Here is a 55,831-nt window from a genome sequence, read left to right as displayed (position 1 = left end):
CGCACCCCGAACGACCACGGGCTGTCCGACGTCGCGGGCTGGGTGTCGTACGGCGCCTCGCCGCGCGCGAGCCTCGGCATCATCGCCGCGGCGCGGGCGCTGGCGCTCGTGCGCGGCCGCGACTACGTGCTCCCGCAGGACGTCGTCGACGTCGTGCCGGACGTGCTGCGGCACCGCCTCGTGCTGTCCTACGACGCGCTGGCCGACGGCGTCCCGGTGGACCACATCGTCACCCGCGTGCTGCAGACCGTGCCGCTGCCGCAGGTTTCGGCCCGGCCGCAGGGCGGCGCCGGCCCCGTGCCGGCGGGCGCGCCCGTCAGGTAGCGGCGTGGCTGGCACCTCCTCGGAAGAACCGGGCGGACGGCCCGGCTGGGCCCCGCCGATCCTGCGCGGCGATCGGATGGAAGCGGGACTGCGCACCCTCGAACTGGAAGTGCGCCGCCGCCTCGACGGGCTGCTCCAGGGCAACCATCTCGGGCTCGTCCCGGGGCCGGGTTCCGAGCCCGGCGAGGCGCGGCCGTACCAGCCCGGCGACGACGTGCGCCGGATGGACTGGGCGGTCACCGCGCGGACGACGACGCCGCACATCCGCGAGACGGTCGCGGACCGCGAGCTGGAGACGTGGGTCGTCGCGGACATGTCGGCGAGCCTCGACTTCGGCACCGCGCTGTGCGAGAAGCGCGATCTGGTCGTCTGCGCGACCGCCGCGGTCGCGCATCTGACCGGCGGCGGCGGAAACCGGATCGGCGCGCTCGTGTCCAACGGCGAAGGCATCACCCGGCTCCCGGCGCGCGGCGGGCTTCCGCACGCCCGCGGTCTGGTCCGGCGGCTCGCCGAGACGCCCCGCGCCGCCGAAGGCGTCCGCGGCGACCTCGCCGAGGCGCTGGAAAAGCTGCGCCGTCCGCCGCGGCGGCGCGGACTGGCGGTGGTGATCTCCGACTTCCTCGGCCCGATGGACTGGGAGCGCCCGTTGCGCGCGCTCGGCGGAAGGCACGAGCTGATCGCGATCGAGATCGTCGACCCGCGCGACGTGGACCTGCCGGACGTCGGCACCGTCGTGCTGGCCGACCCGGAGACCGGACGGCAGCGCGAGGTGCACGCTTCAGCGTTGCTGCGCAAGGAGTTCGGCGCGGCGGCGAACGCGCACCGGCAGGCGGTCGCGGCCGGTCTGCGCCGGGCCGGGGCCGCGCATCTGGTGCTGCGCACCGATTCCGACTGGATCGCGGACATGGTGCGGTTCGTGGTCGCCCGCAAGCGCCGCTGGTCGGGAGGCGTCGCATGACCACGATGCACGCGGCAACCGGTAAGGAGGCGACGGCATGAGCCTCGCCGGATTCAGTTCGCCGTGGTGGTTCCTGCTGCTGATCGCGGTCGCCGCGGTGGCGGCCGCGTACGTGCTGTCGCAGCGGCAGCGGCGCCGCCGGGTGATGCGGTTCGCGAATCTGGAGCTGCTGGAGAAGGTCGCGCCCAAGGCGCAGGGCTGGATCCGGCACGTGCCCGCGGTGCTGATCGTGCTGTCGCTGCTGTTCCTGACGGTCTCGCTGGCCGGTCCGACGGCGGAGCAGAAGGTGCCGCGCAACCGGGCGACGGTCATGCTGGTGATCGACGTGTCGCTGTCGATGGAAGCCACCGACGTCGCCCCGACGCGGCTGAAGGCGGCCCAGGACGCGGCGAAGCAGTTCGCGCAGAACATGACCCCGGGCGTCAACCTGGGCCTGATCTCGTTCGCCGGAACCGCGACCGTGCTGGTCAACCCGACCACGGACCGGGCAGGCGTGACGAAGGCGATCGACAACCTGAAGCTCGCCCAGTCCACCGCCACCGGCGAGGGCATCTACGCGGCGATGCAGTCGATCCAGAGCTTCTCCGCGGTGGTCGGCGGCGCGGACGGTCCGCCGCCCGCACGAATCGTCCTGATGAGCGACGGCAAGCAGACGGTGCCGGAAGACCTGTACGCCCCGCGCGGCGCGTACACCGCGGCGCAGGCGGCGAAGCAGGCGCAGATGCCGATCTCGTCGATCTCGTTCGGCACCGAGCACGGGTCGGTCGACATCGAGGGCAAGCAGCAGGACGTCCGCGTGGACGACGAATCCCTGCGCGAGATCGCCCGGCTGTCCGGGGGAGAGTTCTACAAGGCGGCGAGCGCGGACGAGCTGAAACGCGTCTACGCCGACCTGGGCGAGCAGATCGGGTACGAGCTGAAGAACGCGGACGCGAGCAAGCCGTGGGTGGTGCTGGGGACGATCATCCTCATGGCCGGGGCGGCGACCGCGCTGGTGTTCGGCCAGAGACTGCCTTGACGCCGGTCGCTTCCGGCGGGGAGCGGTCCGGGCCGGAAGCGACACGCGGATCCACACCATGCCGCCGCCGCGCGGTTCCTGGCGTGAGCCGTCTTCACGGCGTGGCGAAACCGTTCTGCCGCCAGCCTTCGTACACCGCGATCGCCGTCGTGTTCGCCAGGTTCAGCGACCGGTTGTTGGGCAGCATCGGCAACCGCAGCCGCTCGGTGACCTCCGGAGCGCGCTGAACCTCGTCCGGCAGCCCGGCGGACTCCGGCCCGAACATCAGCACATCCCCTGGCGCGTAAGAAACCTCCGTGTAGAGCCGGGTCGCCCCGGCGCTGAACGCATACACCTTCGCGGGCAGCAACGCCTTCCACGCCGCGGCCAGATCGGCGTGCACGTGGACCCGCGCGAGGTCGTGGTAATCGAGCCCGGCACGGCGGAGCTGCTTGTCCTCCAAGGTGAACCCCAGCGGTTCGACCAGGCGCAGCTCGCATCCGGTGTTCGCGGCCAGCCGGATCGCGTTGCCGGTGTTGGGCGGGATTTCGGGGCAGTAGAACAAGACTCGGAACACGGGAAGCCTCACGCCGCCTCGGGTAGATACTTCGCGTAAGCCGCGCGCACTTCCGGCGGCGGTTCCGCTTTGCGGTAGTTCTCGGTGTCGACGAACACGTACCGCAGCCGGAGCTCGGTGGTCACGGTGTCGCCGCGGCGGATGTCCAGCTCGAACCGCATCGACGTGGTGCCCAGGTGCACCAGATAGACCGATACCACGAGCTCGTCGTCGAAACGGCACGGCGCGAAATACCGCAGATTCGACTCGGCGACCACCAGGTCGACGCCGGTGGCGAGCAGCGCGTCGTGCGAACCGAAGAGGGTTCTTTCCACCTCGAACGCCGCCATGTCCGCGTAGGCAAGGTAATGCGCGTTGAAGACGATCCCCTGAGCGTCGCATTCGTGGTAGCGCACGCGCAGGGGCATTTCAACGAGAGGGCGGCGTTCGGTCACCCGACCAATCTAGCGATCAGCCGTGCAGGGCGCGGTAGGTGTCGGCCGCCCCCCGATGCAGCGGCACCGGTTGCGTGCCGATCAGCGTCCGCACGTCCAGGAACTGCGTCCCGACCGCCTGTGCGGGCACGAGCTCGGCAGCCCGCCCCGCGAGCACCCGAACCACCGCCGCCGCCACGTCGAACGGCAGCTTGGGCGAGCAGACCAGCAGATTCGCCACCCCGATCGTGCCCAGCGCGCCGACCCCGCGGTAAGCCCCGGCGGGCACCTGCACCTGTTCGTACAGCGGACCGTACGCCTTGCGCAGCTGGGGGAGCACCGACGTCAGCGGGATGAGCGAGAGCGGCGTCGTGCGGTTGAGGTCGGCGAGGGCGGGCGTCGGGATGCCGCCGGACCAGAGGAACGCGTCGATCCGGCGGTCGTGCAGGGCGGCGACCGCGTCGTTCAGCGGCAGATGCTGTGCTTGGACCGGGATGTTGCTCGCGGCGAAGACCCGTTCGCCCAGTTGCGCGGCGCCCGAGCGGCTCGCGCCGACCGAGATCGGGCGGCCGGCCAGCGAGCGCAGGTCGGTGAGCTGGTCCTCGGCGCGGACGACCAGCTGGAGGTAGTTCTCGTAGACGCGGCCGAGTGCTTGCAGCGGAACGGGTTTCCCGAACGGCGTGCCGCCGGTGATCGCGGATTGCGCCACGTCGGCGAGCGCCAGCCCGAAGTCGGCCGTTCCGTCCTGGACGCGTTGCACGTTCTCGACGCTCGCCTCGGTGGGCAGCGCGCTGCAGTGCAGCCGCGGTTCGGCGCGCGACAGTTCGGCGGCCAGGACCTCGGCGAAGGCCAGGTAGAAGCCGCCGGGTTCGCCGGACGCGATGGTGATCTTCCGGTCCGGGCCGCGGTAGGTGTCGTCGCAGGCGGCGAGCGTCAGGGCGAGGCCGCCGAGGAGCGCGGTTCGGCGGGTGACCTTCACGGCGTCACCGCCGCGGGCAGCGTGATCCGGACTTGCAGGCCGTGCGGTTCGACCGCGCGCAGCTCCAGAACCCCGCCCCGGGCACGGGTTTGCTCCCGCGCGATGGCGAGACCGAGGCCGGTGCCGCGAGGCGCGCCGTCGCCGCCCGCGCGCCAGAACCGTTCGGTGGCCCGGGCGAGGTCCTCCGGAGGAAGGCCCGGACCGTCGTCGGAGACGATCAGCGTGACACTGTCCGAAGTGGACTCCCAAGCGGCGGTGATGGTCGCTCCCTGACCGGCGTGGTGGACGGCGTTGTCCAGCAGGACGTCGAGAATCTGCGCCAGTTCGCTTTCCGGCGTACGCACCAGCAGCGGCTCAGTATGCACTTCGCACGGCACGAGGGTCGCGCCGGCTTCGTCGGCGGACAACCGCCATGCGTCGACCCGCTCCGCCACGACAGCGGCCAGGTCGGCGGGCTCGTCGTCGGCCCGTGCGGCCAGCCGGGTCGCGGTGCTTTCCGCGGTGGCGAGGGCGAGCAAACCGTCGAGAATCCGTTCCAGGCGTTCGACTTCCGCCACCGTTGCCTCGTAGGCCGGGCGGTTTTCGACCTCGGTGCCGAGCAGGTCGAGCCGGAGCCGGAGCGCGGCCATCGGGTTTCGCAGCTGGTGCGAGGTGTCCGCGACGAGCCGCTGCTGCTGGTTCGCCGACTCGACCACAGCGTCGGACATCCGGTTCACCGACGCCGCGAGCGACCGCAATTCGCGCGGCCCGGACCGTTCCGGCACCTGCGCCCGGCGCCCGCCCGCCACCGCCAGCACGCCGGTTTCCAGCTCCACCAGCGGTCGCACCATCCACCGCGACAGCAGGACCGCGAGCAGCACGAACAGCGCCGCGACCACCATCGCCCCGGCCGCGATCGCGCTCCACGCCGCCGCGACGTCCTGCGCCGCGGCGGTCACCGAAGCACGCAGCAGCACCACACCGGACACCCGCGTCCCGGTGCCGACCGGGCGCGCGAACAGCACAGGAGTGTCCGACCACGGCTGGATCCGTTCGACCGGCGCTTCCGGCTCGTTGCGCAGCGTCGCCTCGATGACGGTCCGGGCGTCCGGATCACTGCTGGTCAGACCGCCGGTTTCGACCAGCGGCTGCCGCTGCGCGTCGACGATCAGCACGCCTTCGCTGTATAACGACGAATACTGCCGCGCGTCGGCGTTCAACGCGGTCGCGTCGCCGGAATCGACCGCCTGTTGCGCGAGCACCACGAAGCGGTCGACGTCGCTGCTGCGCGAAATCACCAGCTGCTGGGTCCGCTGATCGGCGGTCGCGGACAGCAGCGGAACCGCGAACGCCGCCACGACGGCGAGCGCGAGCGTGACGAGGACAGCCAGCAGGCGAGTGCGCAACGATCAGCTCCGGCCGAGCCGGTAGCCGAAGCCGCGGATCGTGGTGAGCAGGCCGGGCCGGTCGAGTTTCGCGCGCAGCTGCGTCATGTGGACGTCGAGCGAGCGGGAAACGGCGAGGTACGCGTCGCCCCACACCTCGTCCATCAGCTGCTGGCGGCTCACCGCGGTGCCGGGCCGCGCGGCGAGCACCGCCAGCACCGCGAATTCTTTCGTGGTCAGCCCGATGTCGCGGCCGCCGACCACGACCCGGCGCGCGCCCAGATCGATCTCGACGTCCTCGATCTGCACCACCGGGTCCTTCGGCGCGGGGGAGGAGCTGCCCGCCCGCCGCGCCACCGCGTCCATCCTGGCCAGCAACTCCGCCATCCGCACCGGTTTCGCCAGGTAGTCGTCAGCGCCGAAGCGCAGCGCCCGGACGACCGAACGCTCGTCGTCGCGCGCGGTCAGCACGATCACCGGCACCGGAGAGACCTGACGGATCTTGCGCAGCACGTCCAGCCCGTCGAGATCCGGCAGGCCGAGGTCGAGAAGCAGCAGGTCCGCGTCCCGGTGCCGGGTGAGCGCGTCCGAGCCGCGGCCGACCGCGGTGACCGAGTGGCCGTGCGCCTGCAGCGTTTCGGCGAGTGCCCGGGCGACCCCGGTGTCGTCCTCCACGAGCAGCACGCGCACGGCCGTCCTCCCGATCAGTCCTCGCCGCGTTCGAGGGCGGACGAACGCGAAGTTTCCCGCATTGTCGCGTACACGACGAGCGACACGAGGACGCAACCCGCGACGTACCAGAAGAAGAGTGATTCGTGACCCGCCTTCTTCAGCGCCTGGGCGATCAGCTCGGCGGTCCCGCCGAAGATCGCGACGGTGAGCGCGTAGGGCAGGCCGACGCCGATCGCGCGGATCCGCGTCGGGAACAGCTCGGCCTTCACGATCGCGTTGATCGAGGTGTAGCCGGTCACGATCACCAGCGCGCCGAGCAGCAGCAGGAACGCGAGGAACGGCTGGCTGGTGCGCGCCATCAGGGTCATGATCGGCACGGTCAGCAGGGTGCCCGCGATGCCGAAGAACATCAGCAGCTTGCGCCGGCCGATCCGGTCCGAGAGCCGTCCGGCCAGCGGCTGCAGGATCGCGAAGATCAGCAGCGCGACGAACATGATCACGGTGACCGTGCGGCGCGGGATGTGCGCGGTGTTCTCCAGGAACTTCTGCGTGTAGGTGGCGTAGGTGTAGAACGCGACCGTGCCGCCGAGCGTCAGGCCGACGACGAGCAGGATCTCCCGCGGGTACTTCACGAGCTGGCGCAGCGTGCCGCGCTCGCCCTTGCCGGTTTCCGCCCCCTCGGTGGCCCGCTGGTAGCTCTCCGACTCGTCCATCGACCGCCGCAGCGCCATCACGATCACCGCCGCGAGCGCGCCGACGACGAACGCGATCCGCCAGCCCCAGTCGCCCATCTGCTTGTCGGTGAGCACGCTCTGCAGGATCAGCTGCAGCCCCAGCGCGAGCAGCTGCCCGCCGACGAGCGTCACGTACTGGAAGCTGGAGTAGAACCCGCGCTTGCCGGGCGTGGCCACCTCGGACAGGTACGTCGCCGAGGTGGAGTACTCGCCGCCGACCGAAAGCCCTTGCAGCAGCCGGGAAAACACCAGCAGGATCGGCGCCGCGATGCCGATCGTCGCGTAGCCCGGCGTCAGCGCGATGAGCAGCGAGCCGCACGCCATCATCGAAACCGAGAGCACGAGCGCGGAACGCCGTCCGTAGCGGTCGGCGAACCGGCCGAGCAGCCAGCCGCCGAGCGGCCGCATGAGGAATCCGACGGCGAACACCGCCGCGGTGTTGAGGAACTGCGCCGTGGCATCGCCGCCGGGGAAGAACGCCTTCGCGAAGTAGACGGTGAACGCCGAATAGGCGTACCAGTCGTACCACTCGACGAGGTTTCCGATCGAGCCGCGCAGCACGTTGCCGACCACGCGCCGCTCGTCCCGCGCCGAGCCGGCGTCCTGGATCCGGGTAGTCATCCTTGACCTCCTGTGTCGCGACTCACGGTGACCAACCGGGCAGTAACCATCAAGGTCGAGACGCGGTTCCTTACCGTCGCTTAGGACGGGAGTGCCGGGTGCGCCGCCGGTCAGCGCAGCCGATAGCCTCAGGCGGGCGCAACCGCGAAGACGACGAGGAGAACGCAGTGGGACGGTCGGTCTTGGTCACCGGCGGCAACCGGGGCATCGGGCTGGCGATCGCCCGCGACCTCGCGGAGCAGGGCCACCGGGTCGCGGTCACGCACCGCGGGTCCGGCGCGCCGGAGGGGCTGTTCGGCGTGCAGGCCGACGTCACCGACGCCGAGCAGGTGGACGCGGCGTTCAAGCTCGTGGAGGAGCACCAGGGGCCGGTCGAGGTCCTGGTGTCCAACGCCGGGCTCACCGACGACACCTTGCTCATGCGGATGTCGGAGGAGCAGTTCGAGCGCGTGCTGAACGCGAACCTCACCGGCGCGTTCCGCGTCGCCAAGCGGGCCTCGCGCGGCATGCTGCGCGCCCGCTGGGGCCGGTTCGTGTTCATCTCGTCCGTGGTGGGCCTTTCCGGCTCGGCCGGGCAGGCGAACTACGCGGCCTCGAAGGCGGGCCTGGTCGGCTTCGCGCGTTCGCTCGCGCGGGAGCTGGGCTCGCGCAACATCACCGCGAACGTGGTCGCGCCCGGTTTCGTGCACACCGACATGACCGACGCGCTGAGCGAGGACCGGCGCAAGGAGATCCTCGCCAACGTCCCGTCCGGCCGCTACGCCGAACCGGCCGAGATCGCCGCCGCGGTGCGGTACCTGTCCTCGGACGAGGCGGGCTACGTCAACGGCGCGGTGCTGCCCGTCGACGGCGGCCTCGGCCTCGGCCACTGACTTTTCCCGAGAAGAACACCCCACGACCTGGAGGACGTGTTGCCCGGATTGCTCGAAGGCAAGCGGCTGCTGATCACCGGCGTCATCACCGACGCCTCGCTGGCGTTCCACGCGGCCCGCATCGCCCAGCAGGAGGGCGCGAAGGTCGTGCTCACCGGCTTCGGACGGCTGTCGCTGGTGGAGCGCATCGCCAAGCGGCTGCCGGAGCCCGCCCCGGTGCTGGAACTGGACGTCACGAACCAGGAGCACCTCGACTCGCTCGCCGACCGCGTCCGCGAGCACGTCGACGGCCTCGACGGCGTGCTGCACTCGATCGGCTTCGCGCCGCAGAGCTGCCTCGGCGCGCCGTTCCTGGACGCCCCCAGCGACGACGTGAAGGTCGCGGTCGACGTCTCGGCGTTCTCGTTCAAGTCGCTCGCGGTCGCGACGCTGCCGCTGCTCGGCCGCGGCGCCTCGATCGTCGGCATGGACTTCGACGCGCGCGTCGCCTGGCCGGTCTACAACTGGATGGGCGTCGCGAAGGCCGCGCTGGAGTCGGTGAACCGCTACCTGGCCAAGGAACTCGGCCCGCAGGGCATCCGGGTCAACCTGGTCAGCGCCGGCCCGATGAAGACCATGGCCGCGAAGTCCATCCCCGGCTTCGGCGAACTCGAAGGCGGCTGGGACGGCCGCGCGCCGCTCGGCTGGGACTCCGCGGACCCGGAGCCGACCGCCAAGACGGTCTGCGTCGCGCTGTCCGACTGGATGCCCGCGACCACCGGTTCGATGATCATGGTCGACGGCGGAGTGCACGCGCTCGGGATCTGAGTTTGGTGCTGCGAATGGCCCCGCGGGAGTGTTCCTGCGGGGCCATTCGTCTTTTTCAGGCGGCCACCAGGTCCGGTGCGGTGTCGCGGTGGTGGAGGCGCAGGGCCGCGGTGAGGGCGGCTACGGCTAGTGCGCCGAGTGCGACGCTTACCCAGGCGACGCTGGAGAATCCCATTCCCGCGCTGATCGTGGTGCCGCCGAGCCAGGGGCCGACGGTGTTGCCGACGTTGAACGCGGAGGTTGTGCTTGCGCCTACGAGGGTCGAGGTGCCGCCTGCTGCGGCGTAGGCGCGGACGTTGAGTGCCGGGTTGGCGGCGAATCCGGCTGCGCCCAGGATGAGTACGGCGGTTACTGCTACCGGTGGGGTGGTGGCGAAGGCTAGTGCGACGAGGGCGGCGAGGGCGATGCCGAGGCTGCCGTAAAGGGTGGCGAACGGGTACTTGTCGGCTAGTTTGCCGCCTGCGTAAATTCCGATGACTGCGCCGCCGCCGAAGAGGGCGAGGACCACTGGGACACCTGCTTCGGGGAGTCCGGCTACGGAGACCAGCAGGGGTGCCAGGTAACTGAACGTCGCGAAGACCATTGCCTGGAGGAGGGCGATCACGCCCAGGGCTAGCCAGAGGCGGCTGCGGCGGAATACCTGTAGTTCTTCGGTGATCCTCGGTGCTTCGGTTTCCTTGGGGGTGCGGGGGACTGAGAGCAGGACGGCCAGGGCGGCGATGATGGTTAGTGCGGCTACCGCCCAGAATGCGCTGCGCCAGCCTGCGTGTTGTCCCAGCAGGGTGCCTGCGGGGACGCCTATGACGTTCGCGATTGTCAGTCCGCCGACCAGTACTGCTAGCGCTTGTCCGCGGCGGGCTTCCGGGACGAGGTTGACGGTGGTTGCGGCGGCTACTGCCCAGAAACCGGCGCAGGCTACTGCGCTGATGATTCTGGTGGCGAAGAGGAGGGGGTAGCCGTCGGCGATTGCGCCTATGACGTGTGCGGCGCTGAAGACGGCTAGGAGTCCTAGGAGGGTGGTTCGGCGGGGGAGGCGGATTGTGCCTATTGCTAGCAAGGGGGCGCCGATGACCATGCCGATGGCGAAGGCGGAGATCAGGAGGCCTGCGTCTGGGATAGTTACGTTCAGGTCGGAGGCCATTCCGGGGAGGAGGCCGGTGATCATGAACTCGGAGGTGCCCAGGGCGAAGATGCTGAGGCCGAGTACGAAGACGGCTGGGGGCACGGGTGGGCTCTCTTTCTGGAACTTTTAGTACAAAATGTTGATGTATGGGGGCCTCGTCGCCTGGCGGCGACATTGGCCCGGCTTGGTTGCGTGGGGCACCCCGAAGCTGGATTGTGCTGACGGTTCGGGGGTGCTTGTCAAGGCGGGAAAGATGCCTTGACAAGCACCCCCGAACCGCAGATGCGCTTCGTATCGGGGTGCGGGGGAGGGCTGGGTGCCTCGCTAGTTGGGTGCACCGGCTGCGGGTCGGGCTGGGTGCCTAGATAGCGGGTGCATCGGCTGCGGGGTGGTGTGGGTGTCTAGATAACGGGTGCACTGGCTGCGGGGTGGGGCTGGGTGCCTTGATGGTTGGGCTCACCGGCTGCGGGTGGGGCTGGGTGCCTCGCTCGTTGGGCGCACCGGCTGCGGGGGCGGTGTGGGTGCCTCGATTGTTGGGTATTTCGGCTGCGGTTTGGGTGGGGGGTTAGCGCCCCAATGTGGCATTGGGTGCGTCGGATGCACCCAATGTGGCGTTCGGTGCGTGGGATGCACCCAATGCCGCATTGGGGCGCGTCGCGGCGGCTGCGGGTGGGCGGCGGTGGCGGTTAGCGGGTTAGCGGCGGGTGATTGCGCTTGTCGCTAGTTCTGCTACTGAGGTCAGTGCTTCTCGTTCTGCTCCGCGGCGGGACATGGTGCGGATTCCCGAGATGGTGGCGTGGATGAAGTTGGCGATGTCGGTTGCGTCTCTGTCGCGGGTGACGCTGCCGTCTGCTTGGCCGGTGCGGGCGAAGTGGATCAGCGCGGAGAGGTGCGCTTCGGTGTCCGCGTTCACTTGTGCGGCTACCTCTGGATCGGTGGTTCCGAATTCGGAGATGGTGTTCACCATTAGGCAGCCGCGTCTGCCGTTTTCCAGTTCGTCGTCGATGGTCGAGGCGAGCAGCAGGCGGATGGCGCCTAGTCCGTCCGGGGCGTTGTCCAGCAGGGTTTCGCGGAGGCGGATGCCGCGGTGTGAGTAGTGGTCCAGCACGCGGCGGAACAGTTCGTGCTTGCTGGAGAACGTGTTGTAGATGCTGCTGCGGCCTAGTCCGGTCGCGGCGCACAGTTCCTCGGTCGAGGTCGCTTCGTATCCTCGCGCCCAGAAGGCGTTCATTGCGCCTTCGAGTGCTTCGGTTTCGTCGAACTCTCGTGGCCTCGGCATGCCGACCACGCTAACACATTTTGGATAGGCCAGTACATAACCGGGCCGCCGAGGCGTGCGGAGCGCCACAGGGGCAGGATGAGCACCGTGGGTTACGACGCGTTGCTATGGCTTTCGTTCGGGGGTCCGGAGGGGCCCGACGAGGTGATGCCGTTCCTGGAGAACGTCACCCGGGGGCGGGGCGTCCCGCGGGAGCGGCTGCTCGAGGTTGCCGAGCACTACCAGCATTTCGGCGGGGTCTCGCCGATCAACCGGTTGAACCGGGCCGCGATCGCGGCGGTCGAGAAGCAGCTCGCGGCGGAGAACATCGAGCTTCCGGTGCATTTCGGCAACCGCAACTGGGCACCGATGGTCGAGGACACCCTGGCCGGGATGAAGGACGCGGGCGTGCGCCGCGCGCTGGTGTTCCCGACGAGCGCGTACGGCGGCTACTCCGCGTGCCGCCAGTACGACGAGGACATCGAACGAGCCCGCGCCTCCGTCGGGGATGACGCGCCGGAATTGGTGAAGCTGCGCCAGTTCTTCGACCACCCGCTGTTCGTCTCCGCAGTCGCCGACGCGGTCCGCGCCGCCCACGCGAAACTCGGCGACCGCCCCGGCACCCGCACGGTTTTCACCGCCCACTCGATCCCGGAAAGCGCCGACCTTGCCTCCGGCCCGCCCTCCGAAGGCGGCCGCCGCTACTCGAGCCAGATCGCCGAAGCCGCCCGTCTCGTGGCCGCCGAAGCCGGAATCGCCGAGTACGACGTCGTCTGGCAGTCGCGCTCCGGCCCGCCGCAGATCCCGTGGCTGGAACCGGACATCGTCGACCACATCGACGCCCTGCACGCTCAAGGTGTGGAATCCGTAGTGGTCAGCCCGATCGGCTTCGTCGCGGACCACCTGGAAGTAATCTGGGACCTGGACAACGAAGCCGCCGACCGCGCCGCCGAACACGGCATGGCCTTCGCCCGCGCGGCCACTCCCGATGCCGACCCGAGGTTCGCCGAAATGGTGGTCGAGCTGGTCCGCGAACACCTCTCCGACGCCCCCGCCCGGAAGCTTTCCCCGTTCCCGGCCGCAGGCTGCACCGTCAACGGCGCTCCCTGCGCAGTCGCCTGCTGCGAACCCCCGCGCCGCCCCACCCGCTGACCGAGCGTGAGGCCCACCCTCACGGAACCAGATTCCCCCAGGGTGGCCCTCACGACCCACCGCCGGTCGTGAGGGCCACCTTCACGTACCTGGATTCCCTCAAGGACCCCTTCACGGCCCGCTCGCCCTCCCCACGCCCGCTCGGGATGCCGCCCCAATGGGGATTTTTCATCTTGTTGGTGCTGGTTAGGTGGGGTTGACGGGGCTGGTTGTGGTTGTGCTGTAACGGAGTTGCGGGGCGGGCGTGGGCCGGGCGGGAACGCGGCGGAGCCCCCGGATGTTGATCAAGTCGTGACTCGAGAAAAAACGTCCGGGGGCTCCGCTCTCACTGTCTCACAGCAGGTTCTGGCCTCGTATCGCAGCGTGTTGCCGGTGTCGCCGCCCACGATCGCGATGCTGGCCGGGTTGATCGGCCGCCGCCGCCGGGCGATCGGGTCGCGGTGGCGCAAGGCGTCCCCGGCCGAGCAGGCGGTGCTGGTGCTGGCGATGCTGCGCCACGACCAGCGGCTGCTGGACCTGTCCCGCGCCAACGCGGTGTCGGCCGCCACGCTGCGCCGCTGGCTGCTGGAGGCCATCGACCTGCTCGCGGCCCGGGCGCCGCGGCTGGGGCGGGTGCTGCGGCGGCTGGCCGCCCGCGGCGCGGCGGTGGTGCTGGCCGACGGGACCCTGATCCGCACCCGCCGCCGCACCGGCACAGACAATCGCCGCAACTACAGCGGCAAGCACAAACACCACGGCCTCAACGTCCAAGGCCTCACCGACGAACACGGACGGCTGCTGTGGGTCTCGGCCGTGCTGCCGGGCAGGACCGCCGACATCACCGCCGCCCGCCGCCACCGGCTGCGCGACCGCCTCCACGCCCACGGCCTGACCCCCGCCGCGGACAAGGGCTACCAGGGCTGGCACAAAGACGTCCGCGACACCCGCCACTGCCCGGACTGCGGCGGCCCCTGCGCGCAGATCGTGCTCACCCCGTTCAAAGCCGAAACCAACCGGCCGCTCACCGAGCCGCAGAAACAGGCCAACAGCGTGTTCAACGCGATGCGCTGCGCGGTCGAGGGCGGCTTCGCCGCCCTCAAAACCTGGCGCGTCCTCGACAAACTCCGCATCGCACCACGCCACGCCACCACCCTCGTCCGCGCCCTGCTCGTCCTCACCCAGCACGAACAAGCCGTCCGCGACACCGCCCAGCCCACCCCGGCCTGACAACTACCACACCCCGTCAACCCGCCATGAACAGCACAAACCAGGATGAAAAATCCCCAATGCGGCATTGGGTGCGTCCCACGCAACGAACGCCGCATTGGGTGCGTCCCATGCACCGAATGCCACATTGGGTGCGTCCCACGCACCCAATGCCACTTTGGGGCGCTAGCCCCCACCCCAACGAAACCGCCACCGATGCACTCAACTCGAAGTGCACCCACACCACCCCCGCACACCGATACGAAGCTCTCCTGCGGTCTGAGGGTGCTTGTCAAGGCATCTTTCCAGCCTTGACAAGCACCCTCAGACCGTCAGCACAATCAAGCTTCGGGGTGCCCGACGCAACCACCAAGCGATGTCGCCGCCAGGCGACGAGCAGTCAAACCTGCCGATCCCCCTGCTCAGCAAACACCCGCACAGCCTCATTAACGGAAGCAGTCCGCGCCCCCCGAACAGCCTCAGCCAACGGCCGCAACGCCTCAGCCCGTCGATTCACCGCCGAAGCCGACAACGCTCCACCCGGATCATCCGCCTGCGCCACCGCCAAAATCGCCGAAATCTCCTCGGCCCGCTGCAACACCCGCAACGCCCGTCCGGGCGTCCCGGCAGGCCACTCGACCTGAGGCCGAGCCCGCAAATGCGCCGACAACTCAGCCCGAACCCCAGGCCGATCGCTCGCCACATCCAACGCCTGCAACGCCCCGGCACTCGCCCGAATGGCATCCGTCAACCCATGCTCGGCATCCGGCAACGGCTGATACTCCAACGAGACCGGCGCGGGAAGCGAATACACCGTCCACCGCATCAGCCCCTCGGCGATGGGCTCCGGCACCAACCCGAACGCCAGCCCGCCGAGCACCACAGCCTCGCCGCACCGCAACGCCGCGTCAGCAAACGGCCCGCCGCCGCCAAGACCCCGCACATCCCCGGGCACCGGCAGCACCAGCTGCGCACTCACCGCCCCTTGCGCCCGTAGCGCGAGCAGCAGCTGCACGGGAGTAGCCGCCCGATGGAAAGCGAGCGGGAGATCGAACGCGTCGGCGGCAGCGGGATCGGCCGCGACCACGTCGTGGGCCTCGGCCCAGTCCTGCAAGGCGTCGAGGACGTCGTCGGACGCCGCGGCCCCGTTCAGCCACGCGGAGGACCAGACGGCGAGGGTCGCACTGGGTCGGCACACGACCGCTCATTTTACCGGTTCCTCCCGGCTCCGCCGATCCCCGCCCGGCTGGAGCCGCTCCACATCGACGGATGCCGGAACGGTCAGTAGCGTCGAAGGGGTGAACGCTGTTCCCGACGCTCTTCCCCGTACTGCCGGCGAGCTCCGCGCCGCCGGATACGCCCCGCGCCCCATCGCGCGCGAGATCCACGACAACCTGCTCGCCGCGCTGCGCGAGGGCCGCGACGCCTGGCCCGGCATCGTCGGCTTCTCCCGCACCGTGCTGCCCCAGCTCGAACGCGCCCTGCTCGCCGGCCACGACGTCGTCCTGCTCGGCGAGCGCGGCCAGGGCAAGACCCGCCTGCTGCGCACCCTGGCCGGCCTCCTCGACGAGTGGACCCCGGTCATCGAGGGCTCCGAACTGGGCGAGCACCCGCTCGACCCGATCACGCCCGCCTCGATCCGCCGCGCCGCCGAACTCGGCGACGACCTGCCGGTGGCCTGGCGGCACCGCAGCGAGCGCTACACCGAAAAGCTGGCCACGCCGGACACGAGCGTGGGCGACCTGATCGGCGACGTCGACCCCGTGAAGGTCGCCGAGGGCCGCAGCCTCGGCGACCCGGAGACCATCCACTTCGGACTCGTGCCGCGCGCGCACCGCGGCATCGTCGCGATCAACGAGCTGCCCGACCTCGCCGAGCGGATCCAGGTCGCGCTGCTGAACGTGATGGAGGAACGCGACATCCAGGTCCGCGGCTACACGCTGCGGCTGCCGCTGGACGTGCTCCTCGTCGCCACCGCCAACCCCGAGGACTACACCAACCGCGGCCGGATCATCACGCCGCTGAAGGACCGCTTCGGCGCGGAAATCCGCACGCACTACCCGCTGGACGTCGCGTCCGAGGTCGCCGTGGTGCGCCAGGAGGCGAACCTCGTCGCGGAGGTCGGCGAGCCGCTGCTGGAGGTGCTGGCCCGGTTCGTGCGCAACCTGCGCGAGTCGCCGGTGATCGACCAGCGTTCCGGCGTGTCCGCCCGGTTCGCGGTGGCGGCGGCCGAAACCGTCGCGGCGGCCGCGCTGCGCCGGGCCGCGATGACGGGGGAGGACCCGGCGGTCGCGCGGCCGGTCGACCTCGAAGCGGTGCCCGCCGTGCTGCGCGGCAAGGTCGAGTTCGAGCCCGGCGAGGAGGGCCGCGAGGTCGAGCACCTCGTGCACCTGATGCGCCGTGCGATCGCGGAAACCGCCCGCGAACGGTTCGCCGGGCTGGACCTCCGCCCGCTGTCCGACGCGGTGGCGGACGGCCACCTGGTCGCCACCGGCGAGCGCGTCCCCGGCGCGGAAGTCCTTGCCGCGCTGCCGGAACTGCCGGTGCTGCACGAGGTCGCCCAGCGCGCCGGAGTGTCCGCGGACGAACCGGCCGGCCGGATCGCGGCGGCGGTCGAACTGGCCCTGGAGTCGCTGTTCCTCGCCCGCAGGCTGGCGAAGGACTCCGACGACGGCACGACGGTGTACGGCGAATAATGCCGCTCTTACCGGAGGGATATTCCTACGGCCCGTGGCACGACGGGCCGGATCCGCTGGCCCCGCCCGCGGACCTGCGGGACGCGCTGGACGAGATCGGCCGCGAGGTCATGGGCGGCTCGTCCCCGCGTTCGGCGCTGGAGGAATTGCTGCGCCGCGGCACCGAACGCACCGCGGGCCTCGACGAGCTGACCCGGCAGCTGTGGCAGCGCCGTTCGCAGATCCAGCGGCGGCACCGGCTGGACGGCACGCTCCAGGAAGTCCAGCAGCTGCTGCAGGAAGCACTCCAAGCCGAGCGCCGGGAGTTGTTCCCGGACCCCGACGACGAGGCCCGCTTCCGCGAAGCCCAGCTGGACGCGCTGCCGCCCGGCACCGCCGCTGCCGTGCGCGAGCTGAACGAGTACGACTGGCGCTCCGACGAAGCCCGGCAGAAGTACGAGCAGATCCGCGACCTCCTCGGCCGCGAGATGCTCGACGCGCGGTTCCAGGGCATGAAGCAGGCCATGCAGAACGCCGGCCCGCAGGACGTCGAGCGGATCAACCAGATGCTCGGCGACCTCAACGCGCTGATGTCCGCGCACGCACAGGACGCGAGCGACATCGGCGAGCGCTTCGACGAGTTCATGCGGCGGCACGGCGAGTTCTTCCCGGAGAACCCGCAGAACGTCGACGAGCTGATCGACGTGCTGGCCGCCCGCTCCGCCGCCGCGCAACGCATGCTGAACTCGATGTCCGAGGAACAGCGGGCGGAACTGGCCGAGCTGGCACAGCAAGCCTTCGGCGATCCGCGGCTCGCGCAGCAACTGTCCGCTTTGGACTCCCAGTTGCGTGCGCTGCGGCCGGGGGAGGACTGGACGTCGTCCTCGCGCTTCCGCGGCCAGGACCCGCTGGGGCTCGGCGAAGGCGCGCAGGCCATGGCCGACCTGGCGGAGCTGGACGCTCTCGCCGAGCAACTGGGCCAGTCGTATCCCGGCGCGCGCCTGGAGGACATCGACCTGGAAGCGCTGGAGCGCCAACTCGGTCCGGACGCGGGCGTCGACGCGCGCCGACTGTCCGAATTGGAGCGAGAACTGCGTCAGCAGGGCCTGTTCGAGCGCGCCGCGGACGGCACCTTGCGATTGTCTCCCAAGGCATTGCGCCGATTGGGTGAGACTGCACTGTCCGATGTGGTCAATTCGCTGCGCGGCAAAACCGGGGAGCGCGAGACCGAATCCGCGGGGGCGGCAGGGGAACCGACCGGTTCGAGCCGTCCCTGGCGATTCGGTGACATGCAACCCTGGGATGTCCCGCGCACCGTGCGCAACGCGGTGCTGCGCTCCACCGCGGTCGGTGCGGGGAGTGTTCGCCTCGATGTCGAGGACGTCGAAGTCATCGAGACCGAACACCGCTCGCGAGCCGCGGTCGCGCTGCTGGTCGACACGTCGTGGTCGATGGTCCAGGAGGGCCGCTGGCTGCCGATGAAACGCACCGCGCTGGCGCTGCACCAGCTGATCAGCACGAGATTCCGCAACGACGCCCTGCAGCTGATCACCTTCGGCCGCTACGCGATGCCCGTGGAACTGCCGGAACTGGTCGGTCTGGAAGGCACCTGGGAACAAGGCACCAACGCACACCACGCGCTGCTGCTGGCCGGACGGCACCTGCGTCGGCACCCGGATGCGCAGCCGGTGGTCCTCATGGTCACCGACGGAGAACCCACCGCGCACCTGGAACCCGATGGAGAGGCGGAATTCTCCTACCCGCCCGAACCGGCGACGATCTACAAGACACTGTCCGAAGTGGACCGGATTGCCAAACTGGGCGCGTCGGTCACCGTCTTCCGGCTGGGCGACGACCCGCGCCTGGAAGCGTTCGTGGACACCATCGCCCGCCGCTCCGGCGGCCGGGTCGTGGCCCCCGACCTGGACGGCCTGGGCGCGGCGGTAGTGGGCGACTACCTCCGTACCCGTCGCCGCTGACCCGTTCCGTGAAGGTCCGTGAAGGGCTCCTTGAGGGAATCAGATTCCCTGAAGGAGTCCTTCACGGGCTTCAGCGGCGGTGCACCATGATCCGTGCGCCGTCGCCGGGTACGAGAGTGATGTGCCGGGTTTTGACCCGCTCCGGCCGGGGATTGGCCGCGCTGACCCGGTACCGCGCGAACAGCTCCCGCAGCACGATCGTCGCCTCCAGCAGCGAAAAACCGGCCCCGAGGCAGCGTCGTGCGCCGCCGCCGAAGGGGAACCAGCTGCCTGCGGGCGGGCCGCTGCCGAGGAAGCGCGTCGGGTCGAACACCTCGGGCGACGGATGGTGCGCCGCGTCCGCGTGGATCATCGAAATCGACGGCAGCACCATGTGCCCGGCCGGAACCGTGTAGGGCCCGACCTGGACGTCCTTCGTGAGCTTCCGCGAAACCTCGGAGATGATCGGCCGCAGCCGCATCGCCTCCTTCGCCACCGCTTCCAGGTACTTCTCGTCGCCCTCGCGCGCGGCGCGGGCGGTGGTCGCGGCGGTGACCGGATCCCGGGCCAGCTCGTGCAGCGCCCAGGCCAGCGCGGTCGCCGTGGTCTCGTGCCCGGCCAGCAGCAACGTGATCAGCTGGTCGCGCAACTCGAGGTCGCTGAGCTGATCCTCCCCGGGCACGGTCAGCAGCCGGGACAGCACATCGGTCCGCTCCGCCAGATCCGGTGCGGCGCGCCGCTCGGCGATCTCCGCGTACAGCAGCTCGTCGACCCGTTCCTGCCGCTCCCGGTTCCGCCGCCACGGCCCGAACTTCTGCAACGCCGGGCTGTGCCACCCGAAGAGATCCAGCGCGCTGATGTCGATGACCTGCTCCAGCGCCACGCGCAACTCCGCCAGTCGCGGTCCGTCGGTCACGCCGAAAACGACCCGCAGGATCACTTCCAGCGTCAGCGCCCGCATCCGGTCGTGCACCCGGAACGCCCGGCCCTGCGGCCACCGTTCCAGCTCCGCGACCGTCAGCTCGGTGACCATGTCCCGGTACCCGCGCATCGCCGCGCCGTTGAACGCGGGCATCAGCAGCTTCCGCGCCCTGCGGTGCTCCTCCTCGTCGGTGAGCAGCACCGAATGCCCGCCCAGCATGGGTTTGAGCACCATGTTGCCCTCGCCGGCGTGGAACGTCTCGACCGGACCGGCGAAGATCTCGCGGACCAGGTCGAGGTCGCCGACCAGCACCACCGAACGCTCCGGATACAGCTTCAGCCGCACGACGTCTCCGTAGCGCCGTCGCAGCACCGGCAGCAGGGAGTTGCGGAAAGCGCCGAAAAGGAGGGTTTGCACCGCCATCGGCAGCCGGGGACCGGGCGGGAGAGCGGAACGGGCGCGGATCGGCGTGCGCAGAGCCATGCTTCGTTCGTACTCGCGCCGGAGCGCGGTGTCCACCAGACTTGACCCTCACGCGACGTGAGGCGTGATCGTGGTTCTCGCAAGGGCCATTCGGCCGAAGAAACGACAGGGGAGAGCGATGGGCTACCGGGTGGGCGAGGCGGCCGCGCTGGCCGGCGTCACCGTGCGCACGCTGCACCATTACGACGAGATCGGGCTGCTGTCGCCGAGCGGGCGGACGACGTCCGGCTACCGGCGCTACGACGAGGCCGATCTCGACCGGCTGCAGCGGATCCTGCTCTACCGGGAGCTCGGCCTTCCCCTGGAGACGATCGCGTCCGTGCTCGCGGATCCGGGAACCGACGCCGACGCCCACCTGAAACGGCAGCGGGAGCTGCTGGTGGGGCAGGCGGACCGGATCGAGCGCATGGTCGCGGCCGTCGATCGATTGCTGGAGGCGAGAGCCATGGGCAACGCGTTGACGCCCGAGGAGAAGTTCGAAGTGTTCGGCGGGTTCCAGGTGCCGGACGGCTACTCGGAGGAGGCCGTCCGGCGCTGGGGGAGCTGTCCGGAGTGGCAGCAGTCGCAGCTGCCGGAGACCAAGGAGCAGTGGACTGAGGCGGAGCGGCAGCGGAAGGACTGGGTGAGCCGCCTGGTCGCGCTGGTCGACAAGGGCGAGCCCGCGGACAGCCCGGCGGCTGGCCAGCTTGCCGAAGAGCACCGGGCGATGCTGTCCGCGGTGATGGGGGAGTGCGGGTACGAGATGCAGCAGAAGATCGCGGACCTGTACGCGGACGAGCCCGCGCAGCTGGCCTTCCTGGTCCGGGAGGACGAGCAGCGGCCCGGCATCGGGGCGTACGTGCGCGACGCCGTCCGGGCGAACGCCGTCCGGCAGCGAGCCTGACCGTACCGGTGGGAGGGACACGCGGCTGTCCCTCCCACCGGGTGGGAAAGCGGACGGACGTCACGCTTACAGTCGGAGGCATGCAGACTTGGTCATCCGTCGCCGTGCCCCGGCTGCCCGGCACGCCCCGTCCCCTCCGGCTTCACGACACCGCGACCGGGCAGGTCCGCCCGACGGCACCCGGAGCCGCCGCCCGGATGTACGTCTGCGGCATCACTCCCTACGACGCCACCCACCTCGGCCACGCCGCCACCTACCTCGCGTTCGACCTGGTCAACCGGGTGTGGCGGGACAACGGGCACGAGGTGCACTACGTCCAGAACGTCACCGACATCGACGAGCCGCTGCTCGAGCGCGCGGAACGCGATTCGGACGACTGGATCGTGCTCGGCATGCGCGAAACGGCGCTGTTCCGCGAGGACATGGAGGCCCTGCGGGTGCTGCCGCCGCGCCAGTTCGTCGGCGCGGTCGAGGCGATCCCGGAGATCGTCGAGGTCATCGCGAAGCTGCTCGCCGACGGCAGCGCCTACCGCGCGGACGACGCCGAGTTCCCGGACGTCTACTTCGACCACAACGCGACCGGCCGGTTCGGCTACGAGTCGAACTACGACGCCGAGACCATGGCGAAGTTCTTCGCCGAGCGCGGCGGCGACCCGGACCGTCCCGGCAAGCGGCACCCGCTGGACGCGCTGCTGTGGCGCGTCGCGCGCGAGGGCGAGCCGTCGTGGGAGTCGGAGCTGGGCGCCGGACGGCCGGGCTGGCACATCGAATGCAGCGCGATCGCGGTGAACCGCCTCGGGCTCGGTTTCGACGTGCAGGGCGGCGGGTCCGACCTGATCTTCCCGCACCACGAGTACAGCGCCGCGCACGCCGAGGCCGTCGCCGCCGACCACCCGTTCGCCCGGCACTACGTGCACGCCGGGATGATCGGGCTCGACGGCGAGAAGATGTCGAAGTCCCGCGGCAACCTGGTCTTCGTGTCGCGGCTGCGCGCCGACGGCGTCGACCCGGCGGCGATCCGGTTGGCGCTGTTCGCCGGCCACTACCGCGAGGACCGGGCGTGGACCGACCAGCTGCTGGTCGACGCGCAGGAACGGCTGGCCCGCTGGCGCGAAGCCGTCGCGCTGCCGGCCGGACCGGACGCGGAGGACACCGTGGCGCGGCTGCGCGACCACCTCTCCGACGACCTGAACACGCCGAAGGCCCTCACGGCGATCGACGCGTGGGTCACGTCGGCGCTGCGCCGCGACGGCACCGACCAGGCCGCCCCGGGCCTGATCAAGGAGGCCGTGGACGCGTTGCTGGGCATCGTGCTCTGAGCTTCCCGGGACCGGGCAGTGGCCGGAACACGCTTCCGGCCACTGCCCGCTGTTCTAACTGTATAACGACCTATACATCCTGGCGTTGGCCGTCCGCCAGCGCCAGGTGGTCGCCCTCCCAGCGGCGGCGCAACCACCGATCATGCGAAGCCAGGACGACCGCACCCGGCGCGCTGTCGAGCGCTTCGGACAGCTCCTCGGCCAGGCTGAGCGACAGGTGGTTGGTCGGCTCGTCCAGCAACAGCACGTCCGGCGGCTCCGCGAGCAGCACCGCCAGCGCCAGCCGGCGCCGCTGACCCACCGAAAGCTCGCCGACCGGCCGGTCGTGTTCCCTCGGCGGCAGCAACCCGAGCGTGGACAGCGAAGGTGCCGTTTCGCCGGCCGCTGCGCGGTACACCTCCTGAGCGGTCCGCTTCGGCCGAGCGAACGTGACGTCCTGCTCCAGCAACCCCACTCGCACGCCGGGTCCGAAGTGGACAGTCCCGGCCGACGGCGTGAGCTGGCCGGCCAGCACCGACAGCAGCGTGGATTTGCCCACTCCGTTGCCGCCGGTCACGAGAAGCCGCGCGCTGCGGTCCACGTCCAGCTCGTCCAGCTCCACCCGGCCCGGAACCGCGATACCTCGCACCGACACCGCCGGCCCTTCGCCGCCGGTGTCCGCGGTGAGCGTGGCCCGGAACCGCAGCGGCGCGGGCGGTTTGCGGACCTGCTCGCGCTCCAGGGTGTCGAGCTTGAGCTGAGCATTGCGGACCCGGCGGGAAATCTGTTTCTGCACGCGACCGGTCTTGAAGTCGTAGAGCATCTTCGCGTTGTCCCGCGGCGCCCGGTTGTGCGCGACGCGGCGCGCGGTGCCGTGCACGGATTCCCGCAGCTGCTTGAGTTCCTCCTGTTCTTCGGTGAACCGCTGTTCCCAGCGGGCCCGCTCGGCCTTTTTCTGGCCGAGGTAGTCGGTGTAGCTGCCGCCGTAGCGCGTCGCGCCGCCGACGCGGCGGTCCGCCGGAACCGGGTCCAGGTCCACGATGTCCGTGCAGACCGCGTCGAGGAACACGCGGTCGTGCGAGGACAGCACGACTACGCCGGTCAGCTCCGCGAGGTGGCGCTCGAGGAATTCCATGGCGTTGTCGTCGAGGTGGTTGGTCGGTTCGTCGAGCAGCAGGATGCGCGGCCGCCGCACCAGCAGCGCGGCCAGCCCGAGCCGCGACCGCTGGCCGCCGGACAGCGTGTGCAGCCGCCGGTCGTGCCTGATGTCGCCGAGTCCGAGCCCGGCGAGGACGAGGTCCGCGCGCCGGTCCGCGTCCCACAGGTCGTGGGCCTGCGCCCATTCCAGGACGTGGCCGTACTCGCTGAGCACCTCCGGGTCGTCGGGGCGCTCGGCGAGCACCGCGGCGAGCTTGTCGAGCGTCGCCGCGGCGGTCCGGATCTCGGCGAGCGCCTCGTCGAGGACGTCGGAAACTCGTGCGGTGCCGTCGAACGGCAGCTCCTGGAAGAGGAAGCCGAGGTCGCCGTGCCGCACGACGTCGCCGCCGCGGGGGACTTCAAGTCCGGCGAGCAGCCGGAGCAAGGTTGATTTCCCGACGCCGTTTTCGCCGACGAGACCGATCCGCCTCCCGGGCGACGCGACGAGCGAAACGCCGTTGAGGACAGTGCGGGCGCCGTAGCCGAAAACGAGGTCGGAGGCGTGCAGGACAGTAGACATGAGCGATCACCGGGCCTTTGCGGTGGAAGCGAAATCCCCGACGGGCAACGCGCGGCTTCCCGGGAGCGGGGCTCGACCGGGAGCGGCCTCGATGCGGGGAGGGCTCGGCTCAGCTGTCCATGATGGGCGGGAGCTTAACGCGGGGGCGGCGGGGGAGCGCAACCGGTTTTTCGGGCGATCGGTTCTCGCTGGTCAGGATTCTCGCGGCGGCAAGGCCGGATGGCCGGTGGGGTAGATGCCGACCGCGAAGCCGTAGGTGGTGTCCCCGGACCGGGGCAGCCGGTCGAACTCTTCGACGAGCTCGGCCATCCGGTCCCAGAACTGCGAGGCCTGGTCCGGGGAGATGCGTGCCCGCCGGATGAAGCCCCACAGCTTTCCCGCCTCGAACGCCTCGGCGGATTCGCGGGCCGCCACCTCGAAGTCGTTGAAATCCCTCGCGTTCCCCATGGCCGGCCCCGGCTCGACGAAGAACATGCGCGCGGTGCGGCCGTAGAACCGTTCCTCGACGGCGCGGACCCGGCGCGTGCGAACGACCTTGAGCAGGCCGTTGACCTCGAGCACGTGCACGTGGTGCGCGACCGTGCTCTTGGGGCGGCGCACCGCCGCCGCAAGCTCGCTCACGGTCGCGGCTCGCTCGTGCAGCAACTGCAGGATCGAGGTGCGCAACGGGTGCCCGAGCGCCTTGACCTGCGCGGGTTCGGTCAACGCCAGCCGATCGGCGAGTGCGTAGTCGGGCGGGTTGTTCGCCATGGCTGAACAGACTAGCGTTGCCGAACGTTCCACATAATTGGTTCGTTCACTGAGGGGATTTCCGGCATGGCCGAAATCGTGCTGTACCACCACATCCAGGGCTTGACCGACGGCGTGCGCGGGTTCGCCGACGAACTGCGCCGGGACGGGCACACCGTCCACACTCCCGATCTGTTCGGGGGCCGGACGTTCGCCAGCATCGAAGACGGCTTCGCCTTCGCCCGGGAGACCGGCTTCGAGCAGGTGCGGGAACGCGGGATCGCCGAGGCGGAGGCGCTGGGACAGGACCTCGTGTACGCCGGGTTCTCCTTCGGCGTCACCGTCGCGCAGCGCCTCGCGCAGACCCGGCCGGGAGCGCGCGGCGCGCTGTTCTTCGACTCCTGCCTGCCGGTCAAGGAGTTCGGGACGGCGTGGCCGGAGGGGGTTCCGGTGCAGATCCACGGCAAGGAGAACGACGAGTTCTTCGAGGAGGACCTGCCGTCCGCCCGCGAGCTCGTCAGCTCCGCCGAGAACGCGGAGTTGTTCGTCTACCCCGGCGACCAGCACCTTTTCGCCGACTCCTCGCTGGCCGCCTACGACCCCGAGGCAGCCGGTCTGCTCCTGGAGCGCGTGCGCTCGTTCCTCGTCTCGCTCTAGCCGGGCGGCTTGACGCGGGGGCAGCCGCCTGCAACTCTGAAAGAATCGTTTCGAAAGAAACCCTTCAGAGTTAGGCGGGCCGATGACCGAACTGCCCCCGCGCAAGCGGATCGACGACGTCGAGCTGCTGCGGGCCCTCGCGCACCCGCTGCGGTCCGCGCTGGTGCACCACCTGATGGCGGTCGGCCCGTCGACCGCCAGCGAGTGCGCGGACGCGGTCGGCTCGACGGCGTCGAACTGCAGCTGGCATCTGCGCAAGCTGGCCGAGCACGGCCTGGTCGAGCGAGCCGAGGGCGGCGACGGGCGGGAGCGGCCGTGGCGGGCCTGCCAGGTCGGGCTGGTGCTCGGCAGCCCGGACGGCGATCCGGCGCTGGAAGCGGCGCAGCTGGCGGTCGCGGGAACTGAGCTGGCCGAGGAACAGGAGCTGACCCAGCGGTACCTCGACACGGTCGAGCGGCTTGATGAGGACTGGCGCGAGGCGGGCGGCTTCTTCTCGTACGGCCTGAAAGCGACACCCGAGGAAGTCGGCGCGCTGACGAAGGCGATCGACGACCTGGTCCGGCCGTACGTCAGCACGATCCGCGAGGACGCGCCCGCCGACGCCCGTGCGGTCTTCCTCGGGATGCGTGCCTTCCGCCGGATCGGGCACGACGGGAAACCGGCGTGAGACGGCTGCTGGCGGCACCGGGATTCGCCCGGCTCTGGGTCTCCGCGTTCTTCGGCGAGACCGCCGAGTGGATGCTGCAGGTCGCGCTGCCGGTGTACCTGTTCGTCCGCACCGGGTCCGCGGTCACGACGGCGTTGAGCATCGTGCTCGGCCTGCTGCCCGCGGTGCTGCTGAGCCCGGTCGCGGGGATCGTCGCCGACCGGTGGGACCGCCGGGTCGTGCTGGCGACGGTGTGCGTCGGGCAGGCGGTCGTGGTGCTGCCGCTGCTGGCGAGTTCCGAGCTGCCGGTCGCGGCGGTCTACGCGGTGATGGCGGCACAAGCGGGGCTGGCGTCGGTGTTCGAACCGGCGCGCAGTGCGCTGGTGCCGGAGCTGGTCGGCGTCGAGGACGTCACCCCGGCGAACGGGCTGATGAGCGTGAACGGCAGCGTCGCGCGGCTCGCGGGCGGCTGGGCCGGGGGAGCGCTGCTGGGCTGGGGCGGACTGGACCGCGTGATCATCGGCTACCTCGTCGCGCTCGCGGCCGCGGGGATGCTGCTCGCGTTCCCCTTCCGCCGGGCGGCGGTGCGCAAGACCGCGCCCGAGCAGACGGATTGGCTCGCGGGCGTCCGCGATCTGGCGGGAAAGCGGCTTCGCGCGACGAGTGTGTCGGCGCTGCTGACCTCGCTCGCGCAGGGCATGTTCCTGGTGCTGTTCGTGGTGTTCGTGCTCGACATCCTGCGCGGCAGCGAGGCCGACGCCGGGCTGTTGCGCGGCGTGCAGGCGATCGGCGGCCTGGCCGCCGGGTTCGCGGTGGCGACGCTGGCGCACCGGGTCGCGCCGGTGCTGCTGCAGGGCTGGGGGCTGGTCGCGGCGGGGCTGATGTCGGCGGCGATCTGGAATCTGCCGGGCGCGACCACGGTCCTCGGGGTGTACGTCGGGCTGTTCATGGTGGCCGGGGCCGGGCTGCTGTCGCACGTGCAGGCGGAGACCGGCCCGGATCGCGCGGGACGGGTGCTGAGCACGGTGTACGCGCTGATGGCGGCGGGCACGGCGGCCGGTTCTCTGCTGGCCGGCGCGCTCGTCGCGGTGACCGGGCCGACAGTGCTGCTGAACGTGCAGGCAGGCCTCCACGTGAGCGCCGGGCTGGTCGTTCTGGGGTGGGGGAATGGGCGGTTCCGGCGCTCCCGGGCGCGGAAAGTCGTTACGGTGGACGAGTGCCGTCTCTCTTCGCCACCAGCGACCTCCACGTGACCCACGAGGGCAACGGCCCGATCGTCGACGAGGTCGTGCCCGACGATCCCGGCGACTGGCTGCTCGTCGCCGGCGACGTCGCCGAGTCCGCCAAGGTCATCCGCGAGACGCTCGCCAGGCTGCGCGAGCGGTTCGCGAAGGTCGTGTGGGTCCCCGGCAACCACGAACTGTGGACCACGCCGAATGACGCGTGCCAGCTGCGCGGCCAGGCTCGGTACGAATTCCTCGTGGAGCAGTGCCGCGAGATCGACGTCCTCACGCCCGAGGACGAGTTCCCGGTGTGGGACTTCGGCCCGGAACCGCTGACCATCGCGCCGCTGTTCGTGTTCTACGACTACAGCTGGCGCACTCCGGCGACCGAGGGCAAGACCCGCGAAGAAGCGCTCGCGCACGCCCGCGAAATCGGCGTCGTGTGCACTGACGAGTACTACCTGCATCCGGACCCGTACGAGTCGCGCGCGGCCTGGTGCGAGCAGCGCCTGAAGGTGAGCCGCGACCGGCTGGACGCGATCCCGGCCGACCACCGCACGATCCTGATGTCGCACTGGCCGCTGCACCGGCACCCGACGAATCCGTTGTACTACCCCGATTTCGCGCTCTGGTGCGGCACCACGCAGACCGAGGACTGGCACCTGCGCTACCGGGCCGAGCTGGCCGTCTACGGGCACCTGCACATCCCGCGCACGACGTCCGCCGACGGCGTGCGGTTCGAGGAAGTCTCGCTCGGCTATCCGCGCGAGTGGCGGAAGCGGGAGCGCGGCGCGGTTCCGGTGCGCAAGCTGCTCACCGCCTGAGCGCGACCGGCCTGCCCGCGCAGACCGGTCGCACCCTTCGGCGGATCAGTCGAACGAGAGCCGGCAGGCCGTCGCCGCGACCTGCGCCGGAACGTAGGCGCGGCGCAGGACCCAGTAGCAGTCCTCGAACGTGGCGGCGTCGCACGCATCGTGCGCGAGCCAGGGCTCCACGTCGTATTCGCCCACCGCGTAGTCCATGCACGCGCCGAAATCATCCGCCTTCACCGGCGAAACCGGTGCCGCCGACGCTGTCGCCGCCGACGCGGTGATCGCGCCCGCCGCGAGCACCGCCGCCGCTAGTGCCTTGCCGAACATTTCCCGTTCCTCCTGGTCCGCGCGACGTCGCTCGCGCCAGGCCAGTCAACGAGACGGGCGCGCCGCGGCACCAGAGCAGCGCGGCGCGATCAGTCGGCGGCGCAGGCGCTGTCATTCGGGCGAGCGGCGCGGATGACGTTCCGTAGTTCGGCAATCACGGTGCGTTCCCTCGGCGGTGCGCGAGGGACACCCGGTCCCGAGACGGGGTCAGCGGAGGCCGAACCCGCCGTCCTGTCCGGGACGGCGCCGCCGCAGGTAGCGCTCGAACTCGGCGGCGATCTTGTCGCCCGAGACCTCTTCCATGGTGAAGTCGGTCTCGGCGTCGCCGCGTTCCTCGAGGCTGCGCACGTACTCGCTGATTTCCTCGTCCTCGTCGGCCATCTCGCTGACCGTCTGCTGCCATTCCTCGGCCTGCTCCGGCAGCGCGCCCAGCGGGATCTCGACGTCGAGGACGTCCTCCAGCTTGTGCAGCAGCGCCAGCGTGGCCTTCGGCGACGGCGGGTGCGAGACGTAGTGCGGGACCGCGGCCCAGATCGACACCGCCGGGATGCCCGCCTGCACGCAGTAGTCCTGGAGGATCCCGACGATCCCGGTCGGGCCCTGATAGTTGTTCACCTCGAGCCGGTATTTGCTCGCGGTGTCCTTGTCGTAGGCCGACCCGGTGACCGGGACCGGGCGGGTGTGCGCCGTGTCGGCCAGCAGGGCGCCGAGCGCGACCACCATCGACACGTCCAGTTCCTGGACGTGCTCGACGATCTCCGCGCAGAACTTGCGCCAGCGCATGTTCGGCTCCGGGCCCTGCACCAGCACCAGGTCGCGGTCGAAGCCCTCGGGACGGCACACCGACAACCGGGTGGTCGGCCATTCGACCCGCCGGGTGATGCCGTCGACCATCTTCACCGTGGGGCGGCTGACCTGGAAGTCGTAGTAGTCGTCCGGCTCGATCTCGGCCAGCGGCGTCGCGTCCCAGGAAAGCTGGAGGTGTTCGATCGCCTGGCTGGCCGCGTCGCCCGCGTCGTTCCAGCCCTCGAAGGCCAGGATCATGATCGGGCGCGGGGCATCGGCGCGGTCCTGCTCCGGGTCGCCGGGCCGCGGGGTGTCGTCGACAGGCTCACTCACCTGACCAGCCTACGGCCTCGGCCACCTACGCTGCGCAGTGTGTCCGGCCCCGCGTGTCACGGAACGGGTGTGGCCCCGCTCACGGCGGCCCGCGTGGGACGCTGGAGGGGAGCGTGCCCCGCCGGGGCGCCGCACCGGACAAGGAGAAACTGTGACTGCACCGTCCTCTTCGGACGGATTGGCGGCTGTCCTCTGGGACATGGACGGCACCCTCGTCGATTCCGAGAAACTGTGGGACGTCGCGCTGTACGAGGCCGCCGAGGCGCTCGGCGGCACGCTGTCGGAGGAAGTCCGGATGACGCTCGTGGGGTCCAACATGGACGCCACCGCCACCGTGCTGCTGGAGCAGACCGGCCGCCCGGTCACCCCGGAAGCGGTCGCGGAAACGGGGGAGTGGATCCGCCGCCGCACCGCCGGACTGTTCGACGACGCGCTGCCCTGGCGTCCGGGCGCGCGCGAGGCGCTGGCCGCGGTCCGCGCGGCCGGGCTCAAGTCCGCGCTGGTCACCTCCACCGAACGGGCGCTGACCGAGCTCGCGCTCGACACGATCGGGCGGGATTTCTTCGACGTCACGGTCTGCGGCGACGAGGTCGACGGCGAGAACAAACCCCTCCCGCGGCCGTACCTGAAGGCCGCCGAACTGCTCGGCGTGGCGCCGGAGCGGTGCGTCGCGGTCGAGGACTCGCCGCCGGGCGCCGAATCGGCCGAAACCGCAGGCTGCACCGTGCTCGTCGTGCCCAACGACGTCGACGTCCCGGACGGTCCGCGCCGGGTGTTCCGCACGTCGCTGGCCGGCGTCGGCGTGCCCGAACTGGCCGCGCTGCTGCCCCAGCTGTGACCTCAGCGGCTTCCGGGTCACCCGGAGCGGCGCGGACGAGCGCGGGATGAAAGGATTCGGCCCCGTGAAGACCTTCGATGAGCTGTTCGCGGAGCTTGCCGAGCGCGCGCGTACCCGTCCCGACGGGTCCGGCACCGTCGCCGCACTGGACGCCGGGGTGCACGCACAGGGCAAGAAGGTGCTCGAAGAGGCGGGCGAGGTGTGGATCGCCGCCGAGCACGAGTCCGACGACCGGCTGTCGGAAGAGATCTCGCAGCTGCTGTACCGGGTGCAGGTGCTCATGCTCGGCCGGGGAATCTCGACCGAGGACGTGTACCGCTACCTGTGACGCGCTCGCGCACCGGAGACCGAGGAGAGACCGAAATGCTGCGTGTTGCCGTGCCGAACAAGGGAGCCCTCGCCGCCGCTTCGGCGGAGATGCTTTCCGAGGCGGGCTACCGCAAGCGACATGACGGCAAGGACCTGACCGTCCTCGACCCGGTCAACGAGGTCGAGTTCTTCTTCCTCCGCCCGAAGGACATCGCCATCTACGTCGGGTCCGGCGAGCTCGACCTCGGCATCACCGGCCGCGACCTCGCGCTCGATTCGGGCGCGCCGGTCGAGGAGGTGCTCGCGCTCGGGTTCGGCGCCTCGACCTTCCGCTACGCCGCTCCCGCCGGACGGGACTGGAAACCGGCCGACCTGCACGGAAAGCGGCTCGCGACGTCGTACCCGCGGCTGGTCCGCGACGACCTCGCCCGCCACGGCGTCGAGGCCGAGGTCATCCGGCTCGACGGCGCGGTGGAGATCTCGATCCAGCTCGGGGTCGCGGACGCGATCGCGGACGTGGTCGAGTCCGGGCGGTCGCTGCGGCAGCACAATCTCGTCGCGTTCGGGGAGCCGATCTGCGCGTCCGAGGCGGTCTTGCTGCAGCGGGCGGGGAGCGAAGGATCCCGGGCGAAGTCGCAGCTCGCGGCCCGGCTGCAGGGCGTCGTTTTCGCGCAGCACTACATGATGCTCGACTACGACTGCCCGCGCGACATCCTCGACCAGGCCATTTCGATCACGCCGGGACTGGAGTCGCCGACGGTCGCGCCGCTGGCGGACGAGAAGTGGGTCGCGGTGCGGGCGATGGTGCCGCGCAAGGAAGTCAACCGGATCATGGACGAGCTGGCCGAAACCGGCGCGAAAGCCGTGCTGGCGTCCGACATCCGCTCCTGCCGGTTGTAGGAAACTGCTTGAGCAGAGGGCGTCTTCTCTTCGGAGGGGACGCCCTCTGTCGCATGTGGATGGTGGTCAGCGCGGGCGGTTCGGGCGCTTCGGCATCAGGTCGTACAGCCTCTTGCGCGCGCCGTTGTCGTTGACGTTGCGGGCGACGGCGACCTCGGAGATGAAGTCCTCGAAGACGAACTCGTCGTCAGCGGGAACCTCGGTGGGGCCCGGGTTTTGCGCCAGGTAGCTGTCCAAGGTCTCGGCGATTTCCCGGAACGACACCGCTTGGATGGTTTCCGGGGCGAACGTCGTGACCGGGACGCCGTGCGCCGCGGCCTCGTTCATCACGACGCCCAGCGGGACGTGCGAGAGCATCGGGACGCCGAAGGAGTACATCTCCTGGAGCGCGGCCGCGGCGTAGTGCGAGATCGGGCGGCGGTACAGGCCCGGCACGATGCCGAACCACGAGATCGGGGCGCGGCCGGTGGTCTGCTCCACGTAGCGGACCTGTTCCGACAGCAGGCGCAGCGCCCGGATGCTCGTCTTGTCCGGCTGGACCGGCACCAGGATCCCGTGCGACGCCGCCAGCGCGTTGTTCGTCAGCACGTCCTGGGCCGGCGGGCAGTCGATGATCACGTGGTCGTAGTGCGCGAACTGGATCACCCGCGCCAGCTGCCAGCCGGGCACCCGGAACTGGTCCAGCCTGCGGATCAGGTCGAACATCCCCGGCGACGTCGGGATCACGTCGAACGCGCCGCCGCGGCCCAGGTTGCTGCGCGGATGCGGCACCGCCAGCTGCTCGATCGGGCCCTTCCACAGCTTGGTCAGCGCCTTCGCCAGGCTCGGCGCGTCCGCCGGGACCTCGTCCATGCCGAGCATCTCGGTCGTCGCGTGCCCCTGCGGGTCGAGGTCGACGAGCAGCACCCGCCTGCCGCGTTCGGCGAGGGCCGCCGCCGCGCCCACGCTCAGCGAGGTTTTGCCCACCCCGCCCTTCTGGTTGACCACCGAGGTGATCTGCATGCCGGAGCGCTCCCTTGTCGGTCGTTCCGCGAAGGCTATCGGACTTGCCCGCCGCGGCGCGCTCATCCGCCCCCGGCCTGTCGCGGACGCACCAGCAAAGCCTGCGCGCCGGTGCCGACCGGACCGGAACGATCGTGCAGCGTACTGCTCGCGGTGCCGATCCCGTGCGGCCCGACCAGCGTGACCGCGTCCAGCCCGATCCACTCGCCCTCGGGGATCCGGCGCAGGTGCACGGTGAGTTCCGAGTTGATGAACCACCACTTCGCGGCCGGCAGGAAATGCGACACCCCGTTGCCGGAGTCGGCGATGGCGAACAACCGCTGCAGCCCCGTCGGTTCCTCGCCGTCTACCAGCGGATACCGCTGCCGCGCCCACACCGCGGCCGGGCCCGGCGCGGAGATCGAGCCGCGCACCGCACGCCATTCGATCGCGTGCAGGTAACCGCCCTCCCAGTCGTCCGGGAAAGCCGCCTCGCTGCCCGCGTCGGCCGCGGGCAGCAGCGGACCGCCGTCGGTGGCGATCTCGGCGGTGTCGGACGTCGCGATCCGCCACCCCGACGCCCGCGCGACCGTCCGGCCGTTCGCGGACAGCTCGGACTGGACCAATTCGACCGTCCGGCCCGGCCGTTCGACCCACGACCGCTGCTCCAGTTCGCCCACCGGAGCCGGACCGAGGATTTCCACCGTGACCCGGGCCAGCTGCGCCGGATGCGGCGACTCCAGCCGCTCGAGCCCGCGCACCAGCAGCGCCGACGGCGGCCCGAAATGCTGCGCGCCGGGACTCCACGGGCCGGTGGTGTGCTCGGTCGCCTCGTACCGCTCGCCGCCGAGCGGGAGGAAGAACGCGTCGCCCATCAGTCGGCCCGGTCCAATACCGTCTCCTCGCCCGGATCCGGCTCCGGCCAGCCCGGATACTCCGGCGGCGTCCCGCCGAACTCCGGGCAATGCGCCTGGTGGTCGCACCACGAGCACAGCCTGCCCTTGTTCGGCCGGAAATCGCCGGTCTTGCCCGCCTTCAGGATCGCCTGCCAGATCGCCTCCAGCGTGCGCTCGAACCGGACCAGCTCGGCCTCGTCCGGCGTATAGGCCAGCGACTGGCCGTCGGTCAGGTACATCAGCTTCAGCTGCCGCGGGACGACCCCGCGCAACCGCCACAGCACCAGCGCGTAGAACTTCATCTGGAAGAGTGCTTTGGCCTCGCCGATTTCGCGAGGAGCGGCGCCGGTTTTGTAGTCCACGACCCGGATCTCGCCGGTCGGCGCGACGTCCACCCGGTCGATGTACCCGCGCAGCAGCACCCCCGAACCCAGCTCGATCTCCACGTGCAGCTCGCACGCCTCCGGCTCCAGCCTGCGCGGATCTTCCAGCTCGAAATACGAATCAAGCAGCTTTTCGGCCGAGGCCAGCCACTTGTCGGTCTCCCCGGGTTCGCCGTCCGCGAACAGCTCCGTCCACTCCGGACTGTCGCTGGACAGCTCCGTCCAAGTCGGCGCGAGCAGCTCCTTCGCCCGCGGCGCGACGCGTTCGGCGGCGGGCAGCGCGAAAAGCCGCTCCAGGACCGCGTGGACGAGCGTGCCGCGCAGCTGCGCCCGGGTGGGCACCTCCGGCAGCCGATCGACCGCGCGGAACCGGTAGAGCAGCGGGCACTGCTTGAAGTCGCTCGCCCGGGACGGCGACAACGCGGGCCGCCTGCGGGCAGGCGCGTCGGAACCGGGAGGGGTGGTGACCGTAGCGGTGTCGGACATGGGGCAGAGCGTAACCCTGGGCACCGACAATTGTGTCTGCGCAGTGTCTGATGGCGCCGACTCCGTCGTCGCGGGCGGGATCGCCTTCAAGTCGGCGTGCCGAGGAGCAGCGCGCCCGGCCCCCCGGGCCGGGCGCGCTGCTCCTCGGCACGCCGACGCGATCCCGCGTGGGGGCTGGGTCGGGAGTGAGGGCTCGAGGGTGGCTGGGTTTTGGTGGCTGGGGTTGGGGGTGTTGTCGCTAGGGTCGGGGTGGTGGGGAAGGTGGGCGGGGTGACGCCGCAGGGGGCGGGGTGGTTGCCGGGCGGGTATCGGATGGGGCGGCATTCCCATGCGAGCGGGCAGCTGGTTTACGCGGCCAGCGGGGTGTTCGCCACCACAACCGAGTTCGGGACCTGGGTCGCGCCCGCTGATCGCGTTACGTGGACTCCGCCGGGGTTCGAGCATTCCCACCGGTTCTACGGGCGTACGGACGCGCGGATTCTCGCTGTTCCCGCTGAGGAGTGCGGAGCGTTGGCTCGGCAGCCTTGTGTGTTCGCGGTGTCGCCGTTGTTGCGGGCGGGCATTTTGGCGTTGACTGGCGAGAAGGAGCGGTCCGACGAGGCGGCGCGGCGGGTTCGGGCGGTGGTGCTCGACGAGCTGGGCGAGGTTCCGGGGGAGTCGCTGCATCTTCCGGAGCCGCGGGACGACCGGTTGCGGGCCGTCACCGAGTTGCTGCACGAGGACCCGGGGCGGGGCGAGACCCTGGCTGAGCTGGGGCGCGTCGCGGGGGCCAGCGAACGCACGCTCAGCCGGTTGTTCCATGCCGATCTCGGCATGAGTTTTCAGCGGTGGCGCACGGTGTTGCGGATCCACCACGCGTTGTTCCAGCTCACCGGGGGCGCATCGGTGACCGACACGGCGATCGCGTGCGGATGGTCGAATCCGTCGGCGTTCATCGGGGCGTTCACGGCGCTGGTCGGGCAGACGCCGGGGCGGTACCAGGCCGGATTGCGCGACCGCAGCGAGTAACGGAGCAAGTTGGCGGGTTTTCGTTACCGGGCGCCCGATGCTCGGTGGCCGCCGGTGCGCGGCCGGGAAGAGAGTGGTGATCATCCACTTCACCAGCACTCTTTCGGGGAATGAAACATGGCACAGGCAAACGGGAACACCACCGTCGTCGTCGTGGGCGGCGGGGTGGCCGGGCTCGCGCTCGGCACGTTCCTCCTCCGCAGCGGGATCCCTTGCACGGTCTTGGAAAAGAACAGCCGCGAGCACGTCGAACAGCGGCAGAGAGCCGGTTCTCTCGACGGCCGCGGCGTGCGAATGCTGCACGAATGGGGAGTCGGCGAGGCCGTCGAGGGCCACGGCGACGAGCGATCCGACGCCGTCCTGCCGCTGATCCTCCACGGCGACAAGCGCACCTGGCGGATGGACACCGGCGAGGACGGCGCGGGCGCGTTCATCCCGCAGCAAGTGCTCGTCCGGAACCTCATCCGGATCTTCCTCCGCGACGGCGGCGACCTCCGGTTCGAGGCGGAGGACGTCGCGCTGGACGGACTCGACACCGAGCAGCCCCGGGTGCGCTATCGGGACGGCGAGGGCACCCACACGATCGACTGCGCGTTCGTCGCCGGAGCCGACGGCTTCCACGGTGTCAGCCGAACAGCGATCCCGGAGGGAGTTCTCGCCTGCCACAGCCACGAGTTCGGGTACGCCTGGCTGAGCGTCCTGGCGGAAGTGCCCGCCGATCCGTCGGCGGTGATGGCAGTGCACTCCCGGGGCTTCGCCGCGCAGATCACCCGCGGGCCGAACGCGAGCCGGATCTATCTGCAGTGTCCGCTCGATGACACTGTCGGCGACTGGCCGGACGAGCGGGTCTGGGACGAAGTCGGCGCCAGGTTCGCCGCGCCGGTGCCGCGCGGGCCGATCGCGACGAAGCAGGTGGTGCCGCTGCGCGGGGTCGTGTTCAGCCCGATGCGCTACGGCAGGCTGTGCCTTCTCGGGGACGCGGCGCACCTGATTTCGCCGATGAGCGCGGAGGGCATGAGCCTCGCGCTGCACGACGCGGAGGTGCTCGCGCACGCGCTCGTCCATCAGGTGGAGAAGGACGATCCGAGTTTGCTGGAGAGCTACTCCGACACCTGTCTGGCGCACGTCTGGGAACGGCAGGCGTCGGCGGTCTGGATGACCGACGCGATGCACGACTCCGGCGACGCCTCCTACCGCGGAGAGTTCCGGAAGCAGGTCGCGCTCGCGAATCTGGAAAACCTCGTCCAGCCGCGCTCCGCCTGACCCGGGCTGGGTCCGTGAAGGGCTCCTTGCCGGAACCAGATTCCCGGAAGGAGCCCTTCACGGACCGGCCGGGGCGAGACCGACACCACCCGTCCGGGGAGACCGGGTCACCGGCTTCCCACACCGGGCCCCCTACTCTGTCCGGCATGGCCGCGACCAGTCAGCACGGCGCCGGGCCCGCCCGGCGCGCCGGCGGGGACGGCGGACTGCTGCTGTTCCGGGTCGGCGGGGTGCCCGTTTTGCTCGCCCCGTCGTGGTGGATCGGCTCGCTGATCATCGTGGTGCTCTACGCGCCGCTGGTCGGGCGGTTCCTGCCGGACGTTTCGACGCCGACCGCGTGGCCGTTCGCCGCCGCGTTCGCCGTGCTGCTGGGGCTTTCCGTGCTCGCGCACGAACTCGGGCACTGCCTCGTCGCGCTGCGGCTCGGGATCCCGGTACGGCGGCTGCGGCTTTTCCTTCTCGGCGGACTGTCCGAAGTGGCCCGTACGCCGCGACGGCCGGGCCAGGAAGGGCTCGTCGCCGCGGCGGGGCCCGCGGTTTCGCTGGTGCTGGGCGGGTTCTGTTCGCTGCTGCTGTTCGCGGTTCCGCCGGACGGCGCGGTGTGGCTGCTCGTCGCGGAGTGCGCGGTCGCCAACTTCGCGGTCGGCTTCTTCAACCTGCTGCCGGGATTGCCGCTGGACGGCGGACGGCTCGTGCGCGCCGGGGTCTGGGCGATGACCGGGTTGCGGGCCAAGGGGACGAGGGCCGCGGTCGCGGGCGGCGCGCTGGTCGCCACCGGCCTGATCGTCTGGGCGCTGCTCGGACTGGCAATGCAGAGCCCGGACCGCTGGCTGCGGCTCGGCGTGTGTGTCGTGACGGCGTGGTTCGTGATCCTCGGCGCGCGCTCCGAACTGGCGGCGGAAGCCCGCCGCGGCTGGCCCGCCGGGCTGGAACTGTCCGATTTGGTGCGTCCGGTCTTGCAGCTGCCCGCGGAAAGCCCGGTGTCCGACGCTTTGGCGGCCTCGGCGGGACGCGGCGTCGTGCTGGTGCGCGCGGACGGCGTCGCGGCGGGACTGCTGGACGAGCAAGCCGCGCAGCAGCTGGCGAGCGTCAGCCCGCACGCGCCGGCGGAGCAGGCGGCCGAGCCGATCCGGGCGGAGACGGTGCTGCTCGCGTCGGAGCCGGGGGAGGAGATCGCCGAGCGCGTGCGCGAGACGCCCGCCTGGCAGTTCCTCGTGGTCGACGACGAAGGCCGTCCCGCGGGCGTGTTGCGCCGCGAAGACCTGCGGACCGCGCTGCTGCAGGGCCGGCGCGCCCAGTGAGGGGCACCCGCGCACGACGGGCGCGGGACGACCTGCGAGGATTCGACGTCGGCGTTCCGGGTTTTGCAGTGGAGGAAGAAGTTGTCGGTCAGCGGACCGTTTCGTGCAGGTGACCGGGTTCAGCTGACGGACTCGAAGGGCAGGCACTACACCCTCACGCTCGCCGACGGCGGCGAGTACCACACGCATCGCGGCGCCCTCGCGCACGACGACCTCATCGGCCGTCCCGAGGGCAGCGTGGTCACTTCGGCGGGCGGCAGCACGTATCTCGCGCTGCGGCCGCTGCTGCCGGACTACGTGCTGTCGATGCCGCGCGGCGCGCAGGTGATCTATCCCAAGGACGCCGCGCAGATCGTGATGTGGGGCGACATCTTCCCGGGCGCCCGCGTCTTGGAAGCCGGCGCCGGTTCGGGCGCGCTCACCTGCTCGCTGCTGCGCGCGGTCGGTCCGGCGGGACAGGTGTTCTCCTACGAGATCCGTGACGACCACGCGGAGCACGCCGAGCGCAACGTCGTGAAGTTCTTCGGCGAGAAGCCGGACAACTGGACGCTCACCGTCGCGGATCTGGCCACGCACACCGGCGAGGTCGACCGGGTCGTGCTGGACATGCTCGCGCCGTGGGACCAATTGCCGAACGTCGCCGCGCACCTGGTGCCCGGCGGAGTGCTGACCGTCTACGTCGCGACTGTCACGCAGCTGTCGCGCGTCACGGAATCGCTGCGGGAACAGCAGTGCTGGACCGAGCCGGAGTCGTGGGAGACGCTGATGCGGCCGTGGCACGTCGTCGGTCTCGCGGTGCGGCCGGACCACCGGATGGTCGCGCACACCGCTTTCCTGCTCACTGCGCGTCGGCTGGCGGACGGCACAGTGTCTCCGCGTGTTTCGCGACGGCCCAGCAAGGGCAAAGGCTAACCAGGGACGCACCATCGACCGTTCTCGCGGCGCAGCGGGAACGGGGTTTCCTTGTGCCCGCCGGTGCCTTCGACCCGGACGGTCACTGTCGCGTCGTCGCCCGCGATCGCCGGTTGTCCAACCAGTGAGACGCGAAGCGGGCCCGCCGCGTCCCATTTGGCTTGGAGTTCCTTCAGCGCCGCAACAGTTTGCGGTTTGCAAGTGAGAGTGCCGAATTCGGCGGAGTCGGCGCGCGTGATGGCGTCGACGAGAGTGCGCGCGAGCGTCGCTATCGCGGCTTGATCCGCCGCGGGCGCGGGAGCCGAGGACGTGCTGGTTCGCGACGGAGGCGGGGGAGCGGGCGGTTCCGAGACGGTGCGGGCGGGCCCCGGCAGGCCGATCGAGACCAAGCCGAGGACGCCGCCCGCGACAACGACTGCGAGCAGGCCGAGTGCCGTGCCGAGCCGGCGTCTCACCTAGTGGTCCGTGCTGACCTTCCCGAGGCACCAGGCCCCGCCCTGGCGCAGGGCGGTGAGGGTGCCGTCGGCGGTCTTGGTGGACGTGGTGACGTGGTACTTCACCGTCGCCTGGTCGCCGTTCTCCTGCGGGCTGCCGGTCAGTTCGAAGTGGATGCCCGAGGGCATCTTCTCGCTTCCCGGCTTCTGGCCCTTGGTGAGGCTGGTGCACAGCATCGAGAACAGCCCCTCGGTGTCGGAGCTGTTGTACGCCTCGGACGCGGCCTGGAACAGCTCGCCCGAGGTCGGCTTCGCACCGGCCGCCGCCGGGTAGTCGCCGCTGCCCGAACCCGACGACGAGGTCGACGGGGACGACGACGAACTCCCGCTCGGCCCGCTGGACTGGGGGCCCGCTGCCGGAGCCGAGGACGACGCGGGCGGGGCGGCCGTCTTGTCGTCCTTCTTGCTGTCCCCGGTCAGCCAGATGACCAGGCCGGTCGCACCGCCGAGGACGACCACCGCGGCGACCGCGATGCCGACGATCAGGCCGGTCTTCTTCTTTTTCGGCGGCTCCTCGCCGTACCCGCCGAACTGCCCGCCCGGCTGCTGCCCGAACGGCCCGCCCGGCTGACCCGGCTGGCCCGGCTGCCCGAACTGGCCGGGCTGCTGTCCGAACTGCCCGAATTGGTCCGGCTGCTGCCCGTACTGCTGGCCGCCGCCCTGCTGCGGGTATCCGCCCTGGTAGGGGCCGCCCTGGCCGGGCGTGCCGGGACCGGGCGCGGCCGGGAACCCGCCGGACTGCGGCGGCTGCCCGCCCTGGTTCCATCCGCCCTGCTGAGGCTGCCCGTACTGCGGCTGGCCCCCGTACGGGTTCGGCTGCTGTCCGCCCTGGTCCCAGCCGCCGGGCTGCTGCGGCGGATAAGTCATCTCGGTTCCCCCTGCCGTGCTCGCGAAAGTGCGGGCCGCGTGCGGAGCGCGGCCACCCGGGGATGCTAGCCAGCCGCGCGCCTTTCCGCGCAGCCAACCCGCGACTCGGGTTTGCCGCGGGTGCCCGGCGGGGCATCCGTAGCGTGTTCAGTTCCGCGTTGCGGAAACCCGCGCGGAGCGGATTCCCGTCCGCGGCACCGAATCGGCCGCTTGCGCTGCGCTCGCGGCCGTGCTTCGCCGGAAGAAAAAGCGCGACGCGCCGGTCTTGTGATGCGGAAAGGCCTTTTCTTGTCGGTGATCGCCGGTACCGTGGAATGAAAAGCACTCCGAGGAGGTGCCCGATGCATCATGACCTTCCCGGAGGTCGGCGCGAGGAGGCCGACCCTTCAGCAACCGGCGGAGCAGGGCAGACACCAGAGGAACAAGCCCGGCAGATCCGTTTTCTCGAGGAAGAAGTGGCGCTGCTGCGCCGCAGGCTCACCGATTCCCCGCGACAGAACCGCGTTCTCGAACAACGTCTCGCCGAGGCGTCGGAACGGGTGAGCCAGCTCACCGAGCGGAACACGAAACTCGTCGAAACCCTGCGCGAAGCGCGGGGTCAGCTGCTCGCCCTCCGCGAAGAGGTCGACCGGCTGGCCCAGCCGCCGAGCGGTTACGGGGTGTTCGTCGAGGCCTACGAGGACAACACGGTGGACGTCTACACCGCGGGGCGCAAGATGCGCGTCTCGGTGTCGCCCGCGGTGGAGGTCTCGTCGCTGCGGCGCGGGCAGGCGTTGCGGCTCAACGAGGCGCTCACCGTCGTCGAAGGCGGCGATTTCGAGCGCACCGGCGAGGTGTGCGCGCTGCGCGAAGTGCTCGCACCGGACGTCGAGGGCGGCGCCACGCGCGCTCTCGTGGTCGGCCACGCGGACGAGGAGCGGGTCGTCCTGCTGTCCGGTCCGCTCTCCGAGCAGCCGCTCAAACCGGGCGACTCGCTCCTGGTGGACTCCAAGGCCGGCTACGCCTACGAACGGGTGCCGAAGGCGGAGGTCGAGGACCTCGTGCTGGAGGAGGTGCCGGACGTCCGCTACGAGGACATCGGCGGCCTGACCCGGCAGATCGAGCAGATCCGCGACGCCGTGGAGCTGCCGTTCCTGCACGCGGACCTCTACGAGCAGTACCAGCTGCGCCCGCCGAAGGGCGTCCTGCTCTACGGCCCGCCGGGCTGCGGGAAGACGCTCATCGCGAAGGCGGTGGCGAACTCCCTGGCCAAGAAGGTGGCCGAGGCTCGCGGGGACAACGCGGACGGCAAGTCCTACTTCCTCAACATCAAGGGTCCCGAGCTGCTGAACAAGTTCGTCGGCGAGACCGAGCGGTCGATCCGGCTGATCTTCCAGCGGGCGCGGGAAAAGGCCTCCGAGGGCACCCCGGTCATCGTGTTCTTCGACGAGATGGACTCGATCTTCCGCACCCGCGGCTCGGGCGTGTCCTCCGACGTGGAGACCACGATCGTGCCGCAGCTGCTGTCGGAGATCGACGGCGTCGAGGGCCTGGAGAACGTCATCGTCATCGGCGCCTCCAACCGCGAGGACATGATCGACCCGGCGATCCTGCGGCCGGGCCGGCTCGACGTGAAGATCAAGATCGAGCGTCCGGACGCCGAGGGCGCGAAGGACATCTTCTCGAAGTACCTGGCCGAGGGCCTGCCGATCCACGCCGACGACCTGGCGGAGTTCGGCGGGGACCAGAAGGCGACGTTCGACGCGATGATCCAGCACACCGTCGAGCGGATGTACGAGGAGAGCGACGAGAACCGGTTCCTGGAGGTCACCTACGCCAACGGGGACAAGGAAGTCCTGTACTTCCGCGACTTCAACTCGGGCGCGATGATCCAGAACATCGTGGACCGGGCGAAGAAGTCGGCGATCAAGTCGGTGCTGGAGACGAAGCAGCCCGGCCTGCGCGTGCAGCACCTGCTGGACGCGATCGTCGACGAGTTCGCGGAGAACGAGGACCTGCCCAACACCACCAACCCGGACGACTGGGCCCGGATCTCCGGCAAGAAGGGCGAGCGGATCGTCTACATCCGCACGCTCGTCACCGGCAAGAACCAGGAATCGGGGCGGGCCATCGACACCGCCACGAACACCGGTCAGTACCTGTAGGACAGCGCGAACGCCGCGGGGCCGCCGGATCTCTTCCGGCGGCCCCGCGGTGCGTCTCAGACCCAATGGGGGTTTCGGAGGAGCTGTGGTGCGCGGCCGCATCGCGCCCATCGGCCAGGGACGGCTCCACGCACTGCGCTCGCGAGAGTTGGCACGCGCTGGCGAGGTCTGTGAAGGGCTCCTTGAGGGAATCTGATTCCCTCAAGGAGCCCTTCACGGACTTGAAGTTACTTTGGCGCGGGCCTCGGCCATTCCGTACGACGTGGGCAAACGCGCCCACAGCTGGCATGCGTCTCAGACCCGTTCCAGGACCGGTTGCCGCGCCCGGGAAAGCCGTCCGTGCGAGGCCAGGATGCCGAGCACCACGAGCAGCGCTCCGACGGGTTCGTTCCAGTGCACCGGTTCGTCGAGGACCAGCACGCCGAGCAGAACCCCGACCACCGGAGTGAGGTAGGTCACAGCGGACGCGTTGGCGGCGCCCCAGGCGGTGGCGATGGCGGTGTTCCAGGTGTAGGCGACACCGGTGCCCAGCACGCCGAGCGCCAGCATGGACAGCACCACGGCGAGGTTCAGGTGCACCGGCTGCGCGGCGATCGCCGGCGTCGCGGCCAGCAGGATCACCGTGGCGAAACCGGTCTGCCCGAACGCGACCACGACCGGGTCGGGGTTGCGGGGCGACACGAATTTCCGCAGGTACACGAAAGCCAGGCCGTAGCACGTGGTCGCGCCGAGACAGGCGAGTTGCGCGAGAACTTCGTGGCTCAGGTCGATGCCGCGCCAGACGCCGACGAGCGTGAGCACCCCGGCGAAGCCGATCAGCAGCCCGGCGGTTTTCGGTCGGGTAAGCCGTTCCGCGGGCAGGGCGGCCGCGGCGAACAGCATGGTCAGCAGGGGAGTGGTGGCGTTGAAGATGCTGGCGAGCCCGGACGCCACATACTGCTCGGCCCACGAGTACAGCAGGAACGGGCCCACGCAGAACAGCAGCGAAACCACCGCGAGATGCCCCCACAACGCGGGATCGCGGGGGAGCGATCGCCTGCGCAGCACCAGGAACGCGCCGAGCGTCAACGCACCCAGCGCGACCCGCGCGAGCGCCACCTGAGCCGGCGAGAGCCCCTCCAGGCCCACTTTGATGAACAGAAAACTCGCGCCCCACACGACGGCGAGCGCGACGAACCGGGCGGCGATGCCGAACCTCACTGAACCTCCGAAACGACCAGCGGACTGCTCCGGCCAGTCAACGTGCGCGCCACGCCCGGAGTCCAGCAGGTTTCGGTCACTGCGTTCGCCATCGGTGTATAACGCCCTATACTGCGGCGCGTGAGCACAGACAACGCCCGCCCGCGCCCGCCGATCACCGAAGCCGACGTCCTGGCCTGGCTCGAGACGACCGCCGCCGCCGTCCAAGCGGGGGAGCTCAACGCCAACGACCTCATCGACCTCCTGGGGGAGCTGCGCCGCGCCTCCGCGGCCTGCGCCGACGCCTCCGACTGGGCCCTCCTCGCCGCCCGCGAAGAAGGAGCCAGCCTCCGCCAAATCGCCCCGGTCTTCGGCAAAGGCTACGTCCGCGCACCCGCCGCCCGCCTCGAAAAACTCCACCGCCAAGCCCAAAACGCCAGCCAATGGCTCGCCATCCTCCGGCACAAACAAAGTGTATAACGACCTATACATCTGGTGATCAGAAAACGCTCCACATCGCCGCGCCTAAGCTCACGGCGCGACTTCCAAAACACAGCAACGACAAGGGGATCCCGATGGACCGCATCGCGGTGGGGCTGGCCGCGCTCGGCCGTCCGGCATACATCAACCTGGGGCGGGACTTGCCCGAAGTGCGGGATGTGCCGTCGATGCGGGCCGCGACGCACGAGGTGCTCGACGCGGCGTACGCGGCGGGCGTCCGATGGGTCGACGTCGCGCGGTCGTATGGCCGTTCGGAGGAGTTTCTCGGCAGTTGGCTGGCCGAGCGCGGACACCAGGACGTCACGGTGTCCAGCAAGTGGGGCTACCGCTACGTGGGCGACTGGCGGCTCGACGCGGACGTCCACGAGGTCAAGGAACACACGCTGCCGCGGTTCCGCGAACAGTGGGCGCAGACGCGGGAACTCCTGGCCGGGCACGTGCACCTGTACCAGGTCCATTCGCTCACTGTGGACAGTCCACTTTTCACTGATCCGGCGCTGATCGACGCGCTGGCCGGGCTTTCCGGCGACGGCGTCGAGGTCGGTTTCTCAACATCCGGACCCGCGCAGGCGGACGTGGTGCGCCGGGCGTTCGAGCTGGAATCGGCCGGGCAGCCGGTGTTCGCGTCGGTCCAGTCCACTTGGAACGTTTTCGAGCCGTCGGTCGGCCCGGCGCTGGCGGAGGCGCACGCGGCCGGGAAACGGGTGCTGGTCAAGGAAACTCTCGCGAACGGACGGCTCGTCGCGGAGGCTCCCGAGACGCTGCGGCGGATCGCCGGGGAGCACCGCGTCGGCCCGGACGCGATCGCGGTGGCCGCGGTGCTCGGACAGGAGTGGGCACCGATGGCGGTGCTGGGTCCGTCGAGCCCGGCACAGCTGTCCGCGAACCTCGCCGCCACGCGAGTGAGCCTCGGCGACGAGGACCGCGTTGCGCTGGGACAACTCGCGCAGGACGCGCGCGAGTACTGGGCGCATCGATCCCACCTCGGGTGGAGCTGAGCGATTGCATTACCCTCGGGGCCCAGCATGGCCCGGGGCGGACGGGCAACACTGAGCGCGGAGGGGCAACGTGCGTCGTCGGCAGGTGCCAGCAGTCGCTGTGCTGGTCGGGCTGGGCGCGCTGGCCGGGCTCGCCGGATGCGGCAACCGGCCCAACAATCTCGAGACCTATTACGACGATCCGGCCCCTTCGCCGGGCACGAGCGCTCCGGTCGCTCCGCCGGTGTCGCGGGCGGTCGATCCTCCGGTGGTTTCTTCTTCGGCGGCACCGGATCCGCGGCGCGCGGAGGCGGCGTTGCTGTCCGATTCGGACGTTGCCGAGGAGGGCGTGGCTCCGGGCGCGGGTCGCGTTTCGGGGTGTCTGAGCGGGTTGGCCGCGGGTGAGCGCAAGTCGGTGAGCTGGGTGTACCCGAGCGGTTCGGCGTTGACGCACGAGGTCACGGTGTACGCGGACCGTTCGGGCGGGGATGTCGTGGCGGGCACGCATTGCGCGGGTGCGGAGGTGTCGTTGCCGCCGCAGCCGGGGATCACCGTGCAGCGGGCGTGGTGCGAGGGCTCGACGTGCGCGGTGTTGGTGGCGAAGGGGAATCTGGTGTCGGCGTTGAGCGTCGCGGCGAGCACGCCGGCGCGGGCGCAGGACGCGGCGAAGCGGTTGCTGCCGAAGATCGCGGCGAAGCTGACTGCTCAGCCGTAACGGCGGAACCATTCCTGGACGCCCGCGCGGCCGTCGGGGATGAAGGGCGGTTCGGGTTCGGCGGCGAAGACCCAGGAGCGGAGTTCGTCGAGCGGGATCCAGCGTCCTTCGACGATTTCCTCGGCCTGCAGTGCCACCGGGCCGTCCCAGCGGACTTCGAAGGCGAAGTTGTGGCAGCGGATCGAGCCGTCGTCGTAGATTTTGGTGAACAGCGGTTCCGGTTCCACTCCGTGGACGCCGAGTTCTTCGGCGAGTTCGCGGCGCGCGCAGTCGGCGGGGGTTTCGCCCGCGGCGACGACTCCGCCCGCCCAGCAGTCCCAGGTGGAGGGGAACGTGTCCTTGTCCGCGGTGCGGAGGTGCACGTAGACCGAGCGTCCGTCGCCCGATCGGACGAGGACGACGCCGGCGGCGTGCCAGAGCCCTTCGGCCCGGACCCGGGAGCGGAGCGCCTGGCCGGCCGGGCGGCCCGCGTCGTCATAGAGGGCAACGAGTTCGTCACTGCCTGGCATGGGGGCATCCTCGCACGCGTCGAACCCGTAGGGTGGTGGCATGCGTCGGATCATGGGAACCGAAGTCGAGTACGGCATCGCCGTGCCCGGGGACGCCACGGCGAACCCGGTGCTCACCTCGACTCAGGTGGTGCTGGCCTACGCCGCGGCTGCGGACATCCCGAGGGCGCGCCGGGCGCGCTGGGACTACGAGGTGGAGTCGCCGTTGCGCGACGCGCGCGGGTTCGACCTGACGGGGCCGGGCGGTCCCGGGCACGACCCGGACGTCGAGGACCTGGGCGCGGCGAACGTCATCCTCACCAACGGTGCGCGGCTGTACGTGGACCACGCGCATCCGGAGTACTCGGCGCCGGAGGTCACGAACGCGCGGGACGCGGTGATCTGGGACAAAGCGGGCGAGCGGGTGATGGAGGAGGCCGCTTTGAAGGCGGCCACCGTGCCGGGACAGCCGCCGTTGCAGCTGTACAAGAACAACGTGGACGGCAAGGGCGCGAGCTACGGCACGCACGAGAACTACCTGATGCAGCGGTCGACGCCGTTCACCGCGGTGATCGGGGGGCTGACGCCGTTCTTCGCGTCGCGGCAGGTGATGTGCGGTTCGGGCCGGGTGGGGATCGGGCAGCAGAGCGAGGAGGCGGGTTTCCAGCTTTCGCAGCGCTCGGACTACATCGAGGTCGAGGTCGGGCTGGAGACGACGCTCAAGCGCGGGATCATCAACACGCGCGACGAGCCGCACGCGGACGCGGACAAGTACCGGCGGCTGCACGTGATCATCGGGGACGCGAACCTGTCGGAGTACTCGACGTATCTGAAGGTCGGGACGACGGCGCTGGTGCTGGACCTGATCGAGGCGGGCGTGCGGTTCGACGACCTGAAGCTGGACGAGCCGGTGCGGGCGGTGCACAAGATCAGCCACGACCCGACGCTGAAGACGAAGGTCGAGCTGGCGAACGGGAAGAAGTTCACCGGGCTGGACCTGCAGTTCGCGTATCACGAGCTGGCGGCGGCGAATCTCGAGCGCACGGGCGCGGACGAGGCGTCGAAGGAAGTGCTGCGGGTGTGGGGCGAGGTGCTGGACGCGCTGGCGCGGGATCCGCAGGAGTGCGCGGACCGGCTGGACTGGCCTGCGAAGCTGCGGCTGCTGGAGGGGTACCGGGAGCGGGACCAGCTGGCGTGGGGCGCGCCGCGGCTGCGGCTGGTGGACCTGCAGTATTCGGACGTGCGGCTGGGCAAGGGCCTGTACAACCGGCTGGTCACGCGGGGTTCGATGAAGCGGCTGGTCACCGAGGAGGAGGTGCAGGCGGCGATCACGAATCCGCCGTCGGACACGCGTGCCTACTTCCGGGGCCGGGCGCTGGAGAAGTACGCGTCGTCGATCGCGGCGGCGTCGTGGGATTCGGTGATTTTCGACGTGGGCCGGGAGTCGCTGGTGCGGATCCCGACGCTGGAGCCGTTGCGGGGGACGAAGGCGCACGTCGGGAAGCTGCTGGACGCGGCGGCGACGGCGGAGGAGCTGGTGGAGGCGATCACCGGTTCGGACTAGCGCGATCCCGGCGTTTCGGGCCGGTTGAAGGCCCTTTTCGTCGGTACCGCTGGGTAGGCTAGGGAACATCGGCCAGACCGGGAGGCGAGATGGCGCAGGAGAAGATCGAGAAGCACGGCGGCGGCGATTCCGACGAGGAGTTCGACGACGCCGGCGGGGCGGGCCAGGAGCGGCGGGAGAAGCTCGGCGAGGACGTGGACACGATCCTCGACGAGATCGACGACGTGCTGGAAGAGAACGCCGAGGACTTCGTCCGCGCTTACGTGCAGAAGGGCGGCGAGTAGCCGTCCGCCCGTCGCGGCCGCCCCGGGTGCGGGGCGGTGCGGCGGGCGCGCTGGGCCGGAGGTTTCGCGCGGCGGCGCCGGGGGCAGGTTGTGCTCGGCGTTGCCGGGCACGGGATGAGATGGGAACCGAGAGCACGTATGGACAACACCTCCTCTGGGGCGGGTTTTTCCGGGCCCGGACTGCCGTCGGCCTACTTTTCGCCGGCGACGTCGTCGTTCGCGGATTTCGTGCGCGCGACCGCGCCGGAGCTGCTGCCGGCGCGGCGGGTGCCGGCGGGTGAGCTGGACGTGCCGCACGGCACGACGATCGTGGCGGTGGCGTTCGCCGGCGGGGTGCTGATCGCCGGCGACCGGCGGGCCACGTCGGGGAACCTGATCGCGAGCCGGGACATCGAGAAGGTGCACGTCACGGACGAGTACTCGGCGGTGGGCATCGCGGGGACCGCGGGGCTGGCCGTGGAGATGGTCCGGCTGTACGCGGTGGAGCTGGCGCATTACGAGAAGATCGAGGGCGTTTCGCTTTCGCTGGACGGCAAGACGAACAAGCTGGCCGGGATGGTGAAGGCGAACCTGGAGATGGCGATGGCGGGCCTGGCGGTCGTGCCGTTGTTCGTCGGGTACGACCTGGAGGCCGAGGACGCGAAGCACGCGGGCCGGATCGTGTCGTACGACGCGGCGGGCGGGCGGTACGAGGAGCACGCCGGGTATGCCAGTGTCGGTTCGGGTTCGCTGTTCGCGAAGTCGTCGCTGAAGAAGCTGTACGACCCGGACGCGGATGTGGACGCGGCGGTGCGGACGGCGCTGGAGGCGTTGTACGACGCGGCGGACGACGACACCGCGAGCGGCGGGCCGGACATGGTGCGGCGGATTTTCCCGAACGTCATCACCATCACCGCGGAGGACGGCGCGGTGGTGCTGCCCGCGGAGCGGACGGGTGCGGTGGCCGAGGCGGTGGTGGCCGGGCGCGCGGAGCGCAATCACCACCGGCCGGTGTGAGGCCGTCGATGTCCGCTGAATCAATGATTGCCGAGTTTTCGGAGAACGTGGAGCCGACACCGTGACGATGCCGTTGTATGCCTCTCCCGAGCAGTTGATGCGGGAGCGTTCCGAGCTGGCGCGCAAGGGGATCGCGCGGGGCCGGAGCGTGGTGGTGCTGAAGTACGCGGGCGGGGTGCTGTTCGTGGCGGAGAATCCGTCGGCGACGCTGCACAAGGTGTCCGAGATCTACGACCGGATCGGGTTCGCCGCGGTGGGCCGGTATTCGGAGTTCGAGAATCTGCGGGTGGCGGGGATCCGGCACGCGGATCTGAAGGGCTACCAGTACGACCGGCGGGATGTGAGCGCGCGGGCGCTGGCGAACGCGTACGCGGCGACGCTGGGCAGCATTTTCACCGAGCAGCTGAAGCCGTTCGAGGTCGAGGTGTGCGTGGCCGAGGTGGGCGCGACCGCGGCGGAGGACCAGTTGTACCGGTTGACGTTCGACGGGTCGATTTTCGACGAGTCGCCGTTCGTGGTGATGGGCGGGCAGACGGAGCCGATCACGACGAAGCTGAAGGATGTCGTGGATCCGGAGCACGATCTGCGGACGGCGCTGGCGACGGCGATCGAGGGGTTGCGGGCGACCGCGACGTCGTCGAACGGGAACGGGTCGGCGGCTGAGGCGGAGATCAAGCTCGAGGTCGCGGTGCTGGACCGGGCGAAGCCGCGGCGGGCGTTCCGGCGGTTGTCGGGGGCGGCGCTGGAGGCGTTGCTGCCGGCGAAGGAGGAGCCTGCCGAGAAGGCGGACGAGTCCGGCGAGGGCGACGGCAAGGACTCGGACAAGGGTTCCGGCGAGGGTTCGGCCGAGAAGGAATGACGTGATGCGCTGTGGGCCGCCGGACGATTCCGGCGGCCCACAGTCGTTTTCCGGGATACTGGCGTGGTGACGTGTGCGCTGGTGACCCCGTGGTGGCGTCGGCGCGTCGCCGGGGATGATTCCGCCGCGGGCGGTGTGGTCCCGACGGCGATTCTCGACTGGCGCGATCCGCTCGTGCAGTCGTTGGTGCGGGCGACCGCGTCGGAGGACCGGTTGGCCGGGTTGCGGGCGGCGCATCGGGTGATCGCCGGTGCGGTGCGGCCGGTGTATGCGGTTCAGGAGCGGCAGCCGGTCTCGCGGACGTTGCGTCGCGGGCGGGGTTCGTGCAGTCAGCGGCTGGCGATTCTGGAGGGAGTCGCGCGGGCGCAAGGGATTCCGACGCGGGTGCGGGGCCTGCTCGTGGACGGCCGGTTCTGGTATCCGCGGTTTCCGCGGCTCAAGTCCCTGGTGCCGTCGCGGGTGCTGGTGGCGTGGCCCGAGTTCGGGATCGACGGCAGCTGGGTCCCGGTCGGGGAGTTGTTCGGACCGTTGCCCGCGTTGGCGGCGAGTCCGGGTTTTTCCAATGACAGCGGGGAAACGCTGTTCGACGCGGTGTCCCGCACGGCGATCGACTGGGACGGCGTCACCTGCGAAACCGGCGGAGCGTGCGACCTGTCCGCGACCGTGCTGGCGGAGCTAGGCCGTTTCGATTCGCGCGACGAGCTGTTCCGGCGGCACGGCCAGACGCTGTCCGGTCCGTTGACGAGGCTGATCGACCCGGTGCTGAGCCGGTGGGCGCCGCGTCAGAGCGCCTCCAGCCGCTGACGCAGATGCGCGCGTTCCGGCTCGGTTCCCGCGCTGGCCAACGCTTCCCGGTACGCCGCCGCGGCTTCGTCGTCGCGGCCGAGGCGGTGCAGCAGGTCCCCGCGAGCCGCGGCGTACGGGTGGTAGCCCTGCAGCCGCGGCTCGTCGGCTAACCCGTCCAGGAGTTTGAGCCCAGCTTCGGGTCCGTCGCGCATCGCCACCGCGGCCGCGCGGTTGAGCGCGACCACCGGGGTCGGGGCGAGGGTCAGCAGGATGTCGTACAGCGCCACGATCTGCGGCCAGTCGGTGCGCGCGACGTCCGGTGCTTCGGCGTGGAGCGCGGCGATCGCCGACTGCACCCCGTACGGCCCGGGCGGGCCGCCGGTCAGCGCGACCGGCACCAGCGCGCGGCCTTCGTCGATCAGCGCCGCGTCCCAGGAGGTCCGGTCCTGGTCTTCGAGCAGGACGAACGCGCCGTCCGGGCCGGTGCGCGCGGCGCGGCGGGCGTGGACGAGCAGCAGAAGCGCCAGCAGCCCGGTGCTCTCGCGTTCGTCGGGCAGCAGGCGGTGCAGGATCCGGGCCAACCGGATGGCTTCCTCGGCCAGGTCGGGCCGCTGGATGTCCGGGCCGGAGCTGGCCGCGTAGCCCTCGGTGAACAGCGAATACAGCACCTGCAGCACGCCGGGCAGCCGGGCGCGCAGCTCGTCGCCGGCCGGGACGCGGAACGGGATGCGGTGGTCGCGGATCCGGTTCTTGGCCCGCACGATCCGTTTCGCCATCGTCGCGGTCGGCACGAGGAACGCCCGCGCCACCTCGGGCGTGGTGAGCCCGGCCAGGCAGCGCAGCGTGAGCGCGAGCCGGTCCTCGGCCGCCAGCGCGGGGTGAGCGCAGGCGAAGAACAGCTGGAGCCGGTCGTCGGGCAGGTCGCCGTCGGCCCCGGGCGGCGGGGGAGGGTCGCTGCGGTCGGATTCCGCTTGCAGGACGGCGAGTTTCGCCGCGTACGCCTGGTCGCGGCGGAGCCGGTCGACGGCCTTGCGGCGTGCGGTCGTCATCAGCCACGCGCCGGGTTTCGGCGGGACGCCGTCGACCGGCCAGCACACCAGCGCGGCCTCCACCGCTTCGGCGGCGACCTCCTCGGCCAGGTCGAGGTCGCCGAAACGGCGGACGAGAGCGCCGAGCAGGCGGCCGTGCTCCTCGCGGAACACGGCCGCCACGGACGCTCGCGCGTCAGGCATCGAAGTCGGCGATCGGGCGCACCACGACCGAACCGTCCCGCGAACCCGGGCAGCGGGCCGCCCAGTCGAGCGCCGCGTCGAGGTCCGGCACGTCCAGCACGTAGAAGCCGCCGAGCAGCTCGCGGGTCTCGGCGAACGGGCCGTCGGTCGTGATGGACCGCTCGCCGTCCGCGCCCACCTGCACCCTGGTCGCGGTCACGAGGTCGGCGAGGGATTCCCCGCTGACGAACACCCCCGCGTCGCGGACTTCCTTGTCGTAGGCCATCCAGTCGGCGGGCTCGCAGCCGGCCGCCCCGCCCTGCTCGGTGGCCGCGGAAGCGTGAATCAGCAGCAGGTACTTCATGGTCGGGCTCCTTCGTCGGTCAGCGCGGCCGGAGTGCCGCACTGACCTCACCACGAACGGCGACCGCCCGGATGGACAGCGCCCGGAAGACATTTTTCCGGACAATCCGCTCAGGAGGCGGCAGGCGCGGTGCGGAAGTTCTGATCGGCGAAGGCGAGCATGTACGGGAGGGTCGCGCGGGCGGTGTGCCAGGTGTGGTTGAACCCGCGCTCGGCGTGCACCACGACCTCCTGGCCGCGCCGTTCCAGCGACCCGGCGATGCGGTGCGCGGTCGCGACGTCGGTCGGCGCGCCGGTGCCGACGGTCAGCATCACGGCGACCTTCTGCGGGAACGGCATCGTCGGGATGTAGCGGCGCGGGGTGTTCGCCGCGATCGCCGCCTGGTTGCCGCCGAGGACGCCGACCGAGTCGTTCAGGTCGTCGTACGGCAGCGAGATCAGCAGCGTGCCGAACTCGTCGAGGTGGTGCAGCCCGATGTTGAGCGCGCCGAAGCCGCCGCCGGACATGCCGCCGAGCGCGCGGTGGCCGCGGTCGGCGAAGGTGCGGTAGTGCTGGTCGACCGACGGGACGATGCTGCTGGCGAGATACGTCTCCAGCTGCGGTCCGCCCGGGACGTTGAGGCATTCCCAGTCGGTGCTCGGCCGGTTGGCGGTGAGGTCGACGCTCACGATGATCATCGGCTGGATCACGTTCGCGTCTTCGAGGCTTTTCAGCGTCTGCGGCGCGGAGCCGGAGGTGAGCCAGTCGCGCGGACCGCCGTAGGGGTAGCCGTGGATCAGGTAGACGACCGGGTAGCGCTTGGCCGCGTTCGCCGGATCGTGGTAGCCGGCCGGCAGGATGACGTAGTTCTCGCCGTTCTGCACGCCGTGCGCCGGGTCGGGGACGTTGAGGACCTCGGTGCTGCCGTTGGCGTTGGCCGGAGCCGCCGGGCGGCCGGCGGCGGGGGAGCTGCCGCTGCTCCCGCCGGTGGAGCTGTCCGGCGTGCTGGGGTCCGAATCCTCGGCCGGATCGTCGCTGGTGCTGCGCAGCAGGGTGCCCGCGACGTTCATCGCGCCGGAACCGCGCTGCAGCAGCCTGCCGAGGTCGCTGGGCGTGCGGACGTAGCCGACGTAGCTGTTCACCGCGGTGACCGCGGCGATCAGGAACAGCGCGATCGACCCGCTGACGCCCCAGCGGCGCACGCGGCGGCGGTGCGCGAGCGCGATGGTGACGGCGAGGACCGCCGCGGCGGCGCCGGCGAACGCCAGCCAAAGCAAGGGGGATTCGAGCGGCCCGAGGTCGCGCGCCTGCGAGGTGACCGACGGGGGCAGGACCGGGTCGACAGCCTGCGGGAACAGCCGCGTCATCCGCGGCCTGCCGGAGACGGGCAGCTGCGACCGCGGGAGGAAAAACGCACCGAGAAGACCCCTGCCGTGAACTGGTGCGGACAGGGCAGTCCGCACCTCGAAGATCACGCTATTGAGGGCTCGCTGTGGATTCGTTGAGAAAAGGTAAAGAAACGATCAAGACCCGCCCCCGATGCGGCGAGCTGACGGCAAAAGCACAGGTCAGCGCAGGGTCGGCCGGGCACTGCGGCGAAGAACACGGTGCCCGGCCGAACGCCGGCGAAGGGACCTTAGGGCATCGCGCGGTCAGGCGTCGCGGTCCGGATTCCGGTAGACGGTCAGCGCGCTCGGCCGCGACCGGAACCGGAACTCCCGCCCGAGCGGCCCGACCTCCCCGTCGGTGGCGACCCGGCGGTTCCCGTCGAGCAGCCGCACGTGCAGCTCCGGCAGGTCCCGCTGCCGGTAGACGTGGCTCGCGTGCAGGCTGTTGGTGAGGCTCGCGGCCACGAACCGGATCCGCGACCAGCGCACGTCCGCCCGCACGTACCGGACGTCGAGCAGGCCGGTGTCGAGCGCCGGGCGCCGCGACGGCGCGAACCCCTTCGGTGCGTACGTGCCGTTGCCGACGAAGATCAGCCACACCTGCGTCGGCTTCCCGTTCAGCTGCACCCGCAGCGGTTTCGCCCGCCGCATCGCCCGCACCAGCGCGATCGCCGCGGACGGCCACTTCGGGAACCGGGTCTGCAGCTTTTCCCGCAGCCGCACCATTTCCGGATACCCGCCGAGGCTCGCGGTGTTGACGAACCAGCGGTGCCCGGCCTCGCCGGAGCCGTCGATCTCGACCTCGGCCAGGTCGATGCCGACCGCGTGCCCGCCCTCGGTCGCCTCGTCCGCGTCCGGCATCGACCGGACCCCGACGTCGCGGGCGAAGTGGTTGAGCGTCCCGGCCGGGATGAGTGCCAGCGGCAGCCCGCGTTCGGCGGCGACCGACGCCACGGCCGCGACCGTGCCGTCCCCGCCCGCCACGCCGAGCGCGCGGACCGAACCGTGCGCTTCGATCTCGTCGGCGAGCTGCTCGCGCAGATCCCGCGACGGGTCCGGGTAGATCAGCGACGCCTTCGGCCACGCGTAGCGGACGTCCTCGGTCGGGTCTTGGCCGTTGACGCCCGAATGCGGGTTGACCAGCGCCAGCATGTCCTCGCCGTCGCGCATCTCCGGCGCTTCCGCCGCGTGCGCGGTCCGGGCGCGGACGTCCGGGTGCAGCGGCCACCAGTGCCGGGTCAGCACGGCGATCCCGGTCCCGATCGCGAGCCCCGCGGCGACGTCGCTCGGCCAGTGCACGCCGGTGTGCACCCGCGAGTACGCGACCGCGCCGGCGAGCGGCACGATCGCCAGCCCGGCCCGCGGCGACTCCATCGCGACCGCGGTCGCGAACGCGGCGGCCGAAGCCGAATGCCCGGACGGGAACGACGACGACGTCGGCCGTTTCCGCAGCTGACGGTGCGCCGGAACCTCTTCCTCGGCCGGACGGCGGCGCGGGAACAACGGCTTCGCGACCAGGTTCGCCGCCGCGCTCGCCCCCGCGATGGCGGCGATCCCGCGCAGCGCGCCGCGGCGCGCCGGGCCCTTCCGGACCGCCAGCACGGCCGCCACGCCCCACCAGAGCCGCGATTTGTCCGCACTTCGGGACAACGCGGTCACGATGTCGTCCGCCCGGGTGCGGGGGATCGCCGCACTGTGCCTCATCAGGGCCCGATCCCTCCGCCCTACCTGCCGGAACGCCCGGCCGACCTGCTGGAACACTCTCGTCCACCTCCGCTGGCCGCGCCGGATCGCCCACCGGTCCCGGCGACCGGTTTCCGCCGCAATGTCACCACTTGCAACGTACCGACCGCGTGTCGCCGCCCGAACGGCGCACCTTCCGCGGGGGTCCAGCGCCTACTCTGGTGGGATGCAGCGGCGGATCTTTGGCATCGAGACCGAGTTCGGGGTCACGTGCACCTTTCACGGCCAGCGCAGGCTCTCGCCCGACGAGGTCGCGCGCTACCTCTTCCGGCGGGTCGTCTCGTGGGGACGCTCGTCCAACGTGTTCCTGTCCAACGGCTCCAGGCTCTACCTCGACGTGGGCTCGCACCCGGAGTACGCGACAGCCGAGTGCGACGACCTGACCCAGCTCGTCACGCACGACAAGGCAGGCGAGCGGATCCTCGAGGACCTCCTCGTGGACGCCGAGCGCAGGCTGGCCGACGAGGGCATCGGCGGCGACATCTTCCTGTTCAAGAACAACACCGACTCCGCGGGCAACTCCTACGGCT

The 55,831-nt window shown here is 70.7% G+C and carries 57 protein-coding genes (2 of these 57 cut by a window edge); 32 read left to right on the top strand and 25 right to left on the bottom strand.

Features of this window, described 5'->3' with window-relative positions; all coding sequences use genetic code 11:
- The 3 genes from DMP23_RS18405 to DMP23_RS18395 form a co-directional block, all read left to right on the top strand.
- A protein-coding gene (locus DMP23_RS18405; RefSeq protein WP_037806526.1) for an AAA family ATPase crosses the window boundary here: on the top strand, window positions 1–324 show its 3' end. The gene continues 741 nt to the left of window position 1, outside the view; only the last 324 of its 1,065 coding nucleotides appear in the window; its start codon lies off the left edge, out of view; it ends in the stop codon at window positions 322–324.
- Between the two features lie 76 nt (window positions 325–400).
- On the top strand, window positions 401–1,282 hold the full coding sequence (locus DMP23_RS18400; RefSeq protein WP_235146550.1) for a DUF58 domain-containing protein: 882 nt from the start codon (window positions 401–403) through the stop codon (window positions 1,280–1,282).
- 37 nt (window positions 1,283–1,319) lie between these two features.
- Window positions 1,320–2,300 carry a VWA domain-containing protein gene (locus tag DMP23_RS18395; RefSeq protein ID WP_009078098.1) on the top strand — a complete coding sequence of 327 codons (981 nt, stop codon included), beginning with the start codon at window positions 1,320–1,322 and terminating at the stop codon, window positions 2,298–2,300.
- A 94-nt stretch (window positions 2,301–2,394) separates the two neighbouring features.
- Here DMP23_RS18395 and DMP23_RS18390 read toward each other — a convergent pair whose 3' ends face one another.
- From DMP23_RS18390 to DMP23_RS18365, 6 genes are read right to left on the bottom strand one after another with little or no spacing between them, the layout of a single operon-like run.
- Entirely contained in the window at window positions 2,395–2,856 is a 462-nt protein-coding gene (locus tag DMP23_RS18390) for a tRNA (cytidine(34)-2'-O)-methyltransferase (RefSeq protein ID WP_337824410.1), read from the bottom strand.
- 8 nt (window positions 2,857–2,864) lie between these two features.
- Window positions 2,865–3,290, bottom strand: coding sequence for an acyl-CoA thioesterase (locus DMP23_RS18385; RefSeq protein ID WP_134668433.1), 426 nt, complete (start codon window positions 3,288–3,290; stop codon window positions 2,865–2,867).
- 16 nt (window positions 3,291–3,306) lie between these two features.
- Window positions 3,307–4,248 carry a TAXI family TRAP transporter solute-binding subunit gene (locus tag DMP23_RS18380; RefSeq protein ID WP_037806519.1) on the bottom strand — a complete coding sequence of 314 codons (942 nt, stop codon included), beginning with the start codon at window positions 4,246–4,248 and terminating at the stop codon, window positions 3,307–3,309.
- Window positions 4,245–5,633, bottom strand: coding sequence for a sensor histidine kinase (locus DMP23_RS18375; protein WP_037806517.1), 1,389 nt, complete (start codon window positions 5,631–5,633; stop codon window positions 4,245–4,247). The genes DMP23_RS18380 and DMP23_RS18375 overlap by 4 nt, the downstream gene beginning before the upstream one ends.
- A gap of 3 nt (window positions 5,634–5,636) precedes the next feature.
- The gene (locus DMP23_RS18370) at window positions 5,637–6,302 is read right to left on the bottom strand and encodes a response regulator transcription factor (RefSeq protein ID WP_037806515.1); all 666 of its coding nucleotides are present in this window, start codon (window positions 6,300–6,302) and stop codon (window positions 5,637–5,639) included.
- 14 nt (window positions 6,303–6,316) lie between these two features.
- Window positions 6,317–7,639 (bottom strand): MFS transporter, encoded by a 1,323-nt coding sequence (locus tag DMP23_RS18365; protein ID WP_337821826.1) that lies wholly within the window; start codon window positions 7,637–7,639, stop codon window positions 6,317–6,319.
- Between the two features lie 167 nt (window positions 7,640–7,806).
- On the opposite strand from DMP23_RS18365, the gene fabG reads away from it, so the two are divergent.
- The gene (gene fabG / locus DMP23_RS18360) at window positions 7,807–8,511 is read left to right on the top strand and encodes a beta-ketoacyl-ACP reductase (RefSeq protein WP_043826988.1); all 705 of its coding nucleotides are present in this window, start codon (window positions 7,807–7,809) and stop codon (window positions 8,509–8,511) included.
- Between the two features lie 39 nt (window positions 8,512–8,550).
- Entirely contained in the window at window positions 8,551–9,318 is a 768-nt protein-coding gene (fabI, locus tag DMP23_RS18355) for an enoyl-ACP reductase FabI (RefSeq protein ID WP_037806844.1), read from the top strand.
- A gap of 55 nt (window positions 9,319–9,373) precedes the next feature.
- Here fabI and DMP23_RS18350 read toward each other — a convergent pair whose 3' ends face one another.
- Both DMP23_RS18350 and DMP23_RS18345 read right to left on the bottom strand, forming a co-directional pair.
- Window positions 9,374–10,543, bottom strand: a complete 1,170-nt coding sequence (locus DMP23_RS18350) for a Cmx/CmrA family chloramphenicol efflux MFS transporter (RefSeq protein ID WP_337821825.1) — start codon at window positions 10,541–10,543, stop codon at window positions 9,374–9,376.
- A gap of 592 nt (window positions 10,544–11,135) precedes the next feature.
- The gene (locus DMP23_RS18345; protein ID WP_337821824.1) at window positions 11,136–11,720 is read right to left on the bottom strand and encodes a TetR/AcrR family transcriptional regulator; all 585 of its coding nucleotides are present in this window, start codon (window positions 11,718–11,720) and stop codon (window positions 11,136–11,138) included.
- An 87-nt stretch (window positions 11,721–11,807) separates the two neighbouring features.
- Between DMP23_RS18345 and DMP23_RS18340 the strand changes: the two genes are divergently transcribed.
- On the top strand, window positions 11,808–12,851 hold the full coding sequence (locus DMP23_RS18340; protein ID WP_337824409.1) for a ferrochelatase: 1,044 nt from the start codon (window positions 11,808–11,810) through the stop codon (window positions 12,849–12,851).
- Between the two features lie 372 nt (window positions 12,852–13,223).
- Complete coding sequence (locus tag DMP23_RS18335) at window positions 13,224–14,057, top strand: transposase family protein (RefSeq protein WP_337820148.1); 834 nt, start codon at window positions 13,224–13,226, stop codon at window positions 14,055–14,057.
- Window positions 14,058–14,436: 379 nt separating this feature from the next.
- On the opposite strand, the gene DMP23_RS18330 is transcribed toward DMP23_RS18335, so the two are convergent.
- Window positions 14,437–15,234 carry a hypothetical protein gene (locus DMP23_RS18330; RefSeq protein WP_037806511.1) on the bottom strand — a complete coding sequence of 266 codons (798 nt, stop codon included), beginning with the start codon at window positions 15,232–15,234 and terminating at the stop codon, window positions 14,437–14,439.
- A 100-nt stretch (window positions 15,235–15,334) separates the two neighbouring features.
- Here DMP23_RS18330 and DMP23_RS18325 point away from each other — a divergent pair, with 100 nt between their 5' ends.
- Window positions 15,335–16,732 carry an ATP-binding protein gene (locus tag DMP23_RS18325; RefSeq protein WP_337821823.1) on the top strand — a complete coding sequence of 466 codons (1,398 nt, stop codon included), beginning with the start codon at window positions 15,335–15,337 and terminating at the stop codon, window positions 16,730–16,732.
- On the top strand, window positions 16,732–18,690 hold the full coding sequence (locus tag DMP23_RS18320; RefSeq protein ID WP_337821822.1) for a VWA domain-containing protein: 1,959 nt from the start codon (window positions 16,732–16,734) through the stop codon (window positions 18,688–18,690). The genes DMP23_RS18325 and DMP23_RS18320 overlap by 1 nt, the downstream gene beginning before the upstream one ends.
- Window positions 18,691–18,760: 70 nt before the next feature.
- On the opposite strand, the gene DMP23_RS18315 is transcribed toward DMP23_RS18320, so the two are convergent.
- Entirely contained in the window at window positions 18,761–20,074 is a 1,314-nt protein-coding gene (locus DMP23_RS18315) for a cytochrome P450 (protein ID WP_336158873.1), read from the bottom strand.
- Between the two features lie 118 nt (window positions 20,075–20,192).
- Between DMP23_RS18315 and DMP23_RS18310 the strand changes: the two genes are divergently transcribed.
- A complete protein-coding gene (locus DMP23_RS18310) occupies window positions 20,193–20,957 on the top strand; it encodes a MerR family transcriptional regulator (protein WP_337821821.1) in 765 nt (254 codons plus the stop codon).
- Window positions 20,958–21,037: 80 nt separating this feature from the next.
- Window positions 21,038–22,276 (top strand): cysteine--1-D-myo-inosityl 2-amino-2-deoxy-alpha-D-glucopyranoside ligase, encoded by a 1,239-nt coding sequence (mshC, locus tag DMP23_RS18305; RefSeq protein WP_037806506.1) that lies wholly within the window; start codon window positions 21,038–21,040, stop codon window positions 22,274–22,276.
- A 70-nt stretch (window positions 22,277–22,346) separates the two neighbouring features.
- Here mshC and DMP23_RS18300 read toward each other — a convergent pair whose 3' ends face one another.
- Together DMP23_RS18300 and DMP23_RS18295 are read right to left on the bottom strand one after the other, a co-directional pair.
- Window positions 22,347–23,972 (bottom strand): ABC-F family ATP-binding cassette domain-containing protein, encoded by a 1,626-nt coding sequence (locus DMP23_RS18300; RefSeq protein WP_337821820.1) that lies wholly within the window; start codon window positions 23,970–23,972, stop codon window positions 22,347–22,349.
- Between the two features lie 192 nt (window positions 23,973–24,164).
- The gene (locus DMP23_RS18295) at window positions 24,165–24,722 is read right to left on the bottom strand and encodes an ArsR/SmtB family transcription factor (protein ID WP_134734505.1); all 558 of its coding nucleotides are present in this window, start codon (window positions 24,720–24,722) and stop codon (window positions 24,165–24,167) included.
- Window positions 24,723–24,788: 66 nt separating this feature from the next.
- Between DMP23_RS18295 and DMP23_RS18290 the strand changes: the two genes are divergently transcribed.
- The 4 genes from DMP23_RS18290 (at window position 24,789) to DMP23_RS18275 (ending at window position 28,051) form a co-directional block, all read left to right on the top strand.
- The gene (locus DMP23_RS18290) at window positions 24,789–25,358 is read left to right on the top strand and encodes a dienelactone hydrolase family protein (protein WP_337821819.1); all 570 of its coding nucleotides are present in this window, start codon (window positions 24,789–24,791) and stop codon (window positions 25,356–25,358) included.
- 82 nt (window positions 25,359–25,440) lie between these two features.
- Window positions 25,441–26,025 carry an ArsR/SmtB family transcription factor gene (locus DMP23_RS18285; RefSeq protein ID WP_238606606.1) on the top strand — a complete coding sequence of 195 codons (585 nt, stop codon included), beginning with the start codon at window positions 25,441–25,443 and terminating at the stop codon, window positions 26,023–26,025.
- Window positions 26,022–27,257 (top strand): MFS transporter, encoded by a 1,236-nt coding sequence (locus tag DMP23_RS18280; protein ID WP_337821818.1) that lies wholly within the window; start codon window positions 26,022–26,024, stop codon window positions 27,255–27,257. The genes DMP23_RS18285 and DMP23_RS18280 overlap by 4 nt, the downstream gene beginning before the upstream one ends.
- The gene (locus DMP23_RS18275) at window positions 27,221–28,051 is read left to right on the top strand and encodes a metallophosphoesterase family protein (protein ID WP_337821817.1); all 831 of its coding nucleotides are present in this window, start codon (window positions 27,221–27,223) and stop codon (window positions 28,049–28,051) included. The genes DMP23_RS18280 and DMP23_RS18275 overlap by 37 nt, the downstream gene beginning before the upstream one ends.
- 45 nt (window positions 28,052–28,096) lie before the next feature.
- On the opposite strand, the gene DMP23_RS18270 is transcribed toward DMP23_RS18275, so the two are convergent.
- The gene (locus DMP23_RS18270) at window positions 28,097–28,366 is read right to left on the bottom strand and encodes a hypothetical protein (protein WP_134734502.1); all 270 of its coding nucleotides are present in this window, start codon (window positions 28,364–28,366) and stop codon (window positions 28,097–28,099) included.
- Between the two features lie 207 nt (window positions 28,367–28,573).
- Entirely contained in the window at window positions 28,574–29,485 is a 912-nt protein-coding gene (locus DMP23_RS18265) for a PAC2 family protein (protein WP_037806497.1), read from the bottom strand.
- A gap of 151 nt (window positions 29,486–29,636) precedes the next feature.
- On the opposite strand from DMP23_RS18265, the gene DMP23_RS18260 reads away from it, so the two are divergent.
- From DMP23_RS18260 to hisG, 3 genes are all read left to right on the top strand, one after another.
- Window positions 29,637–30,323 (top strand): HAD family hydrolase, encoded by a 687-nt coding sequence (locus DMP23_RS18260; RefSeq protein ID WP_337821816.1) that lies wholly within the window; start codon window positions 29,637–29,639, stop codon window positions 30,321–30,323.
- A 64-nt stretch (window positions 30,324–30,387) separates the two neighbouring features.
- Window positions 30,388–30,651 (top strand): phosphoribosyl-ATP diphosphatase, encoded by a 264-nt coding sequence (locus tag DMP23_RS18255; RefSeq protein ID WP_027927607.1) that lies wholly within the window; start codon window positions 30,388–30,390, stop codon window positions 30,649–30,651.
- Window positions 30,652–30,686: 35 nt separating this feature from the next.
- Window positions 30,687–31,532 (top strand): ATP phosphoribosyltransferase, encoded by an 846-nt coding sequence (gene hisG / locus DMP23_RS18250; protein WP_037806495.1) that lies wholly within the window; start codon window positions 30,687–30,689, stop codon window positions 31,530–31,532.
- A 66-nt stretch (window positions 31,533–31,598) separates the two neighbouring features.
- Here the strand turns inward: hisG and DMP23_RS18245 are convergent, their stop codons facing one another.
- The 3 genes from DMP23_RS18245 to DMP23_RS18235 all read right to left on the bottom strand — a co-directional run bounded on the left by DMP23_RS18245 (window position 31,599) and on the right by DMP23_RS18235 (window position 34,278).
- On the bottom strand, window positions 31,599–32,534 hold the full coding sequence (locus DMP23_RS18245; RefSeq protein ID WP_037806492.1) for a ParA family protein: 936 nt from the start codon (window positions 32,532–32,534) through the stop codon (window positions 31,599–31,601).
- A 62-nt stretch (window positions 32,535–32,596) separates the two neighbouring features.
- Window positions 32,597–33,388, bottom strand: a complete 792-nt coding sequence (locus DMP23_RS18240) for a thioesterase family protein (protein ID WP_037806490.1) — start codon at window positions 33,386–33,388, stop codon at window positions 32,597–32,599.
- On the bottom strand, window positions 33,388–34,278 hold the full coding sequence (locus DMP23_RS18235) for a RecB family exonuclease (protein WP_037806489.1): 891 nt from the start codon (window positions 34,276–34,278) through the stop codon (window positions 33,388–33,390). The genes DMP23_RS18240 and DMP23_RS18235 overlap by 1 nt, the downstream gene beginning before the upstream one ends.
- Window positions 34,279–34,590: 312 nt before the next feature.
- Here DMP23_RS18235 and DMP23_RS18230 point away from each other — a divergent pair, with 312 nt between their 5' ends.
- The 4 genes from DMP23_RS18230 to DMP23_RS18215 all read left to right on the top strand — a co-directional run bounded on the left by DMP23_RS18230 (window position 34,591) and on the right by DMP23_RS18215 (window position 38,762).
- Complete coding sequence (locus tag DMP23_RS18230) at window positions 34,591–35,286, top strand: AraC family transcriptional regulator (RefSeq protein WP_443111347.1); 696 nt, start codon at window positions 34,591–34,593, stop codon at window positions 35,284–35,286.
- Window positions 35,287–35,403: 117 nt separating this feature from the next.
- Complete coding sequence (locus tag DMP23_RS18225) at window positions 35,404–36,549, top strand: 4-hydroxybenzoate 3-monooxygenase (protein ID WP_337821814.1); 1,146 nt, start codon at window positions 35,404–35,406, stop codon at window positions 36,547–36,549.
- Window positions 36,550–36,695: 146 nt separating this feature from the next.
- Window positions 36,696–37,850 (top strand): M50 family metallopeptidase, encoded by a 1,155-nt coding sequence (locus tag DMP23_RS18220; protein ID WP_337821813.1) that lies wholly within the window; start codon window positions 36,696–36,698, stop codon window positions 37,848–37,850.
- An 81-nt stretch (window positions 37,851–37,931) separates the two neighbouring features.
- Window positions 37,932–38,762, top strand: a complete 831-nt coding sequence (locus DMP23_RS18215; protein WP_037806487.1) for a tRNA (adenine-N1)-methyltransferase — start codon at window positions 37,932–37,934, stop codon at window positions 38,760–38,762.
- Here the strand turns inward: DMP23_RS18215 and DMP23_RS18210 are convergent.
- Window positions 38,759–39,217, bottom strand: a complete 459-nt coding sequence (locus DMP23_RS18210; protein WP_337821812.1) for a hypothetical protein — start codon at window positions 39,215–39,217, stop codon at window positions 38,759–38,761. The genes DMP23_RS18215 and DMP23_RS18210 overlap by 4 nt on opposite strands.
- Window positions 39,218–40,123, bottom strand: a complete 906-nt coding sequence (locus tag DMP23_RS18205; protein ID WP_337821811.1) for a hypothetical protein — start codon at window positions 40,121–40,123, stop codon at window positions 39,218–39,220.
- A 341-nt stretch (window positions 40,124–40,464) separates the two neighbouring features.
- Between DMP23_RS18205 and arc the strand changes: the two genes are divergently transcribed.
- Window positions 40,465–42,267, top strand: coding sequence for a proteasome ATPase (gene arc, locus DMP23_RS18200; protein ID WP_037806484.1), 1,803 nt, complete (start codon window positions 40,465–40,467; stop codon window positions 42,265–42,267).
- Between the two features lie 294 nt (window positions 42,268–42,561).
- On the opposite strand, the gene DMP23_RS18195 is transcribed toward arc, so the two are convergent.
- Window positions 42,562–43,467: a DMT family transporter gene (locus tag DMP23_RS18195; protein ID WP_337821810.1), complete on the bottom strand. Its 906-nt coding sequence runs from the start codon at window positions 43,465–43,467 to the stop codon at window positions 42,562–42,564.
- A gap of 120 nt (window positions 43,468–43,587) precedes the next feature.
- Here DMP23_RS18195 and DMP23_RS18190 point away from each other — a divergent pair, with 120 nt between their 5' ends.
- From DMP23_RS18190 to DMP23_RS18180, 3 genes are all read left to right on the top strand, one after another.
- On the top strand, window positions 43,588–43,926 hold the full coding sequence (locus DMP23_RS18190; RefSeq protein WP_134668472.1) for a hypothetical protein: 339 nt from the start codon (window positions 43,588–43,590) through the stop codon (window positions 43,924–43,926).
- A gap of 95 nt (window positions 43,927–44,021) precedes the next feature.
- A complete protein-coding gene (locus tag DMP23_RS18185; protein ID WP_337821809.1) occupies window positions 44,022–44,945 on the top strand; it encodes an aldo/keto reductase in 924 nt (307 codons plus the stop codon).
- 70 nt (window positions 44,946–45,015) lie between these two features.
- Window positions 45,016–45,639 (top strand): hypothetical protein, encoded by a 624-nt coding sequence (locus DMP23_RS18180; RefSeq protein ID WP_337821808.1) that lies wholly within the window; start codon window positions 45,016–45,018, stop codon window positions 45,637–45,639.
- Here DMP23_RS18180 and DMP23_RS18175 read toward each other — a convergent pair.
- Window positions 45,630–46,148 (bottom strand): NUDIX hydrolase, encoded by a 519-nt coding sequence (locus DMP23_RS18175; protein WP_337821807.1) that lies wholly within the window; start codon window positions 46,146–46,148, stop codon window positions 45,630–45,632. The genes DMP23_RS18180 and DMP23_RS18175 overlap by 10 nt on opposite strands.
- Before the next feature lie 40 nt (window positions 46,149–46,188).
- On the opposite strand from DMP23_RS18175, the gene dop reads away from it, so the two are divergent.
- From dop to DMP23_RS18150, 5 genes are all read left to right on the top strand, one after another.
- Complete coding sequence (dop, locus tag DMP23_RS18170; RefSeq protein WP_037806477.1) at window positions 46,189–47,691, top strand: depupylase/deamidase Dop; 1,503 nt, start codon at window positions 46,189–46,191, stop codon at window positions 47,689–47,691.
- An 89-nt stretch (window positions 47,692–47,780) separates the two neighbouring features.
- Window positions 47,781–47,975 (top strand): ubiquitin-like protein Pup, encoded by a 195-nt coding sequence (locus DMP23_RS18165; protein WP_037806475.1) that lies wholly within the window; start codon window positions 47,781–47,783, stop codon window positions 47,973–47,975.
- Between the two features lie 138 nt (window positions 47,976–48,113).
- Window positions 48,114–48,971, top strand: a complete 858-nt coding sequence (prcB, locus tag DMP23_RS18160; RefSeq protein WP_134734405.1) for a proteasome subunit beta — start codon at window positions 48,114–48,116, stop codon at window positions 48,969–48,971.
- A gap of 61 nt (window positions 48,972–49,032) precedes the next feature.
- Window positions 49,033–49,830 (top strand): proteasome subunit alpha, encoded by a 798-nt coding sequence (gene prcA, locus DMP23_RS18155; RefSeq protein WP_037806473.1) that lies wholly within the window; start codon window positions 49,033–49,035, stop codon window positions 49,828–49,830.
- 66 nt (window positions 49,831–49,896) lie between these two features.
- Complete coding sequence (locus DMP23_RS18150) at window positions 49,897–50,634, top strand: transglutaminase domain-containing protein (RefSeq protein WP_337821806.1); 738 nt, start codon at window positions 49,897–49,899, stop codon at window positions 50,632–50,634.
- On the opposite strand, the gene DMP23_RS18145 is transcribed toward DMP23_RS18150, so the two are convergent.
- The 4 genes from DMP23_RS18145 to DMP23_RS18130 form a co-directional block, all read right to left on the bottom strand.
- Complete coding sequence (locus tag DMP23_RS18145) at window positions 50,613–51,848, bottom strand: RNA polymerase sigma factor (RefSeq protein ID WP_337821805.1); 1,236 nt, start codon at window positions 51,846–51,848, stop codon at window positions 50,613–50,615. The two genes, DMP23_RS18150 and DMP23_RS18145, sit on opposite strands and share 22 nt — an antisense overlap.
- Entirely contained in the window at window positions 51,841–52,191 is a 351-nt protein-coding gene (locus DMP23_RS18140) for a YciI family protein (RefSeq protein WP_043830431.1), read from the bottom strand. The genes DMP23_RS18145 and DMP23_RS18140 overlap by 8 nt, the downstream gene beginning before the upstream one ends.
- A gap of 110 nt (window positions 52,192–52,301) precedes the next feature.
- On the bottom strand, window positions 52,302–53,537 hold the full coding sequence (locus tag DMP23_RS18135; RefSeq protein WP_337821804.1) for an alpha/beta hydrolase: 1,236 nt from the start codon (window positions 53,535–53,537) through the stop codon (window positions 52,302–52,304).
- 285 nt (window positions 53,538–53,822) lie between these two features.
- Complete coding sequence (locus DMP23_RS18130; RefSeq protein WP_443111273.1) at window positions 53,823–55,262, bottom strand: bifunctional phosphatase PAP2/diacylglycerol kinase family protein; 1,440 nt, start codon at window positions 55,260–55,262, stop codon at window positions 53,823–53,825.
- Window positions 55,263–55,467: 205 nt separating this feature from the next.
- On the opposite strand from DMP23_RS18130, the gene pafA reads away from it, so the two are divergent.
- Window positions 55,468–55,831 carry the beginning of a Pup--protein ligase gene (gene pafA, locus DMP23_RS18125; RefSeq protein WP_037806466.1) on the top strand. Its footprint extends 995 nt past the window's final position, so only the first 364 of its 1,359 coding nucleotides appear in the window; the start codon lies at window positions 55,468–55,470; its stop codon lies beyond the right edge, outside the window.

The sequence above is a fragment of the Amycolatopsis sp. A1MSW2902 genome (assembly GCF_017312175.1).
Taxonomy (GTDB): Bacteria; Actinomycetota; Actinomycetes; order Mycobacteriales; family Pseudonocardiaceae; genus Amycolatopsis; species Amycolatopsis nivea.
This window is presented reverse-complemented; position numbering and strand designations above follow the sequence as displayed.

Excerpts from the sequence above, each read along its gene's own strand:
- DMP23_RS18400 (WP_235146550.1), top strand. The coding sequence starts at position 401 with ATGGAAGCGGGACTGCGCACCCTCGAACTGGAAGTGCGCCGCCGCCTC.
- DMP23_RS18395 (WP_009078098.1), top strand. The coding sequence starts at position 1,320 with ATGAGCCTCGCCGGATTCAGTTCGCCGTGGTGGTTCCTGCTGCTGATC.
- DMP23_RS18365 (WP_337821826.1), bottom strand. The coding sequence starts at position 7,639 with ATGACTACCCGGATCCAGGACGCCGGCTCGGCGCGGGACGAGCGGCGC.
- DMP23_RS18345 (WP_337821824.1), bottom strand. The coding sequence starts at position 11,720 with ATGCCGAGGCCACGAGAGTTCGACGAAACCGAAGCACTCGAAGGCGCA.
- DMP23_RS18320 (WP_337821822.1), top strand. The coding sequence starts at position 16,732 with ATGCCGCTCTTACCGGAGGGATATTCCTACGGCCCGTGGCACGACGGG.
- DMP23_RS18315 (WP_336158873.1), bottom strand. The coding sequence starts at position 20,074 with ATGGCTCTGCGCACGCCGATCCGCGCCCGTTCCGCTCTCCCGCCCGGT.
- DMP23_RS18310 (WP_337821821.1), top strand. The coding sequence starts at position 20,193 with ATGGGCTACCGGGTGGGCGAGGCGGCCGCGCTGGCCGGCGTCACCGTG.
- mshC (WP_037806506.1), top strand. The coding sequence starts at position 21,038 with ATGCAGACTTGGTCATCCGTCGCCGTGCCCCGGCTGCCCGGCACGCCC.
- DMP23_RS18300 (WP_337821820.1), bottom strand. The coding sequence starts at position 23,972 with ATGTCTACTGTCCTGCACGCCTCCGACCTCGTTTTCGGCTACGGCGCC.
- DMP23_RS18295 (WP_134734505.1), bottom strand. The coding sequence starts at position 24,722 with ATGGCGAACAACCCGCCCGACTACGCACTCGCCGATCGGCTGGCGTTG.
- DMP23_RS18290 (WP_337821819.1), top strand. The coding sequence starts at position 24,789 with ATGGCCGAAATCGTGCTGTACCACCACATCCAGGGCTTGACCGACGGC.
- DMP23_RS18285 (WP_238606606.1), top strand. The coding sequence starts at position 25,441 with ATGACCGAACTGCCCCCGCGCAAGCGGATCGACGACGTCGAGCTGCTG.
- DMP23_RS18270 (WP_134734502.1), bottom strand. The coding sequence starts at position 28,366 with ATGTTCGGCAAGGCACTAGCGGCGGCGGTGCTCGCGGCGGGCGCGATC.
- hisG (WP_037806495.1), top strand. The coding sequence starts at position 30,687 with ATGCTGCGTGTTGCCGTGCCGAACAAGGGAGCCCTCGCCGCCGCTTCG.
- DMP23_RS18245 (WP_037806492.1), bottom strand. The coding sequence starts at position 32,534 with ATGCAGATCACCTCGGTGGTCAACCAGAAGGGCGGGGTGGGCAAAACC.
- DMP23_RS18240 (WP_037806490.1), bottom strand. The coding sequence starts at position 33,388 with ATGGGCGACGCGTTCTTCCTCCCGCTCGGCGGCGAGCGGTACGAGGCG.
- DMP23_RS18235 (WP_037806489.1), bottom strand. The coding sequence starts at position 34,278 with ATGTCCGACACCGCTACGGTCACCACCCCTCCCGGTTCCGACGCGCCT.
- DMP23_RS18230 (WP_443111347.1), top strand. The coding sequence starts at position 34,591 with ATGGGGCGGCATTCCCATGCGAGCGGGCAGCTGGTTTACGCGGCCAGC.
- DMP23_RS18225 (WP_337821814.1), top strand. The coding sequence starts at position 35,404 with ATGGCACAGGCAAACGGGAACACCACCGTCGTCGTCGTGGGCGGCGGG.
- DMP23_RS18220 (WP_337821813.1), top strand. The coding sequence starts at position 36,696 with ATGGCCGCGACCAGTCAGCACGGCGCCGGGCCCGCCCGGCGCGCCGGC.
- DMP23_RS18205 (WP_337821811.1), bottom strand. The coding sequence starts at position 40,123 with ATGACTTATCCGCCGCAGCAGCCCGGCGGCTGGGACCAGGGCGGACAG.
- arc (WP_037806484.1), top strand. The coding sequence starts at position 40,465 with ATGCATCATGACCTTCCCGGAGGTCGGCGCGAGGAGGCCGACCCTTCA.
- DMP23_RS18185 (WP_337821809.1), top strand. The coding sequence starts at position 44,022 with ATGGACCGCATCGCGGTGGGGCTGGCCGCGCTCGGCCGTCCGGCATAC.
- DMP23_RS18175 (WP_337821807.1), bottom strand. The coding sequence starts at position 46,148 with ATGCCAGGCAGTGACGAACTCGTTGCCCTCTATGACGACGCGGGCCGC.
- dop (WP_037806477.1), top strand. The coding sequence starts at position 46,189 with ATGCGTCGGATCATGGGAACCGAAGTCGAGTACGGCATCGCCGTGCCC.
- DMP23_RS18165 (WP_037806475.1), top strand. The coding sequence starts at position 47,781 with ATGGCGCAGGAGAAGATCGAGAAGCACGGCGGCGGCGATTCCGACGAG.
- prcB (WP_134734405.1), top strand. The coding sequence starts at position 48,114 with ATGGACAACACCTCCTCTGGGGCGGGTTTTTCCGGGCCCGGACTGCCG.
- DMP23_RS18145 (WP_337821805.1), bottom strand. The coding sequence starts at position 51,848 with ATGCCTGACGCGCGAGCGTCCGTGGCGGCCGTGTTCCGCGAGGAGCAC.
- DMP23_RS18140 (WP_043830431.1), bottom strand. The coding sequence starts at position 52,191 with ATGAAGTACCTGCTGCTGATTCACGCTTCCGCGGCCACCGAGCAGGGC.
- DMP23_RS18135 (WP_337821804.1), bottom strand. The coding sequence starts at position 53,537 with ATGACGCGGCTGTTCCCGCAGGCTGTCGACCCGGTCCTGCCCCCGTCG.
- DMP23_RS18130 (WP_443111273.1), bottom strand. The coding sequence starts at position 55,262 with ATGAGGCACAGTGCGGCGATCCCCCGCACCCGGGCGGACGACATCGTG.